The 57,671-nt window shown below is 50.8% G+C and carries 37 protein-coding genes (1 of these 37 running past the window's edge); 18 read left to right on the top strand and 19 right to left on the bottom strand.

Annotation, left to right across the window (positions count from 1 at the left end; genetic code table 11):
• The 6 genes from RBB63_RS17300 to RBB63_RS17275 form a co-directional block, all read left to right on the top strand.
• Positions 1-72 carry the final stretch of a sodium:solute symporter family transporter gene (locus RBB63_RS17300; RefSeq protein ID WP_309386244.1) on the top strand. It extends 2,175 nt beyond the left edge of the window, so the window shows 72 of its 2,247 coding nt (coding positions 2,176-2,247); the start codon falls outside the window, past its left edge; its stop codon occupies positions 70-72.
• 20 nt (positions 73-92) lie between these two features.
• On the top strand, positions 93-1,310 hold the full coding sequence (locus RBB63_RS17295) for an alpha-L-fucosidase (RefSeq protein WP_309386243.1): 1,218 nt from the start codon (positions 93-95) through the stop codon (positions 1,308-1,310).
• Between the two features lie 114 nt (positions 1,311-1,424).
• Positions 1,425-3,551, top strand: a complete 2,127-nt coding sequence (locus RBB63_RS17290; protein ID WP_309386242.1) for a GDSL-type esterase/lipase family protein — start codon at positions 1,425-1,427, stop codon at positions 3,549-3,551.
• Between the two features lie 28 nt (positions 3,552-3,579).
• Complete coding sequence (locus RBB63_RS17285; protein ID WP_309386241.1) at positions 3,580-4,752, top strand: Gfo/Idh/MocA family protein; 1,173 nt, start codon at positions 3,580-3,582, stop codon at positions 4,750-4,752.
• Positions 4,753-4,789: 37 nt separating this feature from the next.
• On the top strand, positions 4,790-6,481 hold the full coding sequence (locus RBB63_RS17280; protein WP_309386240.1) for a glycoside hydrolase family 3 protein: 1,692 nt from the start codon (positions 4,790-4,792) through the stop codon (positions 6,479-6,481).
• A gap of 408 nt (positions 6,482-6,889) precedes the next feature.
• Positions 6,890-9,223, top strand: a complete 2,334-nt coding sequence (locus tag RBB63_RS17275; RefSeq protein WP_309386239.1) for a right-handed parallel beta-helix repeat-containing protein — start codon at positions 6,890-6,892, stop codon at positions 9,221-9,223.
• Positions 9,224-9,366: 143 nt separating this feature from the next.
• Here the strand turns inward: RBB63_RS17275 and RBB63_RS17270 are convergent, their stop codons facing one another.
• On the bottom strand, positions 9,367-10,506 hold the full coding sequence (locus tag RBB63_RS17270; protein WP_309386238.1) for a GntR family transcriptional regulator: 1,140 nt from the start codon (positions 10,504-10,506) through the stop codon (positions 9,367-9,369).
• 271 nt (positions 10,507-10,777) lie between these two features.
• Here RBB63_RS17270 and RBB63_RS17265 point away from each other — a divergent pair, with 271 nt between their 5' ends.
• Genes RBB63_RS17265 through RBB63_RS17250 form a run of 4 tightly spaced genes read left to right on the top strand, consistent with a single transcriptional unit; the run spans position 10,778 to position 18,944 of the window.
• Positions 10,778-14,683 (top strand): type 1 glutamine amidotransferase family protein, encoded by a 3,906-nt coding sequence (locus tag RBB63_RS17265; RefSeq protein ID WP_309386237.1) that lies wholly within the window; start codon positions 10,778-10,780, stop codon positions 14,681-14,683.
• A gap of 7 nt (positions 14,684-14,690) precedes the next feature.
• Positions 14,691-16,418 carry a hypothetical protein gene (locus RBB63_RS17260; RefSeq protein WP_309386236.1) on the top strand — a complete coding sequence of 576 codons (1,728 nt, stop codon included), beginning with the start codon at positions 14,691-14,693 and terminating at the stop codon, positions 16,416-16,418.
• The gene (locus RBB63_RS17255) at positions 16,345-18,207 is read left to right on the top strand and encodes a hypothetical protein (RefSeq protein WP_309386235.1); all 1,863 of its coding nucleotides are present in this window, start codon (positions 16,345-16,347) and stop codon (positions 18,205-18,207) included. Before RBB63_RS17260 ends, RBB63_RS17255 begins: the two co-directional genes overlap by 74 nt.
• Before the next feature lie 17 nt (positions 18,208-18,224).
• Positions 18,225-18,944, top strand: coding sequence for a hypothetical protein (locus RBB63_RS17250; RefSeq protein WP_309386234.1), 720 nt, complete (start codon positions 18,225-18,227; stop codon positions 18,942-18,944).
• Positions 18,945-19,237: 293 nt separating this feature from the next.
• Here the strand turns inward: RBB63_RS17250 and RBB63_RS17245 are convergent, their stop codons facing one another.
• The 3 genes from RBB63_RS17245 to RBB63_RS17235 all read right to left on the bottom strand — a co-directional run bounded on the left by RBB63_RS17245 (position 19,238) and on the right by RBB63_RS17235 (position 23,314).
• Positions 19,238-20,647, bottom strand: a complete 1,410-nt coding sequence (locus RBB63_RS17245; RefSeq protein WP_309386233.1) for a GDSL-type esterase/lipase family protein — start codon at positions 20,645-20,647, stop codon at positions 19,238-19,240.
• A 1-nt stretch (position 20,648) separates the two neighbouring features.
• Entirely contained in the window at positions 20,649-22,469 is a 1,821-nt protein-coding gene (locus tag RBB63_RS17240) for a sialate O-acetylesterase (protein WP_309386231.1), read from the bottom strand.
• Positions 22,470-22,537: 68 nt separating this feature from the next.
• Positions 22,538-23,314, bottom strand: coding sequence for a hypothetical protein (locus RBB63_RS17235; protein WP_309386230.1), 777 nt, complete (start codon positions 23,312-23,314; stop codon positions 22,538-22,540).
• A 222-nt stretch (positions 23,315-23,536) separates the two neighbouring features.
• Here RBB63_RS17235 and RBB63_RS17230 point away from each other — a divergent pair, with 222 nt between their 5' ends.
• Positions 23,537-25,585, top strand: a complete 2,049-nt coding sequence (locus RBB63_RS17230) for a hypothetical protein (RefSeq protein WP_309386229.1) — start codon at positions 23,537-23,539, stop codon at positions 25,583-25,585.
• A 430-nt stretch (positions 25,586-26,015) separates the two neighbouring features.
• Here RBB63_RS17230 and RBB63_RS17225 read toward each other — a convergent pair whose 3' ends face one another.
• From RBB63_RS17225 to RBB63_RS17200, 6 genes are all read right to left on the bottom strand, one after another.
• A complete protein-coding gene (locus RBB63_RS17225) occupies positions 26,016-28,409 on the bottom strand; it encodes a heparinase II/III family protein (protein WP_309386228.1) in 2,394 nt (797 codons plus the stop codon).
• Positions 28,410-28,444: 35 nt separating this feature from the next.
• Positions 28,445-29,083 (bottom strand): prepilin-type N-terminal cleavage/methylation domain-containing protein, encoded by a 639-nt coding sequence (locus tag RBB63_RS17220; protein ID WP_309386227.1) that lies wholly within the window; start codon positions 29,081-29,083, stop codon positions 28,445-28,447.
• Positions 29,084-29,145: 62 nt separating this feature from the next.
• The gene (locus tag RBB63_RS17215; RefSeq protein ID WP_309386226.1) at positions 29,146-30,528 is read right to left on the bottom strand and encodes a family 20 glycosylhydrolase; all 1,383 of its coding nucleotides are present in this window, start codon (positions 30,526-30,528) and stop codon (positions 29,146-29,148) included.
• An 8-nt stretch (positions 30,529-30,536) separates the two neighbouring features.
• Positions 30,537-31,490, bottom strand: coding sequence for an AraC family transcriptional regulator (locus tag RBB63_RS17210; protein WP_309386225.1), 954 nt, complete (start codon positions 31,488-31,490; stop codon positions 30,537-30,539).
• A gap of 197 nt (positions 31,491-31,687) precedes the next feature.
• Positions 31,688-32,494 carry a hypothetical protein gene (locus RBB63_RS17205; protein ID WP_309386224.1) on the bottom strand — a complete coding sequence of 269 codons (807 nt, stop codon included), beginning with the start codon at positions 32,492-32,494 and terminating at the stop codon, positions 31,688-31,690.
• 6 nt (positions 32,495-32,500) lie between these two features.
• Entirely contained in the window at positions 32,501-36,052 is a 3,552-nt protein-coding gene (locus RBB63_RS17200) for a hypothetical protein (RefSeq protein ID WP_309386223.1), read from the bottom strand.
• Positions 36,053-37,086: 1,034 nt separating this feature from the next.
• Between RBB63_RS17200 and RBB63_RS17195 the strand changes: the two genes are divergently transcribed.
• The 3 genes from RBB63_RS17195 (at position 37,087) to RBB63_RS17185 (ending at position 40,464) form a co-directional block, all read left to right on the top strand.
• Complete coding sequence (locus RBB63_RS17195) at positions 37,087-37,776, top strand: hypothetical protein (protein WP_309386222.1); 690 nt, start codon at positions 37,087-37,089, stop codon at positions 37,774-37,776.
• A gap of 20 nt (positions 37,777-37,796) precedes the next feature.
• On the top strand, positions 37,797-38,537 hold the full coding sequence (locus tag RBB63_RS17190; protein WP_309386221.1) for a PEP-CTERM sorting domain-containing protein: 741 nt from the start codon (positions 37,797-37,799) through the stop codon (positions 38,535-38,537).
• 208 nt (positions 38,538-38,745) lie between these two features.
• Positions 38,746-40,464: a sodium:solute symporter family protein gene (locus tag RBB63_RS17185; protein ID WP_309386220.1), complete on the top strand. Its 1,719-nt coding sequence runs from the start codon at positions 38,746-38,748 to the stop codon at positions 40,462-40,464.
• Between the two features lie 430 nt (positions 40,465-40,894).
• Here the strand turns inward: RBB63_RS17185 and RBB63_RS17180 are convergent, their stop codons facing one another.
• Positions 40,895-41,416 (bottom strand): HugZ family pyridoxamine 5'-phosphate oxidase, encoded by a 522-nt coding sequence (locus tag RBB63_RS17180; RefSeq protein ID WP_309386219.1) that lies wholly within the window; start codon positions 41,414-41,416, stop codon positions 40,895-40,897.
• A gap of 78 nt (positions 41,417-41,494) precedes the next feature.
• Positions 41,495-44,995: a S8 family serine peptidase gene (locus RBB63_RS17175; protein ID WP_309386218.1), complete on the bottom strand. Its 3,501-nt coding sequence runs from the start codon at positions 44,993-44,995 to the stop codon at positions 41,495-41,497.
• Between the two features lie 199 nt (positions 44,996-45,194).
• Between RBB63_RS17175 and RBB63_RS17170 the strand changes: the two genes are divergently transcribed.
• Complete coding sequence (locus tag RBB63_RS17170) at positions 45,195-47,681, top strand: GspE/PulE family protein (RefSeq protein ID WP_309386217.1); 2,487 nt, start codon at positions 45,195-45,197, stop codon at positions 47,679-47,681.
• 59 nt (positions 47,682-47,740) lie between these two features.
• Here the strand turns inward: RBB63_RS17170 and RBB63_RS17165 are convergent, their stop codons facing one another.
• The 3 genes from RBB63_RS17165 to RBB63_RS17155 form a co-directional block, all read right to left on the bottom strand.
• Complete coding sequence (locus RBB63_RS17165; protein ID WP_309386216.1) at positions 47,741-48,886, bottom strand: hypothetical protein; 1,146 nt, start codon at positions 48,884-48,886, stop codon at positions 47,741-47,743.
• A 189-nt stretch (positions 48,887-49,075) separates the two neighbouring features.
• Positions 49,076-50,311 carry a hypothetical protein gene (locus RBB63_RS17160; protein WP_309386215.1) on the bottom strand — a complete coding sequence of 412 codons (1,236 nt, stop codon included), beginning with the start codon at positions 50,309-50,311 and terminating at the stop codon, positions 49,076-49,078.
• Positions 50,312-50,353: 42 nt separating this feature from the next.
• Positions 50,354-50,656, bottom strand: a complete 303-nt coding sequence (locus RBB63_RS17155; RefSeq protein WP_309386214.1) for a Dabb family protein — start codon at positions 50,654-50,656, stop codon at positions 50,354-50,356.
• Positions 50,657-50,747: 91 nt separating this feature from the next.
• On the opposite strand from RBB63_RS17155, the gene RBB63_RS17150 reads away from it, so the two are divergent.
• The gene (locus RBB63_RS17150; RefSeq protein WP_309386213.1) at positions 50,748-51,365 is read left to right on the top strand and encodes a hypothetical protein; all 618 of its coding nucleotides are present in this window, start codon (positions 50,748-50,750) and stop codon (positions 51,363-51,365) included.
• On the opposite strand, the gene RBB63_RS17145 is transcribed toward RBB63_RS17150, so the two are convergent.
• The gene (locus RBB63_RS17145) at positions 51,362-52,510 is read right to left on the bottom strand and encodes a type IV pilus twitching motility protein PilT (RefSeq protein WP_309386212.1); all 1,149 of its coding nucleotides are present in this window, start codon (positions 52,508-52,510) and stop codon (positions 51,362-51,364) included. The two genes, RBB63_RS17150 and RBB63_RS17145, sit on opposite strands and share 4 nt — an antisense overlap.
• 141 nt (positions 52,511-52,651) lie before the next feature.
• On the opposite strand from RBB63_RS17145, the gene RBB63_RS17140 reads away from it, so the two are divergent.
• Positions 52,652-53,074: a diacylglycerol kinase gene (locus tag RBB63_RS17140; RefSeq protein ID WP_309386211.1), complete on the top strand. Its 423-nt coding sequence runs from the start codon at positions 52,652-52,654 to the stop codon at positions 53,072-53,074.
• 296 nt (positions 53,075-53,370) lie between these two features.
• On the opposite strand, the gene argS is transcribed toward RBB63_RS17140, so the two are convergent.
• Genes argS through RBB63_RS17125 form a run of 3 tightly spaced genes read right to left on the bottom strand, consistent with a single transcriptional unit; the run spans position 53,371 to position 57,133 of the window.
• A complete protein-coding gene (gene argS, locus RBB63_RS17135; RefSeq protein ID WP_309386210.1) occupies positions 53,371-55,203 on the bottom strand; it encodes an arginine--tRNA ligase in 1,833 nt (610 codons plus the stop codon).
• A 52-nt stretch (positions 55,204-55,255) separates the two neighbouring features.
• Positions 55,256-56,044 carry an SDR family NAD(P)-dependent oxidoreductase gene (locus tag RBB63_RS17130; protein WP_309386209.1) on the bottom strand — a complete coding sequence of 263 codons (789 nt, stop codon included), beginning with the start codon at positions 56,042-56,044 and terminating at the stop codon, positions 55,256-55,258.
• A 15-nt stretch (positions 56,045-56,059) separates the two neighbouring features.
• Entirely contained in the window at positions 56,060-57,133 is a 1,074-nt protein-coding gene (locus tag RBB63_RS17125; RefSeq protein WP_309386208.1) for an alkene reductase, read from the bottom strand.
• A gap of 96 nt (positions 57,134-57,229) precedes the next feature.
• Here RBB63_RS17125 and RBB63_RS17120 point away from each other — a divergent pair, with 96 nt between their 5' ends.
• Positions 57,230-57,526 carry an ArsR/SmtB family transcription factor gene (locus tag RBB63_RS17120; RefSeq protein ID WP_309386207.1) on the top strand — a complete coding sequence of 99 codons (297 nt, stop codon included), beginning with the start codon at positions 57,230-57,232 and terminating at the stop codon, positions 57,524-57,526.
• Positions 57,527-57,671 lie beyond the last annotated feature (145 nt).

The following is a 57,671-nucleotide window of genomic DNA, read 5'->3' as shown; positions in this document are numbered from 1 at the left end:
GACGGGCACGTCTCGCTTGTCGACAAGGAAGCCTTTGATGCCGTGCGTAAGAGCCACGAGAAGGAAGATTAATTTCAAAAGCTACAAACGCTATGTCTGAGTCTGAATGGTTTAACGAGGCCCGCTACGGGATGTTTATTCACTGGGGAGTCTATTCCTATGCAGCCCGCGGAGAGTGGTTTCCGAATCGGGAATTAGTTCCGTTTGAGGAATACAAGTCACGCTACGCAGAAAATTTTAAGGCGGAGAACTACGATCCAAAAGTCTGGGCGAAGTTGGCTGTTGATGCAGGAATGAAGTATGCTGTCCTGACGACACGCCACCATGATGGTTTTGCGCTATGGCCGACAAATACCAGTGAGTTTCATGCGGGCAACATTGGGCCGAAACGTGATCTCGTCGGTCCCTTCGCCGAAGCATTCCGTGAGGCGGGCCTGAAGGTGGGATTCTATTTTTCGCCGGCATCCTGGTATCATCCGGATTATCCGGGCCCGTATTTTCGTGACTGGCCGAATGAAGGGGATTGGGAAAATTCGGGGCAGCGCGATCGATTTATCGAGCACTACAAGGCACAGCTCATCGAGTTGATGTCAAACTACGGAAAGATCGATTACCTTTGGTATGACGGATGTATCCCGGACGATCTCCAGTGCCGCGAGGTGAACGAAGCCGTCTTGGCCTTGCAGCCGCATATCCTGATCAATGAGCGCAATGGGGAGCCTTTCCACGTTGAAATTTGCGAGCAAGCGATCAAGCCACCGAAGCATGACATCATGTGGGAAGCTTGCATGACTCTAAACGATAATTGGGGCTACCATGCCGGCGACAGTAATTGGAAGCAGCCGAATGATGTGATCCAGATGCTGACCGATACGGCACGCAGTGGCGGGAATTTACTTCTGAATATAGGCCCGATGTCGGATGGCACGGTGCCGCAGGAATCCGTTGATATTTTGACCGCTGCCGGTGATTGGTTGAAGCGCAATGGCGAGGCCATCTACGGAGCCGAGAAGTGTCCATTCTCCTGGACCAACTGGGGCAAGGTGACGATGAAGGGCAACAAGGCCTACTTGAATATCTTTAAGAGCACCGGCACGGAGTTATGTTATGGTGAGATTAAAAATAAGGTATTGTCGGCGAAGTTTCTTGAAAGTGGTAAGGCGATTAATTTTGAACAAAAGGATGGACGCCTATTTCTACGGGACTTGCCTGTTCTCCTAGCAGATCCAATCGCCACGACGATTGTCCTTGAGCTCGACGGGAAGGCCGAAGCGATTCGAGAACAGACTTCTTTTTGGATTCCAGGTTAGGGGTTGGCCGTCTGGGAAGAATATTTAGTTCCGAATTATGGATATGACATATGACTCGAGCCGATTGTTGAGTTCCTCGTTTCGTCTTTAAGGAAAATCTAAATTTTACATTATATGATTAATTCCATCTTTTCCATTTTATTCATCATGTTTGCTATTAAAGCTGCCAATGCGGAATCATCTCCGTCCTTCTCCGAATTCGATCAGCGTGCGAAGCGTGGTGAAACGCTAACGGTGGCCTTTCTTGGCGGTAGCTTGACATGGGGCGCCCAAGCGACCGATCCGCTGAAGACTTCTTATCGGGCTATCGTATCACGGGAGTTGCGTGATCATTACCCGAATGCCCATTTTACCTTTGTTGATGCTGCGATCGGTGGGACAGGTTCACAACTGGGCGCCTTCCGTTTGAATCGCGATGTGCTGGCTTACGAACCGGATTTGGTTTTCCTCGATTTTACGGTTAATGATCATGCTTCAAAGGTTCCCGAAGACGACCGCCTCTCTTCTTATGAGTCGTTGATACGGCGCATGTTGCAGGCGGATATTCCGGTTGTCCAAGTTATCCTCGCGGTTAAGGCGGATATCATGCCTAAGCCATCCGTGCGACCATTGGACGATATACATAAGGAGATCGGGGCGGCATATAACCTGCCTCTTGCGGATGTTGTCACATCGATGCGTAAGGCTGTGGTAGACGAGGCGCGTGCGACACCCGATGAACTTTGGGACCTTCCGAATGACTCGACCCACCCGGGGGATGCAGGATACGCCCTGTATGCTGAATGTGTTTGGGAGACTTATTTGAAAGCGGTTGAAGATGCTGTGGTCTGTCAACTGCCGGTGGATACGCTGTATCCGGATCACTACATGCAAGTCGACCGTTTCTCGTTAGCTGCAATCGACTCCTTGCCGAATGGGTGGAAGACTGGCGCGCCACACCGCAGTGCGATTGCGTTCGATTTCACATGCTCCCGCTGGATGGATGATTTGGCTATCGCCGAAGCGGGTGATACTGATCAACCGGAGGTGCTGACAGTTCAGTTTACAGGCGAGAGTGTACTCCTGTTTGGGGAAAGCACACCGAAGTCCGGACGCTATTCTGTCAGCATCGATGGCGGTGCACCTGTTGAATACAAGGCACATTGTGCCAGTGGAAACATGCGCCTGGTTCAGTTGCTTGCATACGGATTGAATGCGGATGAAACTCACACTTTGCAAATTCGTCCACTGCTGGAATCCGGTGAGGAGCTACGTCTCAACAGTGTTTGTGTGGCCGGAGGTTCTGTTCTCTTAAATAAAAGCAATGGCAATGATGCGAACGCTTCCAAACGTCCCAAGCCGACCTATGCTAATTTGCCCTACGGCACGGATGAGCGCAATGTGATGGATGTCTGGCTGGCGGAATCCGAAAAGCCGACACCCTGCGTGATTCACATCCATGGCGGTGGCTGGTTGGGCGGTGATAAGTCGAAGGTGGCGGAGCCGCAGCCGTTTCTCGATGCGGGCATTTCCTATATCGCGATCAATTATCGTTTTCTTTCGCAGACAATCATAGACACCGGTAGCGAGCGCGGAAGCGGGCCGATTCAAGCGCGAGGCGATTATCCCGAGCCACCGATCAATGTGCCTCTCTACGATGCGGCACGTGCCCTGCAATTTGTCCGCAGTAAAGCAGCCGAATGGAATATCAACAAGGAGCGCATCGGCTTAACCGGCGGTTCGGCGGGTGCCTGCACGTCGCTCTGGCTGGCCTTCCATGACGATTTGGCTGACCCCGATGCGAGCGATCCGGTGCTGCGCGAATCCACCCGTGTCTGGTGTGCCGCCGTGGAAAGCGCGCAGACGACCTTGGACCCGAAGCAACTTCTTGAATGGACACCCAACGCCACCTACGGCGGTCATGCCTTCGGCTACGTTTGGGATCGCAGCGACTTTACCGTAGAGATTCGCAGTTTCCTTGCTGATCGTGAGAATGTTATGGACTGGATTGCCGAGTATTCGCCGTATTTCTTACTGACCAAAGACGATCCGCCTGTGTATCTCTTTTATCGCGATGTTCCGGAGAAGGGCACGGACAAAAAAGATGCGACGCACAGCTCAAATTACGGCGCAATCCTTGTTGAGAAACTCGATGCGCTCGGAATGGATTATGATTTCAAGCATGGTGGAGTTGAAAATCCCGAATTCGCGAACTGCGAAGACTATCTGATCAGTAAGCTGAAACAAAATGAACTCAAATAGACGAACTGGTAGATGCGCACGAGTCCTTATGCTCGGAGTTGGTGGCTACGGACATTATTATATCGAAGGCTTGGAAAGACTCAGTGCTGAACAACGGGCCGAGCTGGTTGCGATTGTTGATCCTGGAGCGGAACGTGCACTGGATTGGCCCGAGTTAAAATCGCTGGGCATACCGGTTTTTTCCTCTTTGGAAGACTTCCTCCGTGCACCAGTTGAGGTTGATCTGGCTGTTGTATCTACGCCGATTTCGCTACACGCCGATCACTCCTGCGCCTTGTTGGAGGCGGGTATCAATGTGCTTTGCGAAAAGCCGATTGCCGCGACTTCGGCTGATGTTGAACGTATGCGTGCGGCTCGTGATGCATCCGGGAAATTTTTGGAGATCGGTTATCAATGGTCTTTTAGCGAGACGATGCAAAGACTGAAGGCTGATGTTCTGAGTGGGGCTTACGGCTTGCCTCAATGCTGCCTCACGCGTGTGGCTTGGCCACGTCCTCAGTCCTACTACACTCGCAACAATTGGGCGGGTAAAATCCGTAATCCCCAGGGGGCGCCTGTCTATGATAGCCCGGTCAATAACGCGACGGCGCATTTCCTCCAAAACATGCTCTATATACTTGGTCCGAGTCTTGAGCTGTCTGCTAAGCCTACCAGTGTGACGGCAGAGTGCTACCGAGCGAATCCGATTGAAAACTACGATACCGCTTGCCTCCGAATCGACACCAGTAATGGGATGCCTATCTATTTTTATACGACTCATGCGGTCGAAACAAACGATGGTCCTGTCTTCCTTTATCAATTTGAAAGCGCCGAGATTCGCTATCGACTTGGAGGTGATGTCGTCGCGCAAGGTAATGACGGTTCGACTAAAAATTACGGTAACCCTGAATCGACACACATGCGCAAACTGGAAAGCTGCGTCGAAAAATGTTTGGCTGAAGGGGTGGTGTCAGCAACTTGCAGCGTAGAAGCTGTTTGTGCGCATACTCATTGTGTCGAGGCGCTACAGGCGGTCGGCGTGAAAGACATTCCGAATGAATTTTTAGCAAAGAAAGAGATGCAGCCGGGCGATGTGCTTACGTATCTTCCTGATATGGAGACCATGCTTAGTGAGGCATTTGACCAGCAAAAACTCTTCTCGGAGTTGAATCTACCTTGGGCGGTGAAGCCGACCACGGTTCCCATTCCGGACAATCTATAGCCGTTACATTAAACTCCTGTTATCCACTTTTTATAGTATGAACGATATGCTAAAGACATCTTCGCAAGATACGAACAAAGACCCGATCGAGGCACTGATTGAGTCGATGAGCTTACGCGAAAAAATAGGGCAAACAGTGCAACTTGGACTGAATTCCCGGTTTTATCAGGGGGAAGCCTTGGAAGACTATCTCGCGGAGTATCCTGTGGGCAGCGTTTTTTGCGGAGGGGAAATTATTACACATGCTGAAGGCAGGGCCGCGACCGTGCGCGAACAGCTCGCGCGTGTGCAGTGTGCGAGTCGGTTACCTTTGTTAGTCGCCGGTGACCTCGAAGCGGGAGCAGGGCAAGCGGTCGCCGATAAGACACGTTTTCCCACGCTGATGTCGTTGGCGGCCTGTGATGACGAGGAGATGGCTTACGAGTACGGCAAATACACGGCATTGGAAGGGCGTGAGGCCGGCTTCAATTGGACTTTTGCTCCCGTGGTGGATGTGCAAAAGAATTGGCTGAATCCAATCGTGAACAATCGTGGTATGGGCGATGATGCGGGGCGTATTGTGAGGCTTGCGGGAGCTGTTATTCAGGGGATGCAGGACCATGGTCTGGCCGCGTGCGCCAAGCACTTTCCTGGCGACGGGGTTGATTTCAGGGATCAGCATTTAGCGACAACGGTCAATTCCCTGACCGAATCCGAATGGTGGGAGCTGCATGGTGGCGTCTTTCAGTCGGTTATTGATCGGGGGGTGCAGACCATCATGCCCGGACATATTGCGTTGCCTTGGTGTGATCCTGTTCGAGCTAAGTCCGGGCGTCCACGTCCGGCTACATTATCGGAACCGATCCTGACGCAGCTTTTGCGCGAGCGTATGGGATTTGAGGGGGTGCTGGTGACCGATGCCTTGATCATGGCTGGTTTTGTTGCTTGGGCGCCGCGTGAGGAGCGTCTGCTTGAGGCGTTCATTGCGGGCAATGACGTCATGCTCTGGCCGGAAAAGGATTACTATGGCCTGATGGAGCGGGCGATCGGCTCGGGCCGCGTGAGCGTGGAGCGATTGGATGCCAGTGTGCGTCGAATACTTAAACTGAAGCAGAAGCTTGGTCTCTTGGACTTGGCTGATGCATCGGAGCAGTTTGCGCCGATTACCGAGGATCCGTCAGTTCGTGAAAAAGCCGTTGAGCTCTCGAAGCGAGTGGCGGATCAAAGTATCACCTTGGTGCGAAACCGCGAAAACGTGCTGCCTCTCGATGCGGACAAGGTGCGCACGGTTCTTCTACACAGTGCGATCCCCGAGCATGTGAGCGATATGCATATCGATGCGTTGGCTGAAAAGCTGGAAGCGCGTGGGTTGGAAGTGACCCGCCACAAGAACGGCAACTGCCTTGACGTGAACAAAATGGAGCAGGCCGGTAAGACTTGGGATGCCTATCTCGTCGTCTATTCGTTACAGATTCACCAAGTGAAGAATACAGTGCGCCCGGTAGGAGAACTCGGCGAAGTGCAATGGGCACAACAGTATGTCGAGACAATGAAGCCGATCACGATATCGCTGAATACTGCCTACTTGACTTTCGATAACCCTTATTTGGATACGCTGGTTAACGCCTACAATACGCATTCAACGACAATCGATGCACTTGACCGGGCGCTCTTCGGGGATATCCCGTTCGCCGGGAAATCACCTGTCGAGCTCGAGCCTATTCCCGAACGCACCGGTTATCTCGAATGAGAGTCGGGCGGTTATATCGGCTTACCTGAGCTTCGGGCCTGTCCGCATGGGGGAGGTTATGGGCGTGCGAGGTCGATTTTGTAATAGGATGCACCGTGCATTTTACGCTGAATCGGTGGATATCTGAGAAAGTTTTCCACAACTATTAATTGACAATATGGTAGTAAAGAGACAAAAGAATAAGATTATCTTTGCTTTTATCTCTTCAGGACTTGGCTTCATGTTTTCTCTTTTACCTGCACCCATGCGGCTCTCGGATGTCTAATCGCATTTAGCTCATTTCAATCAGGGAATTATTTTCGATCGGCTCCCTGTGCTGACTCGATCAAAAGCTAGCCGATTTGGGCTCAACAATTTTTCGCTTAACGAATTTATAGTCACAACAGACTGATTACCTAATATATCCTAATGATTACCAAATACATCCCCATGCATTTTCGTTGCGCATACCTTCAGGTTGCTTGTGTGCTTTTATGCCTATCAGGCATTCTCTATCCTAACTTGAGCATTGCTCGGGCAGAGATCCCTGTGATCGACAGAGTCGCTGCAAGCGACTGGGTCAATGTTAAGGAGCGAGGTGTTATCGGTGATGGTGTTGTGGATGATACGGATGCAATTCAAGAGCTCTTGAATTCAATGCATCAGGGGAGTGTGCTCTATTTTCCTCCCGGAGAGTATCGCATCACCCGCGAGCTTTTACTGATGAAGTCGCAAGAGGGTAATCCCAGCGAAAAGCGTCTCATGGGGTTTGCGATCTATGGTCATGGGCGCGACACGATTCTCAAATACGACGGAGAGCCCGGAGCGGTGATGCTGCGGGTGCGTGGGATCTTGCACTATCGTATCGAAGGCTTGGTCTTTGATGGTGCGGGCAAGGCGCGTATCGGGATGTATCATGACAATCGCTTGCCGGAGAAGATGCTCTTCGAAACGCATCTATATCACGACTATGTGACCATGCGAAATTTCACTGAGTATGGTATTCTGTTTGGTGATCTCGATGATCACCCAGGTGGCGCCAGTGCAGAAACAGCATTTCAGCACATGATTTTCGAGAACTGTGGCACTGGTATCACCTTTAATAAATTCAACGATTACAACTATACCTTCGATGGTTGTATTTTTCGAGATAACTCTCGCATGGGCATTGAGTGTAAGAACGGTAATTTCTATGTCCGTAACAGCCGCTTCGAGAGCAACAGCTTGGACGTTTTTGCCAATCCAGAGCATTCCAGTAGTATACGTCGGTCGGTTTCGGTTGGTTCCGGGACCTTCCTTAAATTTACGAACACAGTATCACCCTTTACGGTCGAAAATTGTCTGGTCATAGATTGGAAAGACGAAAATGCGATCATCTGTGCTGGAGCTCCCATGCTCATCTTCGACAATCAATTTATCAGTGAGCAAGACAAGCAAACCGCGATCAAGGCTGGTCGGAATCAGCATGTCGTTCACGCCGCTAATTCTGTAGAGGGTGCCGCGCAACTCTTCACATCGGATTCGTCCAGTTATGTCACTACAGACATATCAGGCTCATCGCCCTTGCACTTGGAAGAAAGTATGAGCTTTATGCCGAAATCGGTTGAGGTGCCCACTCGGTATTTTGATGCGAAAGTTGATTTCGGTGCGGTTGGGGATGGTAAAGCCGACGACACTCAAGCGATTCAAGCGGCGATCAATGCTGCCCGTGAACACGGTAATCTTTCGATGGCTTATTTGCCAGCCGGCAAATATCGGGTCACTGAGCCATTGCTGCTAGAGGGTGGTGGTTACTCTTTTGGCGGCGGAACGATCTACAGTGAGATTTATTTCGACGGTCAGCCTAGCGATGACGCGATTCGGGTTATTCCAGAGGGTGAGTTGACGCTTGATACGTTTCGAGTGAAGCGCACCGCTTTAAAGATTCTGATCGAGGAGCGGGATGAAGGTTGGCGAGTGCGGAACTGTCGGGTTGGTGTCTTCGACGGTGACGGCGCAGACATCAGACAGCTGCCTTCTGAATCAGGCTCATTTGTGAAGTATCATACCGTGTATGTGACCGGAAAGTATTTGGAGCTGCCCTTCCAACTAGGGCTACAGCTTGACGGTCTGCGTGCACATGACCAGGTGGTTATTCATAATACGGAGGGAAATCTCCAGTTTCATAATTCCGGCGAAGCCACGATTCTTCACACTGTCGGGTACGAGGGCACTTTCTGGGCTAGTGGTCAGAACGGTAATGGGTTTCTTGGCGTGATGACGCGTTTGGCTACGCTCTCAAAGCATAGTATATTTGTTGAAGACAGTCATTCCTTTGTCGCCAGTGATTTTTACATTGAGCAAGCCCCGCCGGAGGCAATTGTTCTCACCGGAAAAGCTGGAGATATTCCGGGCCGTATCACGCTTGGCTTTGTGAAAACAGATCGTTTTGTTCATCTTCGAGATTATGAGGGTGAGTTGAATTTGGCCGCATCGCAATTTTATCAACATACCGGCAATCCATCTCCTGGTATTATCGTGAAGGGGGAGGCTCCTGCGATAAACTTAATCGCTAATTTCTTCTATATTCCTGAACTTGTCATTGAGCCAAATGATCTTGAGATTAATCTTTTGGGTAGTTCCGGAAAGTCGCCGCATAATGCTGCAAAGATGGAAATTCGCAGTGTGCAAAAGCCTAAGGATTTGACGAACACGATTCTTGATCTTCGAGAATTGGGGCGCGTGGATTGGGAGCTGAATCGCCCCAGCATGCTAGTGCGGTAGCTCCTCTACAAGGTGGGAAAAGATGCGTCGCAGCTGCAACCCTGATCTCAGGGAACAGCTGCGACTCTGCCATCGGCAAAGAGTTATTTAGCCGGTTGCGGTAACTGGATGGTTGCCAGCAGGGATGCTTTCACACTTTGTGGTCAATCCTCTCCTAGGCCGTCATGCATGAGAGAGGCGTAGGTCTTTAAGCGAAAGGGAGCGCTAATTGGGGTCACTTTCTTTCCGTCGTATTGGGCTTCGACTAAGTCGATCAATCCATTGGCTGTTTTGATCGTATCCGTTTGCAGCCATGTGGCTTTGAAGGGGCAATACATTTCGACGCCCAAGCTTTGATGTAATACATACAGTATTTGATGGCTTTTCTGGATGCCTAGCTCGAGCGTGGCAGTGATCAGGCCGCGGGCGGTCATATCCGGATAGCAAATAATCGCATCGGGAAGATCTTCTGAACTGAATAACTCCTTCGTCGCAATATAGCCAAATTTTGTTTGATTGTGGGTGTGTGTTTGAGGCTGTTTGATCCACGCTTCTTTCGTGGTCATTCCGTTTAGCTCAACTTCTTTGATGAAGCTATCTCTGAAGTATTCGGTTTCTATAGGCAGGCTGCCAGTATCCTGCCTTTGTTGCACGCTGGTGATAAGGCCAACCGTTTGGCAGCCTTTATTCTTTAAATGAGCAATTGGCTTCGGGAAGAACTTGCGGTCATTAAGATTGATCTTGTTGGAGACGTCTTTTGCGCCGGTGATGACCGAAGTGGCCACTGGTAGCTTGAGCAGCGCCGATAGGTTGACCGCATTTGCCAGTGGGATGATCAAGCCTTGAATTTCGTCTTTGGTGATCGCTTCGACAAGTCCGGGGAGTGCCTCGCGTTGATCCCTCTCGGCGCGACGGTCGACAAAGACTTCGATTTCGTAGCCTCGACGGGTGATTTCTTTTTGAAGTAAACCCTGTAGGCTGCGATAAAACCCATACTGGCCTTTGGACCAGATGTCGGGCTTACTAAAATAAATACCGATCGTTCTGAGCGCGCGTGGGCGTTCACGGACAAAGGTGCCGGAGCCGTGGCGTCGCTCGAGTAGGCCTTCTTTGACCAAGTTCTTTAAGGCAATGTGCGCTGTTGAGTTACTGGTGTTCCAGCGTTCGGCGAGTAGCGCAGTTGAAGGGAATTCGGCGCCGGGAGCAATTTTACCCGTCAGAATCTTATTTCTGATGTTTTCGGTGATGACACGGTGTGCGACTTCGCCTCGCTCGAGCTTAATCTCTTCAAATTGTTCGATCATGTAAGAATGGCTTTGGGCGATATGTATCGTTATGAGTTTGTTAGTTTAAGGAAATAGTTGGGCATTTGCAAGTTACACTACTTGCGCTTTTACGCAATAAAGTCAAAATGATATATTGACAAAACGCTAGTAAAGACGCTAAACAATTTGCATATATCAACCGTTTGGAGCCTCGGTTTGTAAGTCCTTTTTCAGATAGATGGTCTCCTATTGCCCCCCCCTTGTTTTGCAAAGTTTAGCCAACGCAATTGCGCTTCATTGCATTCTTTTGATGCCCTTTATCTCGCTCCATGCTGAGCAGTGGATCGAAGTTTTCGAACCCACTGAATTGCGTGGATTTGGAGGTGTTTCCGGGCGTGCGCAAGGGACTGATCAAGACTCCATTTTGCAGATTGAGTGCGAATCTCCTGAGAAGGCCCAATTGTTACAGGCAAAGTGTCTATCTGATTTCAGTTTGATCTCCGGGGTATCTGAGCAGGTTGTCCGCGTGTATGACCGTAATCTGAATGCCTTGCAGGTCGACAGTCAGGGGAGCATCGTTGTTTTGCAGGCTGCAAGTGAGGTTCAGATCCTAACTGCAGAATCGTTAGCGTCACTTAAGTTGGCGATCGAAAAAGACTTTCCTAATGGCCTTGAGAATTGGTCTTCAGATTCGAAGGTTGAGGTGCCGATGTGGTTGGATCGCTGGGATCGCTTTAGCTTTCGTTTCTATTATCGGCCATGGGAGCTGCCCAAGGGGGAAAGCGTGGAGACGTATGATTTCTTTCAGGAGTTTGAGTTTGCAGAGAAGAATGACCGTGCGGGCTTTATGCTGTGGGAATATATGAACTCGATCGATACCGCGGAGGGGATGACGAATTCGGTATATCATGATTGGGCGCGCCGCGCCGCTCGCGATCGACGTTTGCCCATCGGTTTAAACATGATGGCTGGTGGAAGAGGTATAGGCTATTTGAAAAACGAGTTTCGCGAAGAGACTCAGCTGAAAATGCCTCACTTCTCCGGCAACTATCACAAGATCGGAGATCCATTGGGAGGGGGCACTGGAACCACATCTTGGAATTCGAAGAGGTTGATCCATAAGGAGCTCAGTGATTTGAAGCATACAGTTGAAGGCTATGTGCAGGATCCCAATTTAACCACGATTCTGGAGCCACATGGTGAGCTGAGACATGGGCCTCATGATATCTTTATGGAATATGGCTCCGTGGCTGATGCGAGCTACCGAGAGTATTTAATTAAGGAGTATTCGGATGTGGAAAGTTTGAATGCTCGATGGGGCACCAACTATTCCAGCATGGATGACGTTCGGGCGCCAGAAGTCGCTTCTTTCCTCGGATGGGGGGAATCGGCTTTGGATTTATCCGGTCTTTGGAAAATTCGTTATGAATCCTTGCCTGAAGGTGTCAGCTACAAGCTAAACGATAATAACAAAACTTACAGCAAAGATATCCCTACGCTTGGCGCGTCAGATGAATGGTTTACGGTCGATTTTGACGACTCCGAATGGGGGGAGCTAGAAGCTTCTGCCACCGATCATGTGATGATGATCGAACAACGTCCGGCGGTATTGCGTCGAACAATCGATGTACCACAGGCCTGGTTGAAGCACAAGGATCAGGTCTGGCTCTATCTGTGGGACCTGAATATGGCCACAAAGGGGGTGGTGAAGGCGTATCTCAATGGCGAATTGATTACGGAAGAGGAGGTAGAGCATCATTTTCCTCATTGGACCGCTATCGAAGTTTCAGATCAGTTAGTCGCCGGACAGAATCAACTTTCAATCAGGCTTCCTCAGGCGATGATTGCTTATCGAATTTACCTGTCGTCTCATCCTCCGAAGCAATATCCAGATCTAGAGCCTGAGGTTAATGCCCGTTGGGTGGATTTCATGAACTGGACTCAGTGGTCTCGAGTGGACGTTGCTAAGCGATCCTTAAATATGATCCGTCAGGTGACTCCCGATCATCAGGTCATGCTCATGGCTCCGGATGGCTACGCAGCCTCAATGCTGGAGTTAGCCAAAGACTACGGCGCCAACTTTCACAACACCGGATATATGGGAGCCTTCTGGGCTGATTATTTACCATCATTGATGCGTGGCGCTGGCTTACCTTTCAGTCTGGAGCCAGGAGGCCCCGCCAGAGATTTGGATGGATTTAAAAAGCATCTTGGGCTTTACCTGACCGAAGGTCTGCAAGGAATTGATTATTTTATTCATATCGGAAACATTCTCTGGGATGAAGACATTCGCGCGCATTTCGAAGAACACCTCCCTGCAATCAAGTTGTTGGGGAAACATAATGCACCGAAGGCGGACGTGGCCGCGTTGTATTCCACCAACGCAAATACGTATACCTCCTTCCCTTGGAAACGTGACGCGAAGCGTTTAAATGCGGGCTATTGGGAGTGGAATTGGCGTGCTTACATGCGAGGTGTTGTTGAAAGCGATGCCGTTGCCGAAACCTCTTTTAGAGGTGGTGACACCGAGAAGTATAAGGTCATTATTGATACGAATACCTCCGTGATGGATGCAACTCTGCTGGAGGAGATTGAAGCTTATGTGCGGCAAGGAGGTGTCTTTGTGACTTTTGTTGAAACTGGGCGACACACTCCGGAAAGGCCAAATTCATGGCCGATCTCGAGTTTGACCGGATTTCGGGTTTCTGAACTCGGCGTGTCTGATTCCGGAATGTATCCAGCAGAAGGAGCCTCTGTTTTTCACGGTGATTGGAAAGGTGTTCGGGCTTATGGCCTTTCCTTAGAGCCTGTCGCTCCTGACGCGAAACCATTGATGTCCTGGGAAGATGGCTCCGTGGCAATTGGGGTGCGTCCGCTCGGGGAAGGTTATATCGTCCAGATGGGATGTAGATTTGATAAGACGAAAATGCCTGATCGCTTGGAACCTGCGGATAGGCCCCTTCCAGAGCGTATTGTTCATTTAAGACGTTTGTTCAGCCAGTTGCTTGAATGGCAAGGAGTTGATTTGATCGAATCGAAATGGTCACCGGAAAACCAATACGTGCTACTTCGACATTTTGTGACTAATAATGGTCTTTATGATGTATGGACGGTTTGGAACCAGCATAAAGAGTCGACGCTGTCGGGGCGCATTGAGCTGCCCGAGTCGAATATTTCGAAGTGGGCATATGACGTTGTTCGCGGCCAGCAAATGGAAGTAGAATCGGGCGGCATTCCCATTGATTTAGAACCGATGCAAACACGTGTTTTTCTTACACCACGTTCTGAAATTACAAAAGCACCGATTCGGTGGTTTGCGTTACAACGTAATTGGTGGCGTGCGGCTGTTGAACCGGATATGACTGAATATGCTGAACCACTACATCCCCATTCAGTTGATTTAGGCAAAGCGTGGAAGATACTGCCATCGGATGGTTCTGAACCAGAGGCAGAAATGCTTGCGATTGACTATGATGATTCTGCTTGGGGTGAACTTGAGATGCTTGGAGCCTGGAGCACCATTCCGGAATATACAGAGGTTAGCCATGCGCTTCTCCGTAAGCGCTTTACCGTTCCAGCAGATTGGACCGATGGCTTTGTTGAAATGGGGCTGCATTCCTGGTGGCAATCCACATTTGTCACCAAGGGACGTATTTGGCTAGATGGCCAACTGGTCCAGGATTGGAGTCATAAAGGTATCGTTAATGCAAATCCATTCAATGCGCTGACTCCTGGTAGCGAGCATGTTCTCGCTGTAGAAATACAGAGCGATTCTGTGCTTGCGGGAACGCGGGGCACGGCATGGTTGTGGCATCAACGGGAGCCTGAGGCCAGCATCGATCTGGCTGGTGCTTGGGAGTCGAGTCTGGATTCTTTGTTCTACGATGCTTCAATTGAACTCCCTGGGAAATATGATGCGATGCAACTGCGTCGCGAGGTCTTCATTCCTAAGGAGTATTCAGATAAGCGTGTGCGTGTTGCCGTGCACGATGTTGGTGGCATAATTGGTGTGCTCATGAATGGACGCTGGGTCATGCGATTCCGACACCAAATTGAAGATCGTTTTGAGCTGGATGTGACCCCTTGGATCAAATTCGGAGAAATCAATATGATTGAGCTTTCGACGCGTGAAGGTCCGGTTCGCGGAGAAATACGCTCAGTAGGCTTGAAGTTCTATGTTCCATCTGAAGAAGATTTTTATACAATTACCCTTTGAATTGCGCATGAAAAGATCCCCTCCGAATCAATCCCAAGGTTTCGCCTTGGTCATCGCACTTTCGCTCATGGCTTTCATCTTAATGTTGTGCCTTTCTTTGACGACATTGGTTCGAGTGGAAATGCAGAGTATTCATGTGCAACACGACGTTTCTCTTGCGAGATCAAATGCGCTCTTGGGCTTGCAAATTGCCTTAGGCGAACTACAGAAGAGCGCAGGGCCTGACCAGCGAGTTACCGCCACGGCTGATTTGGTGGATGGTCTGGCTGATGATACGCATCGTCGCTGGACAGGAGTTTGGGATGTTTCGAATCGAGATCCTTTCGTGCCTTTCAGCTCAGCAACTCAAGTTGATTGGTTGATCTCCGGTAAAGATCTATCGGGTAACGATTTAATTCCTGGTGGTGAAGTTCTGAACCCGGTGATGCTGCATGAAGATGCTTCCAACCCTTCGAATGAAGTGGTGGTTGGGCTCGAGTCCATTAATAATCAGTGGGGGAATGGTCACTATGCGTACTGGGTCGCGGATGAGGGAGTGAAAGCCAAAGTAAATCTGACGGATCCGCACCGTTTGAGTAGTGGTCTTGCGGCCAATGATTACCATTTTTCCCAAATGACCGGACAGCGAACGGGTATTGAGAAAATCACCTTGCCTGATTCGTCGGTGATTGGTGATTACATGGATCCACTGGATAGCTCAATTGAATCGCAAATAGAGCGTATGAGCACATTGGACCAACTACCACTGATAGAAAGCGGTTTAGCGGATTTACCCACAATTCTACTACATGATTTGACCACCTCCAGTTTAGGTGTTCTTGCAAATGTAGCTGAGGGAGGGCTCAAGCAGGACCTAAGCTTAGCTTTCGAGATGGATCTGGATGATTTTAATGCTGATACAAATTTTGCTGCGGGCGGAGAGTCGTTAGCGCCAGGCGTGAATGGGACAATCACGGGACACGAAATTCGCTACTTATTTACGCATGATTATACGCCGAATGGAGATGGCATCCGTGGTCCGACTTGGCATCTGTTACGCAATTATTATCGCTTATACTTGCAGAATGATCCGGACCGTTTTGTGGATTACAAAACCGCTCACCCAAGGGGTGTCGAAAGGCAGGGGAATCGATATACCATTGATTCACGTCCTTTTTTTCCTCAGATGCAGGATGGGACTTCTAGTAATAATTACAGTCTGCCCGCAGCTCTTTACTCCACCGGAACCTATGACATGAATGTGTCGAATTTCTACGGAGGTGGAACTACGCGCGTCCCTCGTCCGACTGATATGCAAATTCATCCGGTCGTTACGCGGGTTCAATTATTTCTAAGTTTGCAAGCGGTCAAAGTCTTTCCTGATCCTGATAGCACGGACTATAAATATAGAATTGATTTACTGGCCAGCCCAGTGGTCACGATTTGGAATCCTTACAACGTTGAGCTAGATTTTGAACAGATGCATGTTAATTGGAATTTCCTAATATTACCGATGGAGTTTTCATATCGGGAACCAGGTGAAGCGCTTCAAACCATTAACTTAAAATTGGGTGATGCGAACGAAACGAAGAATTTCAGTTATGCTGGTTTGATCTGTTATTTGGAAGGAAGCACATTAGCCCCGGGGCAAGTTAAGGTTTATTCAACAGTAGATTCGATTGGTGAAAAAGCAGGGAGTTCTGGAAAAGTCATTTACCGCGAACCTATCGCCTTATTCCGGAAGTTTGGAAGCTGAGGCGAAGTATTTTCGTTTCGATCAGATAAAGGTGTCAGTTGATGAAGACGATAATTCCGCAATTGATTCGGAGCAATTGATCGTTGAACCGGGGACTGAAATCCGAGTATCCGGTGAGTCGGGTGGCGGGGCAACCGGAGGTTATTCTGATAAACTATTAGTCAGTTCAAATTTAGTTTGGTCTTCCAATGGAAGGAGTTCGGGGTTTAATATTAGCTCAGGAACGCTGCAAAACCCAACCGGGGCACGTGAGTTTTATTGGCCGGAAGAAGATACTTCTTACTTTGGCTTGGTCGAAGATATCGCAGAATACAATGAGGTCGACGGGACTGGACCTTTCCGACATCCACTGGGTTTAATTGATACTTATCTGAAACCTTCAGGGACCATCGATATGAATCACCCAGTTCAATTTCTCGCCCGATATAATCCGAGAGCCCAGAGTATCAGGCGAATGACTGGTGGCGATAACGACGGATATGACTTTCCTGTTGTTGGGAATTGGTCCTATAACATTCGACCATTTACCGACTGGAATGCCGATATTGTGGCTGTTGATGCGGGAAATGGGAATGGTTTCTGGGGACAGGATAACCGCAATGGAGTGCAGCATGTTGTGCTTTTTGAGTTGCCCACGGCCCCCTTGCAATCGCTGGCTGCTTTTCAACACGTAAACAACATATCCCGTTATGCTCAAGAGCCTGCTTTCGTTGTTGGGAATTCCTATGGAAGTCCATTCATTGCTCGTGATTCTGTAACTGAGCGTTTGCTGAACAAAAATTTCACTCAAGTTGACTGGTCCTATTTTGCGAACGAGGCGCTTTGGGATAACTATTATTTTTCAAGTTTAACGCCCAGAGAAGATTTGAATGAAGATTTTGAAACGTCGCTGAATCGTTATTTAAACCGAGATGCATTGCCGAATTCCCGAATGATCTTTGACGGAGTTTCTGCATCTGAAGTTCTGGGTGATTTGTTGGATGCGAATGCGGATTCAAAGATCGCCGCAGACGCTTACCAGAAATCCGCAGAATATTTCATGGTTGATGGCGCGTTTAATGTGAATTCGACTTCTGTCGAGGCATGGAAAGCGGTTCTAGCTGCAGCAAATGGAATCGATGTGGCCTACTTCAATGGCAATTCGGTTAGTCGCGCTGGAGAACAGCCTTCGCCTTTCAGTCGTATGACACTTCCGGGAGGAGATAATTCAGATGACTGGAAAGGCTTCCGGTCATTAACGGATGCTCAGCTTGATGCGCTGGCTCATGCAATTGTTGCTCAGGTTAAATTACGAGGGCCGTTTACTTCTCTGGCAGACTTCGTCAACCGCCGTCTGTCGACGGATGATACCGGTTTGATGGGGCCATTACAGGCTGCAATTGAAGCAACTACAGTGAATGACAATTTTACGGAGGTTGTGACTGAAGGCGACCTTGAGGATCCTGGGGTGACTTATTCGGAAGGCAGTAATTATCCTTACAAGTCACATGCAACAGGTCCTACTGCTGCGGCTGCCACTGGCTATCTGCTGCAGTCTGACATACTGATGTCTTTGGGGCCTGTGCTGAGCGCACGGTCCGATACATTCAAGATCCGTGCCTATGGGGATTATGAAGATCCTATAACAGGTCAGACGACGGCAGCTCGTTGTGAAGCGATTGTTCAGCGCTTACCGGAGTATGTTGATCCTGCCGATGATGCGAACTTGCCCCCATTGCAATTAACGAGTGATACCAATTTGGACTTCGGTCGACGCTTTGTCATCCGTTCGATTCAATGGCTAGACTAAGAACATTCTTTATTTTTATGATGCGAAAAAGCTTATTTCTATTGATCGCAGTGTTGGTCATGATCGGCGCGCAGTTGAGTGCCGATACGGATGAGAATGAGATATCTATCCGTTTCAGCACTCTGGCTTGGGATACGATTAAGGCTAATGGCATCCAATACCTTAATGGCGAACACGTGGAGACGGTTCGGGTGGGGCAATCTCATATGAATGGTCCGTATCTTTACACGGGACCAAATCCAATTGTCTTTTTTCGAGAAAAGCCGGGGCTCGAACCGGGTACAGTTATTCGAGAGCGAGTTGCACAGGCTTACTTGGATCCTCAATTAAAGGAGGTTCTTTTTCTGTTTACGGAAATGCCATCGAGCTCCGGTGATTTGAATTCGCCTAACTCAATGCAATTGAATACACTGGTGATGAACCATGATCTTGGCGTTTTCCCGTTGGGCTCTTTCAGAATTATTAATTTAAGCCAGCACGAAGTGGGCTGTATCCTTGGTGATGAAAAACTCGTGATCCCCGGTAAGCAAACGAAGCTGATCCGATCTCCTTCGAATGATCAAGCGGACATGCGAGTTCATTTTAGTATGAAAATCGATGATCAGTGGGAGCCTAAAATCAATACTGCCTGGATGTATCATTCCAATAAGCGGTCGTTAGTTTTTCTCACTGATGTGGTAAATGCGCGCCGTCCCTATCTGAAGATGAAAACGATTTCCGAGAAGGGGACCCGCTAAGGGCCTTTGCGCGGATAGCGTAGTGTATTGGGAGAAGTTCGTCCTCCAAGTCCATTGGCACCTTTTGCTCTCCAAGGTGTCCTCATAGGCCATTTCGTGCCATTTGGGCGTTGTGGATTGGAGATTAACTGGGAGCCAAAGCCTTCTATCTCAAATGACGAGTCGTGCCGTTTCTCCGCCGATGCAAGATTCGAATATGGCGGAATTTGCCTTGATGATGTAGGACAGGCTTCTTTGTCGGCCTGGGCTTGTCGAAGGTTGGCTCGTGGGCTCGATTGAAGAGGACGAATCAATTAGTGAGAATGACCGTTCGACATCACCTGTTCCACAAACGGTGCCCGGGCATCGCCCCATTTGCTATAGGCTTCAACGGTCTGCTTGACGCGGTTAGGGATGAACTGTGCGGGTTCGTCTTCGAAAACCTCCGTTAAATTTAGAAAGTGGACCTTGGGATCCTGTTGGGCATATTTCTCAAGCAGTTGATTGTATGTTTTGATGGAATCAGAGACGAGTACGCGCTCACCGCGAACCTCCGGTAGAGCACTTTCCAGTAGAATCTCTGTATCTGGATAGAGTGATTTCAGCGTATCGACGATTGCCTCAACACCAGCCACGACATCCTCGGGCTGTGTGTGGTAGGAGACTACATTTTCCTGCAATTGCAGGATTACCAACTTTGGATCCAGATTCTCCGCTGGCATGTTTTGCAATTGCCAGAGGATGTTCTCCGTGCGGTTGTTCCACATGGCACCGAAAACGGGAGAGTAAGAGCGATACTGTTCCGTGTATAGCTCATCAAGGCTGCGCTGCCATTTGGACATGGTGGTATCGCCGAGGAAGAGTAGGTGGCCTTCATGGCGTTCAGTTTCACTAACGAATCGGTTATATTTGTAGAGCCAGTCGTTGCGAGATTTTGGTTCGATAATGGAAATGTCTTTAGGCTGTGCGACCGGCGCGCGTGGTGCTGGGACGTTGGCGATCGGCGCTGTAATGAGCCACTTTTCGACGATCGGTTGAATGCTATCAGCCCAGACTTTGAAGGCTTCCGGTTTTTCAGGATGCAGACCGTCGGTAAACCATGTTGTGTTCAAACTGCCGTCGGTGTTGAGGAAGCCTTCCCCAAAATCAATGAATTCAACCATTTCTCCATCATCGAGCTTTGCGAGATACTCGTTAATCGTATGAATGCGTTCCATTTGACCTTCGGGGCGACTGCGTGGGAAGATGCCCTGAACCAAGACGCGGGTTTCCGGGTGATGCTTGCGAATGTATTCAACGACCTTCCACACCCCGTAGGCGATTTCCTCGTCACTATTGGCGTGCAGGTTATTGGTGCCAATCATCAGGAGGACCATCTTTGGGTTCAATGGAGCCATTTCGCCGTTCTCCAAGCGCCAGAGGACGTGCTCGATACGATCGGCACTGATGCCTAGGTTGATCACACCATGCGGGTCATAGCGTTCTTCGCGGATACCTTTGCCCGCGCCACCGCTCCAGCGCCAAGTGATGGAGTCGCCCAGCAGGACAATCTGAATCTTGTCTGCGTTGTCCTCCGCTTCTTGAACGAGCGAGCGATGTTGATCGCCCCAGGCGTCCTGCATCTTTGGTGTGGTCGAACGGTTCGAGCTTTCCGCAGTGGCAGCTTGAGTGATGGTTATGAGGGAGAGCGCTAAGGCACTTAAGAGCCTATGTGTTTGGTGCATTTTAATGTGTGGGGTTGTAGATTGTGTCTAAATATTGGTTCACCAAGGTGGCCCATCGTTCGCCATGTTTTTTCAGGCCACTGGTGCTGAGGTGAACGCCGTCGCGGTCATCGCCGATCAATGTATCGGTGTCGGGACCGGGCATGGCAAAGCCTTCTGCCCAGAGTTTTGCCTGTGCATCGCGTGTGCTGGAAAAGGAAGAGTCGCGAGGATTGAGATAGGACGTTTGGGCTACCATCCAAGGAATGTCCCAACCAGCTACCTGACGGGAGGCTTCGATGATTTCCTTGAGCTTGTCATAGTAAAACTCACTTGTTCCACGGACATTACTTTCTCCCTGATGCCAAAGTAGGGCGCGGAAGCCGTGAGGTCCGAACTGATTGATACGTGTCATGACCCAGAGGAAGGGAAACGAGCCAGGGGTCCAGTTTTGCACGGGGGCACCGCCGTGTCCGGTAATCGCGATTCCAACGGGCACATTCTGCTCACGCGCGATGCGATCGCCAAAGAAGGTCCAAGGGCTGCCGCCTTGGCTGCTGTCCGAGCTTCCGGGGAGCGGGTCCTCGCAGAGCTGCCAGCGGGATCCACTGAAGCTGGCGACGAGTCCGGTCTGTGTGCGGTTGCGCTCCTTTTCAGTCGCTCCGTAATTCGTTGAATTTGATTGGCCACACGTGACGAAGACCTCACCAATACCGACGTGTTCGATTGTTTCCTGGGCGATGACCTGTCCCTTGTTCAGCGCGCGTAGCTCGACTTGATACCATCCACCGGCGGGAAGCTTTAGGTCGGCCGAGAATCCATGACTTGCATGGTCTATTTCCATCGGTAGCCATGTCTGTGGAATGTTGCCGAATGCAGACGTTCCCGTTATGCGTGCTTCGATTTTATCGAAATCTTCACGCAAGGAACCTGCTATTTGTATGGATCCTTCTTCTTGAGTTGTCCGCTGGAAGACCTGGTAATCTTTGGGGGAATACAACGATAGCGAGCTGTCGCTGGCCTGCGGAGCTAGCGGGAAGGCGATCTGTGAAGTTCGGCGGGTGGGGATTGATTCGGGGATGAGTGCTTTATATTCCCCAATCGCCTCGTTGCTAAGGCGGCTGGCCTGAATCGTGATCTCTCGCGTCTCACCCGCCTCTAATTGGGCTTCCCAGACTTGATAGAGTCCGTTGCGCCAGGGGGTGGCGACTTCGGGGGCGGATCCCCAGATGCGGTCGCCTCCTGTTATTTCGATCTTCCAGTGGGCAGGGCCTCCATCCTGATACCAGATGGTGTGAGGCCAGAACCGCATGGTAGGCGTTTTGACCAAGTCGCCGTCCGGTGCTCGCACCGCACCCGCAGTCGGGTCTATCACCATGAGTAGGAGCATGGGGGAATCGGATTTATTGGTCGCAGTGATGCGAACAGTCTGCGCGACACTGAAGTTATAGACCAAGTCAGCTTTGTTGCTGCTGGCACGGATGGTCTGATCATCCAGTTTTAGAATTTCATGCAGGGGCACCGCTCCATTCTGCCAGAGGAAGATACCACGTGAGCCACCGAGGGGATTCTCATCGGGTAGACCCATGCCGGTTTTCAAGAAATCAGGCCGATGCGAATTCGGCATCAGATTGTAGATTTCACTGGGTTTCAGAAAGCGGAGACTGGCTAGGCTACCGTCTCGTGTGATTTGACTCTCGATCGACGGGTCACCGCTTTGGCTGATTCGCAAGAGATCTTTTTCTGGTCGGATTGTGGTTTCGCCGATGGCTACAAATGGAAGGAATCCAAATAGAAATAAGACCTGAAATGCCAGTTCTGTCTTCAGTCGTTTTTTGATCATGCTGTTTTAAACGAACATAGGCATCTTAAGAAGATGCCTATGCGTGATTCGTGAATGATTAACGGATACTATTTGCGAGCTGCTCGTCTCCAGCCAAAGACGGCGAGCAAGGAGATGCCCCCAAGGGCGAGCGCCACTGATTGTGGTTCAGGAATCCCAGGGAATTCGGTCGGGACGGAGTCGTAGATGCGGAATGAGTCAAAGCTGACTGTCTTCTGGTCTGTCTCATCTTGTAGAAGGCCCAGTCGGAAACCATAGTCCGTATCCTCATCTGTGTTTATGTCGATTGTAACACCTAAATTACTTGTGGATATGGGTGTGCTGGAATCGATGGTCGAGTTTGCGCCTTCTAAGAGATACAGTTTACCGATAACTTCTCCGCTACCATTAGTCTCAATCGCATAAGCAACATGGTATGTCGTTCCTGGAGTATAGGTGATTGAGGTTGATGGATAATTTATGTAGGAACCGGAGCCAGATGAGTAGTCTAGAATCTGAAAGTTGATCGAGGTGCTAGAATTGTTAGTCACAGCTAATCTAAAGTCATTGCTAGGACCAAAGTAAAAATCTAAAAAACGGTAGCTGTTGCGTTGCGTATCCGTATTGCTGTCGGTGGTGAAGAAAAAATCGAATGCTCCGTTAAGCTCATCTAGACCGGGGCCAATTCCATCTTCTGTATACCACGAATCGAATGCGTTCGCTGCGCTGGAGGGCGTCAGGGTCACATAGCCGATCCCAGTGTTGTTATCTTGGATTTCAAGTTGTCCTCCGGAGACGGACGCATTTGGACCTAGTGAGCCGGTGCCACCAAGTGTTACGATGTCCGAGGCGCCACCGGTGCCCAACCGGGCCCATTGAAATCAGCCTGAAAGACGAGTTCGGCAGAGGTTGCGTGTGCTAAGGCTACTGAGGCGAGGAGTGGAATTATTTTATTCATGGAGTTCTTTGATTACCTTTTGGGGTTTGACATTATGGTAGTAAACACAGTAAAGAATGTGTGTTGTTTTTTATAAACGCAAGCTCAAATTTATTGGAGCGGGCAGATTCATTCTGAATGCTAAATTTATATGTCTAAGACTTTGGCCCCAAATGAAAATGAAGTGCAGTCACGCTGTGCGCAGTATCTAGAGCAGGCTGCTCTTGTCGGACGCGAATGGTTCGCTGACGATGGTAGTTGGAAGGTTTCCACCCGGCCATTGCGTGCGCGAGAACGCCTCTGGCTCAGTTTCTCTTATTTTGAAACGGGCCAAGAAGAAATGGGAGATTTCGTAGTTGGGACGACGGATGTCAGCCAGAAAGAGTATCCGGTCGAGTCGACTTTTAATATATTCAGCACGAACATTGCCTTGGTCTTATTGCTGCGTTATCGAGCACAGTTGTCTGCGCCGGTGGCGTCCAAACTAGAGGCGATGGTGCGTGATGGTTTTGCCACTTGGGCGGGTAATCGGGCGCCGGATTATCAATTTCATGGCTTCAATGACAATATGCCGTCGAAGGCTGCCATGGGATTGATTCTTGGTGGCGAGATGCTGGGGAACCCTGAAGCGGTGGAGCATGGACTGTGGAGTTTACGGCAGTTCGCTGCGCAGCTTACGCGACGTGGAATCAACAGCGAATACAACTCACCGACCTATTCGCCGCTTTCATTGCATGCGATGGCCGAAATTGCTGGTCATGCGCAAAATGGCGAAGCCCGTCAACTGGCAGTCGATATTGAAGCGCGACTCTGGTTGGATCTGGCCGCTCGTTTTCATAAGGAGACCGGCATGCTAGCCGGTCCTTATTCACGGGCCTATACGGTTGATTTATTGGGACAAGTGACTTTAGCCTCGTCGCTACTTTGGTTTGTTTTGGGAGATTGTTCGAAAATGTCACCAATGCGTTTGTTCGAACCGGATGAGCAGATGGTATTACACAACCGAGGAAACCAGCCTTTTAATATCGCTCAAATGTGTTGGCTGGCTGCGGGAGAGTATCATCTCAGTGATGCGACGAAGCGCTTGTTTACTGAAAAGACTTATCCCTTTGATTGTGTTTCAACCTCCGAAGCAGGACCGATTGTTTCTGGAGGTTATCCAGGGTGTCAAAATCGTTTGCAGACTTATCAGGAGACGGACTTTTCTTTGGGGACGTCGAGTGTCTCCTTTTTGAATGGAGTTCAACCGGCCGCTTACTTTGTTACTTATCGCCGAAATTCTGATGATAACTTAGATGGCTTAAAGGATGTCGGCACCGTGTTTTCTAAAATGCTATTGAATGACGGGACACCGGGCGAGTTTGCGCCAGAAGACCCTGAGTATACAAATGGTGGTGAGCAGGACAATTTAGTTTCCTGGGCCAATCAGTATACACTTCAGTCAAAGAGCACGGCAATGTTGCTCTCTCATCCACATTACTCTCTCAGTGGATTGGATGGTCAAGCGCCCTATGGAGTGAGAAAACTGAGTGAGCTCGTTTGTTTTTCTGCGAAGTTTGGAGGAGCGGATGAACTTTATGTGGGAGCAGAGTCACGTGATGACTGGAGTGGGGTAGTGCCACGGGGGCAATGGATTGTGTGTCGGCGTGGGCGTCTCCTGATTGGAATTCGTCCTTTGGTCTATACGCGAACAATGGGAGAGCCGACGATTACTCTGGAGCAGATTAATGGTTACGAAGTGATTAGAAGCACCTTCTATGATGGGGAAGCCCGCACTTTCAGCATGCAGGATTGTGCCGATGTATACGGCGGTTTTATTGCAGAGCATGCCAGTGTGGACGATTACGCTTCACTAGAGGCTTTTGCGCGAGAGTTGAGCCGAGCGAGGATTGAAGATTACTTTTGGACTACGCGTCGTGTGCGTTACTGTCGTGATGTGTCGGATGCGCGACCTGAGTTGGAAATGGAAACTTCCTGGACGCCGGGTAGCCCGGAGCCACGTTTTGCGGAGATCAATCGGATGCTGGTCGAGTGGCCCGCATGGGAAGCATCAGCGCCTGGGCCGGATGTATCTGAAATTCCACTACTTGGAAAGCCGCGCGATTCGGTGCCTCATCATTTTCCCTGGGAGCATCTGCGTTGCGTGCAGGCGCCCTGGCCCTGGGCGATCGGGGATGCTGATATAGATTTAGACAAATGAATCAATGAAATCAGATAGGTCGAAAGGTCGCTTTGCCGGGGGTTGATCAGTACCTTGAGCGCTACCACCATGAGCGTAATCACCAAGGATTGGACAACCTGATTCCTTTTTCAAAAAGGCCCTACAAGCCTATTAAAACTACTGCTATTTGTAAAAGTGAACGGCGCGGTGGGCTATCTGCTCAACTATCATCGTGAAGAAGTGGAGGTGCAGTTGGTAACATAGATAATTGGAGCCCAAAGTGATCGAAAAGGCCAATGGTGATGGAAATCATGTAGCGAAATCGCGGTCAACTTCAATTGACAATCCACAGGTTCCGTCTCCGTTCGCCCTATGGCTTTTCTATCGCAGAACCTCAGCAACCCAATCAACCCAGTAAACAACAATCCGACTGGAATCTTCTCATAACTGATGGGCTGCTAGAAGGACGCTAATTGATTTGTGCATCGGATTCGGTGGGCAATGCTTTATTTTTGTTAAACTTGCCACCGAGTGGAGAAATGTATGTGTCCCCATTGATTGAGTGCAGTGGAAATGCGGTTCGGGTCATCATTGACTCACCAACGCGAAATCCTGGGTCTGTCTCCAATTCAAAAACAGTATTCTCTGCCCGCGTCTCTTTGCTTTTGTTCAGGTAGAGCCCACGTCCACTTCCATCCGCAAACGCAATCGCTGCCCAATGTGAGGAGGGAATAGCCATTCGGCCTTCGACCACCAGTTCTACGCCTGAAGGCGTTGCTTGAAGCGACAGCACGCGCGCAGGCATATCGTTGCCTCCATCAATGATTAGGTTATCGTTCTTTTTTAACGTCGAACCAAGTGCGGCCCAAGCCCAGAGGATTTGATCGTTACGACTGGAGTAGCCAGCCGCTCGTCCCTGAAAAACATAAGCTCCTAAATTCATCACATCGCTTGATCGGTCCAAAAACCAGTGGTCCGTCCGATCCTTCAGGACGACCGTTATCATCACGCCGGAGTCAGACTCATCAAAATCCCAGAGCACATTGAGTATTTTGGGTTCTTCGCCATCAGCGACTGGCTCATAAACACCGGCCCAGAGTGTAGATTCTTCTGGCTGAACCTGTCTCTGTCTAAGTAAATGCCACCCGGGGAAGTCGTCCTTTTGGGACTCATCCTGGTTGGTCGGCCGTAGGCGCGGAAGCCTGCTTATCCAACTGGTTGAGCCTGGTTGTGGAGCCATAAATAAATTGAGTGCTACATTACTCTCTGTGCCTAGCCAGCTTATCTTAAAAGAGGATTCGGTATCGACTCTCATTGGAGACTTGAGCAGAGCGGTCCAGGCGCCATCGCCAACTTTATCTTCATGCAATACATGCGCCATGCTTAAGCCAGCATCTGTTAATGGGGCGTCAATTGCTTGGACGACGTTTTCATCTTCAGTTTGTCGTAGCACAGAGCGGTGGACTGTGCCTCCTTGCAGCCAGAAGCAGTCGACTACATATCCAGACCAATCTCCCGTCGCAACTTGAATCAGGGCGCGTTCGGATACTTTAATGCCTTCATTTTCGGGGCCAGGTGATGACGCTGCAATGTAGGTAACAACGCCATTTGAGGACTGGCCGTTGTCATAGCCTAAGAGCGCGCTTCGAGCCCATGCTCCGTGCCACACTCCATAAGGGCCGTCTTCGTAACTGGCATCATCGTCAGTCGCCAGCGACATATTATGAGCCAGCGGTGACATATGGAAATAGCGGTTATTCGCAGGTCTGAATGCATAGCCTGCATCGGGGAGAAGCTCTTGGCCGTGTCCCCATAATTGTAAACTCAGTCTGCTATCATGAATGTGTCCGCCGCCATAGCGGCCACCTCCAGTTAATGCGGGCAACGACAAGTGTGACTCAATATCCTTGCCTGCTAGCACGAAATGGCCGAAGTCGGGAAATTCGATTGGCCTAGGGGCTCTTGGAGTTGAGTCAGCGGGTATGGCCCAGTGGGTGTCGTTGATCGGAATCGGTCTACCACTTGGCATTCGGAAATCATTTTGCACTTCGTCAATGGCGTTGAGGCGTTCAGACAGATTTTTGAGATCGGTCTGGGCATACTGAACCTGATCTAAGTTCAGGCCTGCTTCCAGCAGGGGCAGTAGCGCTTTTAGGTTGCCGGTAACTTGCCTTGCGTAGGAAACCGTGCCTTCTTGCCAAATTAAATCCGCATACCAAAAGTCGGAGCCAAAAGCTAAATGGTTTGCTGTCTCATAGCATTTCTGGAGCAATGCTTCGTCCTGAGTCACTAAGGCTAGTGATGCTGCATGCCTTAAACCAAAAGGGGTATAGTTAGTAATTTGGTTTGGACGATCCAGCAGCTTTTGGAAGGACTGAGAATACTTCATGAGCCATGATTCAATGTCTTTCTTTTCGGCAAGCACTTCCCCTGCATTGCCATTTATAGGCCATATCGGTGCATTTTTAATTAATCCATAGCTGATGACCGCCGGGTAGGGGATCCACTTGCCTTCTACGTGGATGCCCGTTGGTGGTTCTGGTGTGCTTCTTGATGCGAGCCCAGCTAGAATGACTGCAGCTTTTTCTGCGGCGGCAAGATCGCCACTTAATCGGTATAAGTGGCTTAGCTGCCAGGCATTCCATTCAATGAGCGGTCGAGCATGTGAGACGTAGTTTGTGTCGTTGGCTGCCTGGCTATATAGCAACTCATAGGAGGATGACAGGGCTGAGAGTGCTTCCTCTCGCAAAAGGGGAATATCGTCTTGAGTTGGTGGCGAGGTTTTCCATGCGGCATTGTTCCATGGTTCGCTTGCCAAACAGATATGGGGTAGCAACGCCAACAATAGGGTATAGATCTTCATGGGTGCCTTGAGTAATCAGTCTACAGGCGCGAACGCTATAAGTTCTTAGATTTGAAAACTTTTTCGTAAGTTGGTTTCTCGATAAACTGAACGCTGCCATCCCAGTAAGCCACGTTAACGCCTGAATCGTGACGCCATACAGTTGCCGAACCCTTCACCTTGCTCGTGAATTTGGTTTGATTATAATAGTCCGTGGTCGCTGTTGTTTCTGCGTCTATAAACTGAGGAGAGTCTGGCGCGTTGGATATCTGGGTTCGCAGTTTCCATGTGGGGACATCCTTTAGAAGGAGGTAAGATATGGAGTTCCATTCAGTTCCGTTGTTTTCAAATGCCTGTATTGCAGATTCGTCATTGGGGCATTGGAAAACCGCTGATGTTACTTTGGTTTCTTGATTGTCCAAATATGGATATACCTGCCTAAACCAGTATTTGCCTTCTTCCTGAAATGGTGTTGCGATTAGCTCTCCATCGTGCTCGTTTGAATAAAGTAACGATGCCGAGCTAAGCTGCCGGAGGTTACTCGCACAAACACTGCGCTTGGCGCTTTGACGTATCGTGCCAACCACAGGTATCAGTAACGATGCCATCACTCCAACTATTGCTATGATTGTCAGGAGCTCCACGAGTGTGAAACCAGAATGATTATTCTTCGGTTTAATCGTTAACTTTTGCATGCTAGAGAATCATGTTCATAACGCTTTTATTGGATGAAGGGCTGAATGAATACACTTTGGCCCTAAGCAAGTATTGGCGTTGAGCTGCAAAGCACGCCATCATTCACGAGTTGATTTGAAGCATCCTCAATTGCCTTGAGGCGGCTCTCCCAATAATACTGGGGTAAGGGCGACGCCACTTTACCATTGAGGCATTGCTCCAATTGTTCGCCATATTCCCTGCAGGCCTTTATATCTTGTGCGAGCAGGTCAAAGATAATCTCCTCAATGCCACTATTTGCCCTCGTCGGTTCGAGCTTGATGTTTTCTTTCTGTTCATGGAGTTGCCGAATCCATTCCCATGATTTATCTACATGCTTCGTAAAATTTAAAAGAAGCTGTTTGCACGTAGCGAGGTATTCGGCTTCTCCTAAATCATCTAATACGGAGATGCAGGTATCAATGCCATCCGTTGGAGCTTGGCCATTGTGCAGTGTGATAGCCATGTAGGCCAACGAATCAAGGGCGCCATCAATGGGAGATACCTGAATTCTTCCGCTTGCATATCGGCTCCACGCGGTGATGAAGATGCCTTTCAATCCAAAATCAGCAGTTAACTCCGCCCAGCCTTGTGTCGCTTTTGCTCTTGCAAGGGTATCAGGCAGGTTTGCCCAAGGGCCATCTGCGCCTTTGTAGGAAGTGGCTCCCCAAAGGGAGCAACCCAAATGATGAAGCTTCTGAATGTGTGGAAGGCGGAAATGATAGGTTTCCGGGTTTCGTGGATCGCCTGTATATCCCCAAACAACCAAGTCGAAGTCTTGTGCGAAAACTTGAATCTGTTGATCTTCCCATTGCACGACCTCGTCGTGCCAGAGTAGTGGTCGTATAGAGTTTTCTTTGAGGAGCGTGAGCGATGGCTTTAGTTGCTTTAAGTAGAGTTCTGCTATGCCATGATTTTCAATAAATTCTTTGCTAGCTGGATTTTTCCCCAACGTATAAACCTCATCTCCGCCTAAGTGGAAGTGTTTGATTCCAGGGATGAGCTCAATGACATCGCTAACCATAGCTGCGACAATTTGAGATGATCCTTGCGCTAAGGGGTGAAAAACATCAGTGCGGTGTTGAATTTCGCGCATGCCCTCGTTGCCGGGCAGCCGCAATACGTTTTCAGAATGGCCAAGGCTCTGCACCAAGGGGATTATCTCGATCCCAAGCTCATCACAGCGTTTTGAGAACTGTAAAATTTGATCTTCAGTGTACGCGTGGGGAGCGCGAAGGCGTGGGTCGCAAGACCACGGAAAACAGTCCTCCCATTCGACTAAAATTGCTTGAATCTTTAGTGTGTCGAAAATGTCAACCAGCTTTAGTAAGCGATGGAATGTAGGGACTAATCCTTTGAGGTCCAAATGAACCCCGCGAAATGGAACTGCAGGGGATTGGGCGCCGAATGTAGATGCCGTAGCCATCGTGTTTTCTATTGATCGAAATTCACGTGAATGGGCGACTTCCCCTCAGCGAGATGTTGCCTGTAGGCTGAGGGGGGCATGCCAATGGCTCGGCTAAAGGATTGGCTAAATGAGTTGATGGATTCGAACCCGCAGCGTTTCGCGACATCCGATATTGAGAGATCAGGGCGGTTAATTAGCTGCACCCCGCGAGTCAGGCGGGATTGTCGTAAATAAGCCCCAAGGCTAACGCCAAAGTTTTCGCGAAATACTTTACGCAAATTACTTTCGGACATTTCAAGGTGCTTCGCTATGTCATCGATGCGCACAGCGAAGTCCATTTCGCGATCCACGAAACGAGCTATCTTTTTTAGAAAATTATTCGTTTCGTGCTCTTGTAGATCGATCGTATCTTTGGGGGGGAGCGTACGGCCTTTGATCGCGGATTGGCACACTCTCCCCATCGTTAATCCAGCTTCAAAGATGTCGAGTTCTGTGCACGGATCAAGATAGGTCTGAGTGGCGCCCTTGATGGCCGTTAAATTCTCTTCCGTTAGTTCGGTCACTACCCCCGTCTTTATCGGCAATAAGTTCTTACAACTCAGATCAAAGGTGAAGAAAAGCCAAAGGAACCCATCCTCAGGAACGTTGTAGTAACGGTGAAATGTTTCTGGTGGAATCAGCGTCGACGAGCCGGGATTGAAATCGTATTCGTCATCTCCGAGGCAGACTCGTCCAGATCCAGAATAATTGATTACGAACTCGTACCGTTGGTGTAAATTTTGAGTGACTCGAGTGGGGGCTAATTCTTCGACGTTATTACGTAGAAAGAACATGTAATTGTTTGGCATCACTCCATTATGCCAAACGTGACCATGATAATGGTCAGGTAGATCGCCAATGGCTTTTAGCCAGTTTGGTGCATATTGCCCTTCTGGTGAATGGGAGTTGGAGTGATGCCCGTCTTTTTTAGTCGATTCCATTAATATTATCTAATTTCTTGCTTGAGATCGATAATATTAAAAAAGCAAAAGATAGGTAATGTCAACGATCGTTTTGCATTTGTCGACGATCTCCAATGTGTGGTGGGAAATGAAGATCTGAATCAGGCATTCAACCTCATCTTTCTCGTTAGACAGGTATTAAAATTGTGACTGGAAATGAATGTCTTGCGATGCGATTAAGCATTTGGCTCAGTGCTCTTCCAATTCGGCAATGTGAATCTAAGCAGACGAATTGATTGAGAGCCGTCCTGATTCCCAGGCAAAATAACTCCTAGTGTTGGGCGTTGTGTGGATAAGCGGACGACTGTATTTTGGACGAGTTTCCATTGTCCATCAAATGAAGCTATTTTCAATGGCATTACCGCACGTTCATGGCTCAGTGGCGTCCAGGAGCGCGCAGAAGGATCGATGGTTACTGGATTGTTATCTTTTCCAATTCGAATTGCTTTCGGCGCATCTGAGTAGTTGCAGAATAGCACTCCCATGCTGTTCTGCTCTGCATCTGAGCAATCGATATAACCAACTTGATAATGAGGCGCCTGAGCTGGCTGAGTATCTCTAATTAGGACCAACACGCCGGAAGTTGTGCTGCTAGGAAGGAGTATTCTCTCTCGAGCAATGAAAGTGGTCCTTTCCCCTGATTGGTTCACACGCTCGTAGAGCGCAAACTGCCGAGGACCATGATAGGTGAATGGCAGTGAAAGGAGATTTTCATCCGCAGCAATTTGCTGAAAATCTTCTGGTCCTGGACCAGTGCGCACCCAACGCTTGTATCGTTCTGCACCTGCTCTAGTGGGGCGCGCTTGTAAGCTACTTGGACGCTGTGAATTGGATTCAGGCTGGTTATGCTGTTCCAGAATTAACACGGCAAGATCCACTGAAACGAGCGGGTCTGTCTCAGCCTTTAAGCTGAGATGTGGATAGCAGAAGAGCAGCCCCAAAAGGGACAGGAATAGTCGTAGTGTATGTGGTGTTGTTTTCATAGAAATTTAATTAATCCATCGAAATGAAACTATAATAAATCTGCGGCCCAGCATCTCATTGACTTCTGATATCAGCGCGTTGGCGCCATCAGCGCTGTAGGGGGCCGCCCAAGGTTCGTCTGCTGCGTCTACGTATTCTGGAATTCGCTGGACGATGGCTTCGCACTTTGCTGTTGAAACTATTTGATCCGTGAATGGATCGCTTACTTCTCCATAGGCAAGGATGCGAAACGTGTCGGAGCGCACTGCCATGGCAGAGTCCAGCGTAGCGAGTAGGTCTCCCTGCATTAGATAACCAGGCATTCCTTGAGAAGTGAATCCATCGAGGGCCTGAGCGTTGGCGAGGGCGACATGATTCTCTGACGAGCTTACTCGTGCGGACTCCTCATTTAAGAGTGCTGCGTTGGGCAGCGCCAAGGCGATCTCGTCGCCATTGGATGGATTGCGGTCCAAGGCAGATTGCAGGGCGCCTTTACTGACTAGTTCTTGCTTACGTTCGGGTGAGATGTCATCTCTCATTAATGGGCTATCCGATGACCAGTCAGCGGTGGGATTGGCCCTCACTCTATTGACGAAATGGCTCATGCTGGGGAAGGGGCCACGCACTTTGACTTCTTCAACAATTGCTGTTGCCAGCGCTCTTAACTGATCGTCGTTAAGGCGTCGAAAGCCAGTCAGCATCTTCGTATTGTCAGAGTTTAGCTCTCCACTGGAGAGGCTGCCATCGAGCGGGTTAACTAGTCGCGTGTAGGGCGCGCCATTTTCGGAGTCTTGAATTTGACCGTGGAGAGTTACGGGCGCATCGAGTGCATTCGCTAAAAATGCAGCCCAAGCATCGACGGAAGTGGAGTTTACGTTAAAGGCGCTATCCAACATCAATGTAGCCGCATTTTTATCAAATCCTTCGGAGGTTTGTGTGTAGGGGAGGTTGGTCCCGTATTCCAAGAGTAATGGATGCTCCGATTGGTGCGTATCAGGGGATACGGTTGAAAGGAAATATCTATCGTAGAGCGCTTCATTGATTAAATAGGGCAAGTCGGGCAGCCAGAATCTTTCTGGATCGTCAAAATGTGCGACTACATCCTCTGGCTCTATCAGTGGTGATGCAATTGATTCGCCTAAGCTAAACGCCGGGGTTAGGTGTTGGCCGCCTCTTGGCTCATTTCCACTGACAGGGCGAGTCGTACTGCTGGCGAGATTTGCATGGCGCAAGCTAGCGATATTGAAATACTTTTCACCAGGTTTTGCTGCGTGGAAAATTGCTGCGCGGTCGTTATCGAAGCTATTTGCCTGCCCGCCTACTGGCACATAGGTCGGGGCAGGGTTTTGATCTTCCAGCGCTAACGCAGGGGTGAACGCATCGACCGCATCGTTATTGAAAAAAAGGCCTGAGGTATCGGTGCTGGGCATTTCTGCAGAGCGACTGAAGGTATATTCAGAGCGGGGATTGTAGTTGTAGCTCCAGCGGATTTTTTCGGCTCCAAATGCACTATTGGGGAGTCCAAAATTATCGTCGGAAAATTTTGTCGAGAAGACTTGGAGAACGGAGGGGACGGTTAGCGAGCCTTCCTGAAGAAACTTTTCCGGGGATTCGAAGTCGGCTGGGTCCAAAAGCCGTTTCATTTGTGATGCATTAAATATCAAGGATGTTGCGCCGCCTTTCGTGTGGGATAGCTGAAAAATCTGATTTACGAAGAGCTTCTCGGGCGAGTTGATCGACAGCCATCCGTCTTTCTGGTTACCGATTGAAGAGGTCTCCATTAAATCCCAAACACCGTTGGCGTTATAGAAACTATCAGTGTAGATACTTGTGACTTCGTTATCTGGAAGCGCCGTTCGCATGGTCACTTCATAATTCGCAATAGCGTCTTCAGGGGAGTCGTCTTCAGCGACCAGTGTGAGGACTACATGAGTCCGTCGATAAAACGATCCATTAGGGCGCCAACCAAGCTTCAATTCATTCGTATTTGAGTCGCTAGATTCGGCAAGCGGGTAAGTCCCTTCATCAGGCGATAATATCACGGCTCGCCCGCAGGGTATGATCATTTCCGGGATCGTGAAATGCATTGGTCCGATGCTCTGATTGGGGGAGGCGCTCTCCAGCTTACCTCCAATTGCAGGAATGTTGTTTGCGATCTCATTCCCGCTGGCGTCGCTTATCGACAGCCGGATTCCGTAGCGGTCATGAAACTTGTAATTGGAGCTGCCGACATAGGGGCGCGAAATAGCTCGTAGTTCCGGAATGTGCATCGCTACATCGTAGGGATTCCAGAGGACTACGGCAGGGAAATAGTAGTAATAGATTTCCCATGTAGTGGTATCGGCATCGGGCGCCGATGTTCGTATTAATGCTGGGGTGATGCCTAGTTGGGCTCTGGTTAGAATGGGTAAGATGCCAGGTGTGTTTGCGTCTGGTATGCGCATGGCGACGATTTCGTCTGTTGCCCACGTTTCATCAATTGGGGTTTCAACGTCGTTAGCATTCGTTCTTTCTATGCCTTGGTAATGATCACGTAAGTAGCCCCAAGCGGGTTGAAGGATCTTATGGCCTTCCGGTAGGGCGAACTCGGGGTACAGCAGGGAGTTGTTTTCTGTCCCGGAAGGAGCTGCTCCGCTATTGGCATGGAGAGACAGCGTGAGATCCTTTTTGAGCCCTCCGTTGCGCGCATCAGACAAAACACCAAGTGCGTGTAAGCTGAAGTCGTGGAAATGTGGGGTTGCTAAGTTACCTGCTGCAGTGGCGAATACATCGGCAAAGCTGGGGTCTATGAGTTGAAGCATTTCCAAACTAGTTGCGTTTTGGGCGAGAGTTTCATACTCGTCGCGGTCGAGGTTTCTCAACTTCGTATCAAGTAGTTGTGGCGTTGCGCCCATTGGCTGCATCCATTTGGAGGAGTTCGAATCGATCTGATCCTCGTTTGCTTCTCGGCGGAGCTTTGCTTTGACGCCTTCGTCACCAATCCACCAGGCATAGCGATTAATGGATAAGGGATCCCCATTGTTGATTGGTCGTTTTTCAACGACTACGCCAGCCTCCGTAAAGTTGTATGGGTCGGCGAACGTTGTTGTGGATTCTGTAATGCTGGCTTGGCCGCCCCACAAGAAACCTTCATTGCCACTCACTAGGAACGCCGGCGATTGCCTAAGGTTGACGTTGTTCGAGGCGCCCGCTTTGTGTGGCCAATCGGAATTTTGTGTAGGCTTTACGTTCCACACCGCCGTGTAGAATGGATTCGCTACTGTGGTGCGATTGTCCGATGAGTCGATCGCTGCGACATAGCTTTCGAGCATGTCTGCGCGGGCGGTTATCCGTTGGTCCGGACCAGCTAGACGTTGTAGCTCTCCCAGTGCTAAGTACAATCCCAACTGCGCGTTTTGCCGGGCCTCATTCTTAGATGCCTCGATGCTCGTAGCGCGAGTCTCGATATTGATTAGTGTGCTGATTGAAAGCATCAGCATCACCATGAACGCCATCAGCGCCAGAGCGATTATCAGGGCAAAGCCCGGTTTTCCCATTCCAGGGCTTTTGCTGGTGTATCTATTATTAGTGTAGGACATTTGTGTTTGCTGAGGTCATTTTTTCGGGAGTTTCAGCTTTTATGAAATGCGTTTGGGACGATTGTATTTCTATGGCGGATTACGTCTCATTTCATCCCCTTACTCTGGGTAGTCCTTTCGATTGATTATCGTTGCCGACTTAAGGCAGCTGCGCGTCGTGCTGGATCGATGGCTCGCTTGAATTATGCGATGTCGGTATGATTAAGTATTCTGAATATAACATCTAAGATCGGTAATATTAAAATAATCGCATGTATGTAATGTCAACGATTTACTTTGGTTTTACCGGTACCCCTTGCTTTAAATAGTGATTGATGTTGAAAAGGATGGGTAATTGAATTTCCGAAGTGGTAACTTGTGGGCGGAAGTGTTGCTCTGCGCTTGCACGATTGGAGCAGGAGTTGCGGTGCAATGCTCGCTGTCATCGAGATGTGTCACTGCGGTAATCACGATGGGGTTGGAATTTGAATAGTGCATCTTTCAATAGTATAAAGATTCCAGATCGTTTCGTCTTCCTTTGGCTTGCGAAATACTAATACTCAATTAACGCATTTCCGGGGGAATGCTTGGTAAAAATAGTGTAATTTTCTCTTAAGCCTTACGTCCATTATCCGGGAAAGAAATTTAGCGAGGACGTAAATCGAAGTCGAATAACCCTCAAGTATTGCTTAGGCCTTTCGGGCGCTTAGGCGTTTAGACGGTTACCATTGAAAAACCATGCGCTGATTTCTGTTGGCTCTATCATGCTGCGATTGTGCTGATTTGGATAGTACAACGAGAAACAATACTCTGCGTCGGCGCGCTAAGGACTAGATCAGTAGGGCAAGGCTTGGCGAATTCTCCTGATGGCCATGGAGTTCCTCTAAATATGCATATCGATGCTTACTAAGTAGTGTTTGGAATTCGGATGTCTCCTGGGGCTTCTATTCCAGTTGATCGATAGGCCGTTCGTCAAATTGCTTTACGTCGGTATGATTAAAAAGAATTAAAATATTGTTGACGATCGATTAAATTAAAATAATCTTTTTTATGTAATGTTAACGATTTACTTGAGAGTTTTACCGATTCTCCTGCTTGGAATGCTGCAGGTTAGAGCCGAAACTGTTGGGTCTTGGGATTTCCGAAACGGTAGTCTGGATGCCGAAACGTTTCTTGAGGATTGGACGATTGGTTCCGTCGCTGCTCGGCAGGAGGGTGCGATTCAAGTGGCTCCTCCGCCTGGGCTAGTTGAGCCGGGCCAAGTGGCAATGGTCCTGAATGATGTCTTCGATAGTTCCGTCGATAACCTTACTGATGCAGAGGGCACTCCATTGCTTCTGTACAAGTTCGATGGGATTTCAACCGGTGGATTTTTGTTCCGAGCTGGAACCTCAGGCTCTCAAAATCAAAATGGATCCTTAACGATACTATCCAGAGGGCGTCCGCTGCTTATCATCAAATTGATTAACAATACAACGGGTGTTCTGGTTAGCGGTACGGGTGAAATCCAGTTTTCGGACACCGTCAGTTGGTTTAATCGGGCGCGCACGTTTGAGGTCTACTGGCATAATAATGGGCGGGTTGATTTTTACTTCAAACCGGATGAAGGGGAGCCGCTGGAAATCAAGTCACTACGCTTTCTCTCTCCAGGCAAGCCCGATGAAATTCAGATACAAGTCGGCTATGGCAGGGGCACGGAGAAGGCTATCCGACTGGAAACCATTTCACTGATTAAACAAAACTAACACTCAAGAATAAGCAAAAAATGAAAAATACAACAGTTCTACCTCTGTTTGTAATTAGCGTCTTTTGTAGCATTTCGTTGAATGCGCAGACGCGGAATTACGGATATTCTTTTTCAACTCCAGAGACGCTAGCGACAGATGTTGCCAGCTGGAATTATACACTGGATACTTCCTATAGCGGGTCTGGTGATCCGGGCTCTACGGCAAATATGTTTATCGTCAGAGGTGAAAGCGGGAGCTCTGATCACTCCATTGTCTCAATCGCAGGTGAAACCGCCTATTATGTTCGAACTGCGAATTCTCAAAATACTAATTTTGGGTTCTATTTGATGAACTTGGATTTTACCGATTTCACATCAGGCCAAGATGTTCTGGTGAGCTACAGCTTTAAGATCCTTGGAAATGACACCAACGGCGGAATCAATCCCAATGACTGGGAAGTTCGCTACACAGAAGGAACCACCGGCGTTGGGGTGAGCAGTTACACGGACTTGGCGCAAACATTCAGCTTTCAGGATGATAATCAGACTTGGACAAGTATCTCTGGCACTTTCATTGTCTCAAGCGCTTCGGACCGTGGAGGTATCCTTATCAACGCTGGCACAAGTGGCAGTGGGTATACCTCCAGCGGGGGATACTATCTCGCCGATTATATTGTTGAGGTTTCGTCGATACCCGAACCATCAAGCTTTGCTCTTTTTGGGGCAGTCCTCATGGGAGTGCTTGTGGTAGGACGTCGCAGCGTAAAGCGCAAAAAGTAAACTAAATAGACTTTCTCGTTCTAGTCAGTTTCATTGAATTCGAACATGTCCTTATGATCTAGCTAGGGGGCAGTGCAATGCTGTTACGTTACGATCTGGACTGATTTCGAGAATCAACGGAACTCGTATTCCTCCACCGGGAGCCACTCGTTATCTACTTTGCGAGTGGCTTCTTAATTGGAATTCTGAACTCAAAAGCATCACTGGGATGATAATAGAATACATTACATTGGGGGTGTATTTGGCCGTCCTACTGGCTGTCGGAACAGTCTTTTCACGGCTAAATCGGAATGTAAGTGATTTTGCTCGCGGTGGGGCTCAAGGCACTTGGTGGATGGTCGGAACCAGCATGTTCATGGCTGGGATCAGCGCATTTACCTTTACTGGAAATGCATCGGCTGCCTTTTCAGCTGGTCCGACTTTCCTGGTGATCTATTTGGCAAACTGTGTTGGCCTCGGTTTGTGTATTTGGATCGGTCCTTGGTTTAGGCAAACGAGGGCGACGACTTGGGCGGATATCATGCGCGAGCGGTTCAATGTGAGCGTTGAGCAGTTCAGCGCGTATATTTCCCTCCTGATTCAACCCGTAGGCGCCGCCACGCAGTTATATGCGCTTGCTGTTTTTACTGGGGCCATACTTCAGATCCCGACAGCTTGGGTCGTGGTTATTCTCGGCTGTATCGTATTGTTTTATTCAACCACTGGAGGGCGTTGGGCTGTCATGGCAACGGATTTCATACAGGGCTTGGTGTTATTCTCTCTGACGATTTTAATGTTTTACCTGGCATTGGTAAAGGTTGGGGGAGTCTCCGCCTTTTTCGGCTACTTTCATGACCCTCAATTTGCCAGCGATTTTCAACTGGTTAAGGAACCCGGGCAGTTTGCTGATGATAAGTTTACTTGGAAATGGATTGTCGTTATTTTTATTCTTCAGTTGCAAGGTTACATTAATCTTGGAACGGCTGGACGCTTTTTATCGGTCAAAGATAGTCGCCATGCTCGGTGGGCATCAGCCTGGGCGTGCCTTTTAATGCTCATTGGTTCTATTGTATGGTTTGTTCCCCCGATGGTCGCTCGCTTTTTGTATGCCCCTGAAGTGATGGCTGTGGGCATCAAAGAGCCGTCTACCGCTAGTTATGCAGTTATCTCTCAGGCGCTCTTGCCCAATGGTTTTATGGGCCTCATGCTGGCTGCAATGCTTGCTGCGACAATGAGTAGCATGGATACCGGCCTCAATAGCACCACGGGCATTATCGTAAACAACATCATCCCAAGGATGAGGGATAAGTTGAACCTTAAGCCACTGAGCGACCACGCTGGCTTAGCGCTCTGTCGACTGTTTACGATACTTTTAGGAGTATATATTATCGCCATTGGGCTACTGCTTACTTTCCAGGAAAAAGTTTCATTGTTTGATGCGTATCTAATGATATCTGCAGTCGTGGGATTGCCGTTGGGGATGCCGGTATTGCTTGCTTTATGGGTTAAACGGCTTCACTGGGCATCCTATTTTATCATCATCGGCTTCGCAATACTGCCCTCAGCTTATTTTGTCTATCAGAGTAGCATTGGTGGCGAAAACTGGCCGATTCAGGATCGGTTGATTTGGATATATGCCTTCAGCTTACTGGGGTGCTTACTGAGTCTTCCTCTCTGGGAAAGGGCTGCGCCAGAATACCGGGAGCGCGTTCGCCAGTTTTACAAGAAAATGCAAACGCCTGTAGATTTTGATAAAGAAATCGGTGAGTCCAACGACTCATTTCAATTGAATGTTATGGGGGCTACGAGTTTTGTGATAGGTCTGCTCTTCTTGCTTTTTACACTACTTCCGAATACACTGGCGGCCAGGCTTCAAATTGTGATTATTGGCGGGGCTTTCGCGATTATTGGAATTGCGATGTTGCGGACAGGATTTCGAAAGCGGTGATCACTCTCTTATCTAGTGCAGTAAAATCGACAGGGCGTTTCATTTTTAGTATCAATCGATGCCGCTGAATATTGAGAATATTCTAAGTTCTGAAATCCGGTGGCTTCAGTAGAATCATGCGTCTAGATGCATGGAAATTGCGGCATACAGCGTGACTTAGTCTAGTGCAAGTCTTTGTGTGCCGATGCATTATGGCGCTCCTATTTGGCAGAATACTCGCTATTGCCGGAGCATTGATTTGGATCACGTGCGAACTTCCCCAGGCACCTAGAGCCCTTGATCTCGATTTTGCTCTACCTTGGAAGCTTTTAGGCGCAGCATACAAGTTTCCCTAAAAGTAAAAGGATAACGCAGTTGCTGCGTTATCCTTTGCTTGAAGTATCTGCAACGCACGCGGCTTTGCGACAAAAGGTAAGTTGGTATACCGAACTTATCCGTGGCCTTTGGAGCCAGTGGCGACGCGCTGTTCCAAGCGGTCCCAATTTTCGCCGGTTACTCGGAATGCGGCGGCAAAACCGAGAACGACGCGACCGCTGGTCGGCTTAAGGCGAATCATGTGGAAATCGCTCATGCCAGCAAGCATGTCGATCATCGGTCCGAAACGCTCGCGAAATGCGTCGATTTGGGCTTTGCACTCTTCGCCGTCGCGGGGGAGTTCTTCCGGTTGGACGGTATAAGTCGCGCGGCGCCGCGCGAAGATTTGTTTGGCGGCCGCCTCGTCTTCGATCAGCATGACACTGGCGTTATTACCTGTGCGCAGGTTGATCGTGTGGCGCGCCATTTCGCTCACAAAAACATAGAAGTTTCCCTTGGCGTCGCGCACATGGGGAACATAGGAGGCCTCAGGGGTGGGGGATTCTCCACCACTGGCAAGGATCAGTGTTTTGGTTTCGTCAAGCAGCTTGGCGTAATCGGCTTCAGCTGCGGAAATAGCATCTTCTGTTACTGGCATGGCGAGTAAAGTGACAGTCTTTTGCTTGGTGACAAATCGAAAATGAGATTCTTTCCCAAGGACTGCGCTTGATCACGCCTATTCTTCATCGAGCGTGCAGACTAGGCGAAGGAATCGTGCGCCAGTTACAGGTTGTTCGATGGCGGCAGTGACGTACCGGCCGTCGACCTCGAATTCCTGAACCACATCAGCCTCTAGCCAGGGACCAACGAGGTTGTCACTGGCCACAACTTGGTAGGAAACGTCGTCGCGCCCGCGATAGTATTTCAGTTCAAGCATGCCGGTGTCGTCATTGACGCTGGGCTTTGGCAAGCGGGTTTCAGTGATGTACTCCGGGTGAATTCCTAATGCGTAAGCCAGCAGGAGAGGGTGCCCCACCTCAAAAGGATCGTTGAGAAGTGATTCCTCCGCATCGAGGTCCATCTGGAGCAACCAGTCTTGATAGAGATGCAGACTGCTCATGGTGACGGTGGAACTATAGCTGGAAAAGCCATACTCATTTTCGGCGCGAATGCGGAACTCATATTCGGTATCTGGCTCCAGGCCTTTTACGGCTACGGGAAGCGGCCAGTCTTCCACCGGGAAATTGAGCATACTTTGCCAAGTTGAGCTGCCAACTGGACGTCCCTCAATGTAGTATTTCGATGCAAGAAACGGGTCATCCCAATACAGGAAAATCGTCGACGCCCCCTGGGCGTGTGCTTCGAGATTCAGCGGAGCATCAGGGGTTTGGGTGGCGATCATGCTGATCTTAAAGTTGTCGATCAGCATCTGGTTGGAGCCAGGGGAGTTGACGGACGAGATATACCAATAGCATTCATGGTAGGCTAAGCCATTGGTTTTGTTGTTAATTGAGACCGGCAAGCGGTTCCCTAATGCCGTGCCATCCCTCCGAAGTGACCAATAGCCTTTGGTAAAGTCTATTTCGACTTCCATGTTATAGGTCGTGTTCAGACTGAAGGTCCGGTTGAGTGGTTTGAGTATGAGGTCTTCATTATAGTAGTAGATCTGGCGAGTGGGCATGTAGACTTCGAAGCCGAAGAGGCGCTCGCCATTCAAGTTAAAGAATTCGAAGCCGAAGGCGTCCTTGGCTTGGGCTGCTGTCGAATTCAGTCTCAATTTAAAGCTAATGAGCGCATTGGCGTTGGGGTCTTCGAAGTAGATGCCGCTGCCATAGGCAGCGTCGAAGTCTGTGCCTTGATACCCTGTGCCGCCGATACGCAAAAGACGACTGCCATTGAGTTGCGTGCTGGAAATGACTTTGATGCCACTGCTGCTGTCTGTCCACCAGCCATTCTGACCGTTGATCGCGCCAGTCGCGTAGCCCTGATCTGCCTCAAAATTGGCGAAGTAGAGCACGGTATCCTCCAAAAATGCGCGGTACGAGCCATAGGGCTCGGTGTAGGCGGATCGCTGGCTGCCTTTTACCGCGCAAACCCGGTAGTAATAATAGGCGTCGTCCAGAGTTTCATCATAATAGTAGGTAACATTTGGAGCGGTGGTGGCGACCAGTCGCCAGTCGCTTTCGCCATATGCACTGCGCTCTATGCGGTAGCCGGTTTCGCTGTCCGCCAGGTCATCCCAGGATAGCCAGGCGGAAATGTAGGAAGTCCGTGTCATGAAGAGGTTATCCGGAGCGGCGGGCAAGTCGTCGTTTGACGTGCCGTAGAGCATCAAAGTTGCCTGGGCGACTTCGCCAGACTCGCCGTCCTGGTTATCTAGAATGCGGAGCGTCCATTTGCCAGCGGCGTCCTCTCCCCAGAAATGCAAGCTCCCCAGGGTGAAATCAAAAATGTGGTCCTCTTCGTCCAGATCAGTGGTGTGGAGCAGCAGGCTGGATGTGCCACTGGGCGAGATTAACTCGACAGAAATATCGCCCCGACGGGTATGGAAAATGGTTAGCCGCATTGTGGCGTGCTCAACCCGGAAGTCGACATTGGGGATCGTGAAATCAAGCTCCAATGCGGTCCCGTCGTCTGGCACATCAACGGGCAGCACTATGCTGTCGTCTACGGCAGCTATGCTTTTACGCTCTCCCAAAGACGTCCAGCTTTCGGCGAGGTCCACAGCGGCCTGAGCGTCGATCAGCCCTGCGCCGTAGCGGCGGTTAAATTGAAAGGGGGTGTCTGCTGCGTTGGTGAACCAGCCGTCGTCATCCACATCGACTTGCTGTGCTGTACGGAGTAGGATTTCTTGAACATCGCGCCAGTTGAGGTTCGGATTGGCCTCAAGCATGAGTGCGACAACGCCCGAGACGATCGGCGCCGCGCCTGAGGTGCCGCTGAATGAGTTGGTGTAGTCCAGATCGTCAAGTTCGTCGGGCAGCGCGCTGTGGTTGTAGCCGTCGTCGCCTTGCAGGTCGGTAGTGATTAAGCCTCGCGTGCTTCGGTCGTAAGAGGGCGCGCAGACGGTTAAACAGGCGCCTGGCTCTGAATAATATGCGGCCTCGCCGAATTCATTTACAGCGCCTACTGAGATTGTGTAGGGAGACGCATTGAAGCCGTCGCGGTTAGAGTCGTCATTGCGAAGACCGCCGTTGCCTGCGGCCCAGACAAAGATCGTGCCTTTGCCTCCGCGCCCCTCTTCGCAAGCTTGTTTGAGCGCGGCTTTGGCGAGCGGACCAGGCTCGGTAATGATGTCGCCAAAGCCAGCGGGGCCCCAACTGTTGTTTTTGATGTCGATCGTCTGCAGGCCGTGTAGGAATGCTTCGGCCTCGGTGACATCCTCGGCATAGTCTCCGATGAGCCGGATGCCGGCAATGTGCGCCTCTGGCGCCACGCCGCTGACGCCAATTCCGTTGCCGCCACGCGCCGCAGCAAGTCCAGCCACTGCAGCGCCGTGCTTGTCTTCGCCGGATGAGGCTCCATCGTCCTCGTCTGGTGTGAGCAGATTCGGGCTGGGATCGTTGTCGCCATCGCGAAAGTCGTAGTGCAGCGATGACTCCAAATTAGGCAATAAGTCTGGATGGTCGATAGGCAGGCCGTCATCCACAATGCCAATGACCACGCCTGCACCGGTATAGCGATCCCAGAGATTGCCCAAGTTGATGTCGTAAATACCCTCGTCGGGATCATTTAGATGCCACTGGTCGGGCAGGAGAGGGTCGTCGCCCAAGATGCGCCTTTCTTGCATCCGGGCAAACTGCCGGTCGATTGCGAGAATTTCGAGGAACTCATCGACGCGGGACTCCAGGTTATCAATGTCCTCGTAATTGCGGAGGCGGAAACGGTAAATCTCACCCGGGATATTGACTTGGCCCAGGTTGTCGGCATTCAGCGCCTCGGCAATGGCGTCGACGTTGGCGCTGGGTTTGAAAGTGACCACGAATACATCAGACAGAATCCGGCGAGTGAACTCATTGCGCGTTTTGCCGACTTCGTAATAAACGTCACGTGATTCGCCTCGACCAGAGGTGCTGCGGGCGCGATGGGTGGGGGGCGCGCCAGCTACTGATGATTTCTCAATGCGCTCTGCGACTGGGCCTTGCGTCCAGTAGGTTTCATCTGGGGCCAGCTCAAACTCCTCTACGCCCCGCGCTTTCAATGGATGGCAGACACTGCATAAGAGCAGGTATACCATCGAAGTATAGTTTATTATTCTGAAAGTGTGTGTCATACGCAAAAGCATGGGTGCAACTTCCTCGGCAAGGCAATCCACAAAGTGAATTTTTTTGGCAACAACTAGTTTCAGGTCGATAGGGCATTGGGCTTAGGGTGAAAATAACCGATTGCCTTAATGACGGCCAAGGTTAGAATCCGCTCAAAAATTCACATCTGCTATGGCTGAAACTGAACTCTCTGCACCATTACGTCGGACTCTGCTCCTTAAAATCATCTCCAACAAGGAGCCGCAACCAAATGATGTCGATGATATCATCGAGCTCACATCGAGTAAGATTGTTGAGTTGCTGCAAGCTCAGTCGATGACGTTTTATCTGGTCCAGGGCAGCAAGATACGTTTCAAACATGTCTATTATTCGCCTTCGTTGTGGGGTGATAACAAGGCCCGGGAGCAGGAATTCCTGGCAAAGGAAAAGAAGCTCAAGGAATTAGAGCTTCCCGTTGGCACTGGCATTGTCGGGAAGGTAATCGAGCGCGGCGAACCGGCGTTTTTCTCCCTCTCCAAGGAGAACACGCGCCCGATGTTCAACATGTCCAAGGATACGGGTTTTGACGTGAACTCGATGGTCACCGTTCCGCTGATCGGGAGCAAGTGCATAGGCGCGATCCAGGTACTGAATAAAGAGCCCGATGCGATTCACCCTGAGTTTCGCCGTGACGACCTCAAGGTGCTGGAAGAAGTTGCCGAGTACACTGCGCCGCTAATTCAGCGTCTGATCGACCCGAAGTATGAGATGCCGGATGAAAAGCTGGCAATGTACATTGCGAAATTTACGGATTCGCGACTGGTGCTCGACAAGGATGAGCTTGAGATCGACGAAAAGCTGTTGGAAGTCTGCGGTGAGGATTTAATCAAGAAAACCGGTGTCGTTCCGACGAAGAAACTCACGCCGACCAGCGTGGCTGCAGTGATGATCAACCCCTATGATTATCACTCGCGTGAAGAGTTTGAGCGGGTGTCCGAACTGCACTTGGAGGAGGTCCTGGTCGCGCCAGAGTCGCTGATTAATGATCTCTTGAAGGAATATTTCCAATCGGCGGCAGCGCCGGAAATGAAGACTTCCGATGACGAGGAAATTTCCGGCTTGGTCGATGTTATTGGCGCTGAGTTCGAACAGGGAGGGGACCCTACTGGCGCGGGCGGCGATCTGGAAGACGAAGATTCGGCGCCCATCATTACCTTGGCGAATCGCATCGTGGAAGACGCCTATGTTCTCGGCGCATCCGACATCCACGTCGAGCCCCAGGAGAATGACCTGATCGTGCGCTACCGCATCGATGGCGTTTGCCAGGAAAAGCTGCGTTTGCCCAAGCAGGTGGCTGGCGCGCTCAGCGCCCGTTACAAAATCATGTCCGAGCTGGATATTGCAGAGAAGCGACTCCCGCAGGATGGCCGTATTGTTTTTAAGAAATACACGAAGAAAAACATCGATATCGACTTGCGTGTCGCGACCGGGCCAATGAATTTCGGTGAGAAGATCGTCATGCGTATTTTGGATAAGACCAAGAGCGCCTTACCGATCACTGCATTGGGTTTCTCGGAATACAATCTTTCGAAATATCGAGACTGCATTCGTCAGCCTTACGGGATGATCCTGCACTGTGGACCGACTGGTTCCGGTAAGTCCATGACGCTGTTCTCGGCTTTGCGTGAAATCGCCACACCGGATATCAATATCCAAACGGCGGAAGACCCGATCGAATACACCATCCCGGGCATTAATCAGATGCAGATGCACAAGCAGATCGGGTTAACTTTTGCGCGGGCGCTGCGCGCTTATTTGCGTATGGACCCCGACATCATTCTCGTTGGGGAAATTCGAGATCAGGAAACGGCAGAAATTGCGGTTGAGGCCGCGTTGACTGGCCACTTGCTTCTGTCGACCTTGCACACTAACGACGCGCCTTCGACGGTTGCGCGTTTTACGGATATGGAAATCGAGCCATTCATGATTTCCGCCTCGCTTCTGGTTGTTTGCGCCCAGCGCCTCATGCGCCGCGTCTGCAAAAGCTGTAAGGAGGAATACATGCCAGAGGGCAATGAGCTGGAAATCATGCGCCGGGCGCTTCCGGACTGGGAGCCGCATCCGATATTCCGAGCATCGGAGGGTGGCTGTAAGGCCTGTGGTGGAAACGGAATGAAAGGTCGCGTCGGCATCCATGAACTGATGCAGAACAGCGAGGACTTGGTTCGCGCCATCAATGAAGGACGGGAAACCGCTGACCTGAAGCGCATCGCTATGGCGACTGGCATGTATACTTTGCACCAAGACTCGATGCTTAAGGTCACCGAAGGCACGACAACTATTTTGGAAGCAGTCAGCACAGTTCCGCCAGACATGTCTACGACGGATTCTGACACGGCTAAAAAACAGCAGGAAAAGCACCACCAGGACGAGGAACGCCTTAAGGAGCAAGAAGCCCTGGAGATTCGTAAGAAAAAGGCAGATGGGGAGCCCAAGCCCCAAGCTCAGGACGATGCGGACATGGCCGAAATCCGGAAGTTGGCTGAGTCTGCCGCTGCTGCGCCTGAAGAAGATATCATGTCAGACATTGGCTTGGACGAGGAGCTGGAAACAGAGGCTGGCCCAAGCCAGCCTGCTGCGAGTGATGACGACTTCGATGACTTTCTTCCGAAGGTTTAGAGCTAACATGAAGTTGCCGGGTCCAGCAACTTCATGTTATCTTTAGTCTTACTCAGCGACTACCGTTGGCGACGCCGACAGGCCGTCGTGACGCATACTGCTAGCAGGCCGATAATCACGACGTAAGTCGATGGTTCTGGAACGTTGGTCAATGTGATCGATATTTGGTCATTGCCGTAGTTGAGCAGAAAACGGTCGGTATCGCCGGTGACGTCTTCGCCGTTCCAGGTGATCGTCTCGAACGTACCACTGAAGTCCCCGGAATCATCGATATCTTCGATCAAAACGTAAGTGCCATCCAAGGCGATCGTGCCAAAAAGCGCGAGGGTTACGCCCGTTTCAATGTCGAGACTCGGGTTGCCGTTGAAGTCCGTTTCGATCTTGTCGTTATCGCCAGGGCCTCCCGTGCCGATATCCATCGCCAAGGTTGATCCGGATAGGAACGTTGCACCGGAACGTCCAGTGGATTCGGAGACGAACGTGAGGGCGCCGATCTGAGGAATTAAAACACCGTCACCTCCAGGCGCAATAGTGCCGCCAATGAAGCCATTGTTGAATTTGCGAAACTCCAGTGCGCCAATGCCGCCAAAGGTCGATGTTGCAGAAGTTGTCCCATTGCCAATATTAAATGTGCCGTTTTCGCCAGTTAGCAAAGTGCCAGTGAATCCGCTGGTGTCGCTGGGGTTGCCTCCGACATCCTCAGCATTGACTATGATCAAGCCATCGCCACTGATTACATTACCGTTATTTCGGTTGTAGTCACCTCCGTTGATAACCAGTGTGCTGCCTGCGACGACCTGCCAGTTCCAAGTGTCGCTACTGGAATTAACACTCATCGTATCGACCGATACGGTATTAACGCCCGGGACATTGTTGTAAATGCCTTCGATGCCTGAGCGAAAAATGAAGCCGCCGCCCGTGCCGCTGCTAATCGTCCAGCCCGCGCTATCGAATTGGATTTGTTGGATGCTCAAGACGGAGGTTCCAACATCTGGCTGATTTGCCATACCAGTGGTCGAAAAAATCGCAGTGTCGTCAATGCCTGGGGCGCCGTTGTCCCAGTTTGCAGCATCGGTCCAGTTGCCCGAACCGGTGGAGCCCGCTCCAGTCCAGGTCGTGACATCTCCTAATGACAGTCCAGTTCCGAGAAGTGTGGTCGTGGTGAACGCAATTAATTTTTGTGGGGTAGGGAGGGTAATCTTCATGGTAACAATACTAAGTGAGGTATATATGTTGTTTGATTAATGCTTTAACTATACGCGTTATGTTGGGTGAGAATCAAGGAGAATTTTGCAATTTCCTAATGATTGCGCTGTGTTGGACGCTTGAGCTGATTCTACTGGAGAGTGTGGGTAGTTGGCCAACCCGCATCTTGGTTGGCATGTGATGGGGTTCTACTCGCTATTACGTTCTGAGCGGGTAGTTGGCTGCTGGAACAGCCCGATTAAAATGCCTGGGTTGAACTCGATGTCTTTAATCAATACATCCGCTTGCAATTCATCGTCCAGGTAAAGCTTACGCCGATGAGACACGTAGACGCCGTCGACTTTGCGGTAGTCGTCATAAGCTATACGATGCTCCACACCGTTCAGACGGGTGACGGTGTAAGCAATTAAATTGCTGCTCATGTCCTGGTAGCATGTGGTCGTGGGCCGCCCTTTCTCGTGGATTTTGTATACGTCGTAAGTCTCACCAGCAAATACATCCCGGGTGAGAGAATCTGCATTGAGCAACACCGATTGTCGATCTTTGGAGTATTCACCGGTCAACAGATATTTTTGCGGAGGCAGGTCGAAGTCGACATTGAGCATAAGGGATGGATTCAGCGCTGGGTCCAACTCAGAGACCTGGATGCTGGCGCCGTGTTTTTTCAGTTCCTGCCAGGCGTTTTTGCCATCGAATCCGATGATAAGTTGCGTGTTGTCAGGCAGATCGTAGGTAATTCGGTAGTAGTCAGGCCGCCGTCCATAAAGACTGAAAGGAATGGTTCGATCTGCCAGCTTCATTTCGCCATGCATGGAAACAGCGGCGAGGCGCTTCAATCGTTCATAGCCGCCCAAGGCAGCCGTGTTGTCTTCGATCTGGGCAACCGCAGGATTCAACACGCCAGAGGCCCGACTGGCGGTGGGCCGCGACACCAACGATGCGGACTCGGATTCTGCATCGGTTAATAAAGCCTGAGACTGGTCAGTTAATCGGTTATAGGCGAAGATGCCCACGCCAGCTAGAATGGCGAGAAAGACGCACACCATGAGCACTGGACGGCCTCGCTCCCAGGCTGAGTCGCCCTCCAGCAGATTGTCGGTCGGCATCGAGTGCTCTTGGTCTTCGGCTTGTTGGACGGCTTCCCGAAGCAAGTCCCGGCCACGTCTTGGCTCTTCGCCACTCAGCCCTGAGGAATCCTGTACGCGTGCATGCGTTTTGTTTGCATCGGGATCGGGCGCCTTCGCTTCTTTGGGCCGCGTGTTGCCGATGGAAAACCCTTCCTGGAAATGGGTAATCGGAGGCGTAATGGGCGCTGGTTTGGGTGTCGGTTGATTCTCCGGATTCTTGTCGAATTTGGAGGCAATCGTGCGCCTGTCGCTCAGTGGCTTGCGCTTCGAATTGTCTTCATCCGGGGTGTCACTCATGCAGGTAGGTTTATTGCGAAAATTGCCTGTGGTCAAGGCCGCCTAGGCATCTCCAAAATCATAAACGACGAAGCGCTTTACGAAAGGCTTCACTCCTTCGTTGATGAACTTCAAATGGTCAGGATGCGCTTGATACGCATCGGCTGCAGCTTGGTCGACGAAGTCCATCGAGATGGCGACAGCAAAACTGTCGTCCACTACGCCGCGTGGGCTGGGAACTGCGGTTCCAGCGCGAAAATTGCCACATCCCGGAATCTCACCGAGTTTGCGTGCGGCAACCAGCAGTTGTTCGCGATTTTCACCGTAAGGCTTGTCCAGCCAGAATACAACGACGTGGGTAATCATGGCGTCAAAATGCCACCGTTCTCTCAGAATGCAATTATGTAAAACATATTGAGACGTGGATTGAAATTCGGCCTTAATTCGCTAAATTTAGATGATGGTTTCAGTCGCTCCAAAGTCGGTTTCTGATGCAGAGTTGGAGATCGCGCTTGAACGTTCGTCACAGATGACAGCGTCGCGCATGCTTTTGTTGGTATTCTGGGGGCTCATCATCGCCAAATGCACTTTGCTGCAATGGGCCATCATTACGCACAATGTGCCAATTGATGGCGGCATGTTTGTCTGGCTGCCTTCCTTTATTTTTGGCGCCGTTTGCACTTTTGTTTATGGCAAGGTTACGCTGGAGGAATTTCACCGCACGCCGCTGACGAGCCGACTGGTGCGTGGCATCTGGGCAGCCTGCCTTGCAGCAATGGCCATTTTTGCTGTGGTTGCCTTTGGCTTGGAAGACCTGAACCCTTTTTTACTGCCCGCGATATTCGCCGTACTCATGGGCGTAGGTTTTTTCATCCAAGGCATGATCGATCCACGTCCATATCTACGCGGTGCCGCCATTGGCTGGTGGCTCGGCTCGATTTGGCTGTTTTACACAGTCAACGCCGATTCCCTCATGTGGCTCTCGGCAATGATCGTCACGCTACAAGTAATCCCGACAACGCTCCTTTTCTGGCAAGAAAAGAAGCGCGCAAACGGGTTACGTTCGGCGGCTTAAAGGCGATCAGCGATCTCTTCGCGATTGGCGTAGGCGATGGCGGTTTCTGGAGTGATTTTGCCTTCGTGAACCAATTCCAAGAGAGCCTGTTCCATGGTGAGCATGCCTTCGGCTCCCTTGGTTTCCATGGTCGAGTAAAGCTGTGGCAATTTATTACTGCGGATCAAATTGCCGACGCCGGAGGTATTGCGCAGCACTTCCATCGCAATGATGCGGCCGTGCCCACTGGCCAGAGGCACCAGCTTTTGGCTGATCACGGTGCGCAGGTTCATGGAGAGTTGTGTGGTCAACTCACGCTCGCGACCGGACGGGAACATATCGATCAGGCGCGTGACGGAGCCGATTGCGTCGCGGGTGTGAACCGTGGAGAAGACCAAGTGACCGGTTTCAGCGGCGGTGATGGCGAGCGCGGCGGTCTCGACGTCACGGATTTCCCCGACAAAAATGAGGTCCGGGTCTTCACGCAGTGCGCTGCGCAAACCGCGGGCAAACGAATGCACATGCACGCCAACCTCGCGCTGCGAAATCATGGCCTGCTTGCTTTCGTAAAGGTATTCAATGGGGTCTTCGAGCGTGATGATGCGGTCAGCACGCGTCTCATTGATGTAGTTGAGTAGAGCGGAAATGGTCGTCGACTTACCACTGCCAGTGATGCCGGAAATCAGCACCAGGCCTTGTTTGAGGCTCACGAGGTCTTCCCAAATGTCGTCATAGGGGAAGCCTACGCGATCAATGCTGGGCGGCTTGGGCGGCAGCATACGCATGGTTGCGGCGGGGCCGTGTCGGTCCATGAACACATTGAGACGGAAGTTGTAGGTTTCATCGTCGCCCACAAATTCGTAGCCGCAGTCGATGTCGGCTGGGCCACCAGCCTGCAATTCGGCGACACGATCCGGCACAAGCAGGGGGTAAATCAGGTCCTCAAAAACTTCACGGGTCAGCGCCTCACCGCCTGGAATCGCCACCAGGCCTGAGTCGAGGCGGTAGCGAATCGGCTCACCGACTTTAAAGTGGTAGTCGGAAATACGGGGCAAACCGTCCACCATGTACTCCGGGTCAGTGATGCTGTGGAGCAAGTCACTGATGCTGAACAGGTGGCCGCCGGCGTTGTAAGCTTTTTTATGGGGATCTCGTAAATGTTCCATGTCTAACGGGTTAACGCTGCGGCATTTCTATCACGTCACAAGCACAATTGCAGTTTCTTAAGTTCTGTATTAAACGGTCGACTAATTGCATTGCCAAATTTAACCGCACATCCTATCACTAGAACTTTTTACTCATAGATCATGTTGCAGGAAAACCAAAGCCACACCGATGTCCGCGATGACAAGTCTCGCGGCGGTCTGAAACGCATCTGGAACGCGATGTTTTACTCATTTGAGGGCATCGGATCCAGCCTGAAGCATGAGTCTGCGTTCCGGCAGGAAGCGTTTTTAGCGTGTATTTTGATCCCCACCGCAATCATTCTACCTGTAGGATTGTTGGGCAAAGCGCTCATGATTGGGTCGATCTTTCTCGTTCTCATCGTGGAGCTGATGAATTCCGCCCTCGAATGGACCGTGGATTACATCTCCCAGGAAACGCACCCCTTCGCCAAGCGCGCGAAAGACATGGGTAGCGGCGCGGTATTCTTCGCCCTGTTGAATGTGGCCGTCATGTGGGGCCTCGTGATCACCGAAGCCCTCCGCAGCGGACAGATTAGTTTCTGAGGAGAGGAAAGAGGAAAAAGATTAAAGGAAAAAGGGGAAGCTGTTCAGGCTTTCCCTTTTTATTTGGCAAAATGCTCTGACCACACCTTTTGTCTTAATCGGAGGTAGTGCTGCTTGTTCTTAACAGGCAGTTCCATCCTCAATGTTTAGTAGTAACCGTGCCCGTTAGGGATAACGGATACTGCCCCATGTCATTCAACGCGAAGTTAAAGTCCAGCAAGCGCCCACTTCAGGAAGGCCAAAACTTTAATCTTTAATCTTTTTCCTTTAATCTCCGCTGGCAAAGCCAGCGGCCCCTACATTTTCTCCAAGGTCTGGATGCCCAGTAGGTGCATGCCGGTTTCGAGGACCGCCAGCGTGCGGGCGCAGAGCATTACGCGGCGCGCTTTGACGTCGGGCTCGTCGACCATGACGTGGTTCGCGCTGTAGAACGACGAAAATTCGCCCGCCAACTCGAACAGATACGTGCAAATGTGGTGTGGGCGCAGGTCGCTGATTGCCATTTCGAGGGCAACCGGGAAGTTGATCAACTTGCGGACCAGCGACAGCTCTTCCGGCGTTGCGAGGCCCGAGGAGCCGTCTTCGCCTGCGCCAGGCTGGAGGCCCATTTTGCGGAAAATGCCATGAATGCGCGCGCCCTGCATCTGTAGGTAGGGGGCGGTGTTGCCTTCGAAGGCAAGCATCTTGTCCCATGAAAAAACGTAGTCTTGCGTGCGATTCGAGGACAGATCGGCATACTTAACGGCGCCCACGCCAACGGCTTCCGCAATGGCAGTTTTTTCGTCGTCGGTGAGGTCGGGCGTCTTCGTCTTGTCAGCGGCAGCGGCAGCAGCGCGCTCCACGGCTTCGTCGAGGAGGACGGTCAAGCGCATGGCGTTGCCGGACTTGGTCTTGTACGGCTTGTTATCTTCGCCGAGGATCGTACCGAACCAGACGTGCTCGAGCTGCGGTTTCGGGTAATCCTTGCACGCAAACCACTTGTCGACCGTGAGAAATAGCTGCTGGAAGTGGTCCTGCTGGCGGCCATCGGTGACATAGATGACCTCGTCTGCCTTGAGCTCTTCGACGCGGTAAAGCACTGTCGCGAGGTCAGTCGAGGCGTAGTTGCTCGCGCCGTCCTGCTTGCGAATGTTGAACGGGTAGGGGCGCTCATTGTCGCGGGCAAATTTCTTCACTTCGTCGTGCCAGACGACTAGTGCGCCATCGCTCTCTTCGGCAATCTTGCAAGTGGTCAACTCATCATAAACACGGTCAACTTTGTCGCGGTAAAAAGATTCGCCCAAGGTCAGGTCCGGCTTTACGCCGAGACGGTCGTAGTTGCGTTGGAAGGCGCTGTTTGACACGGCGACGATCTGCTCCCAGATCGCAGTATTTTCCGGATCGCCTGACTGAAGCAAGACCAGCTCATTGCGGGAAATGTCGCGCACCGCTGGGTCAGCTTCCTCGAGCGAGTTCCCCAGCTTGTAGAGGCGCTCGATCTCGGGCAATGCGTCTACGCCGAGCGTGCTTAGGTCGACGCCTTCCTTTTTGATCGCCATGATCAGCGTGCCGAAGTTCGTGCCCCAGTCGCCGATGTGATTGTCACGGGTTACGTTGGCCCCGCAGAAATCCAGGATGCGCGCCACGGCCTCGCCGATGACCATAGGGCGCAGGTGGCCGATGTGCATTTGCTTGGCGGTGTTCGGGCTTGGGTAGTCGATGATGATCTTACGGCCCGCAAAACGGCTGGCGGCGCCGGCCTTGAACGACGACTCGTCGCGGAATTCCTTGAGCCAGTCCTGCAGGATACTGGGCGCAATGCGGAAGTTAATGAAGCCCGGGCCCGCGATTTCCAGCGCGTAATCCATGCCCTCGGGAATGGTCGGCGTTTCACCTTTTTTCGGCTGGATCAATGCACCGTTAAAGCCGTCCAAGCCCAGGAGTGCATCGACCAGATCCGTGGCAAGTTGGCGTGGATTGGCCTTGGCTTTCTTGGCGTAGGGCAGGACGCCGTTGGCCTGGAAGTCGCCAAAACGCGGGTCCGCCGGGCGCACCTCCGGCGCAAAATCATCGCTAAAGGCGTCGAGTCCTTGAGCGGCTTGGCGCAGCAGCGCGTCTAGTTGGCGTCCGAGATCAAACAATAATGCCATCCGCCCTAGACTAGCGATTGCGGCGGGAGGTCAAGCTTTTGGCGGCGGCTTGTTAAAATGCCGTGCTCACGAGCCCGCCTTCGACGCGGATACTGGCGCCGTTGGTCACCGAGGCCAGCGGACTGGACACATAGGCCACCATATTGCCAATTTCGCGCGGGTCGATGAACCGCTGGATCAGCGAGTTCGGTCGATTCTGCTCAAAGAACGCCTTGACTGCGCTTTCCTGGTCAAGGTCCGGGAAAACATCTTTGATAAATTTAGCGACACCCGGCGTCCAGGTGGGACCGGGGAGGACACTGTTCACCGTCACCCGAGTGCCCTTGGTCATTTCGGCTAATGCCCGGGAAATGCCGAGCTGCATCGTTTTGGTGGCGCTGTAGTGGGCCATTTCCGGCGCCGGGCTGATTCCTGATTCGCTCGAAATGAAGATCACGCGGCCTTGGTCACGTTCAAGCATCCCCTTGAGGTAATGCCGCGTCAGGCGGACGCCGGACATGATGTTGGTTTCGAAAAACCGCTGCCAATCCGCGTCGGTTTCGTCAAAGAAGCCCACGGCTTCAAAGATGCCGAGGTTGTTCACGAGTATATCGACTTCGGGCAGTGCTTCGATGATGTGTGCGCAGCCTTCGGCTGTTGCGGCGTTGGCGACTAGCGCGATCAGCTTGGCGTCCGGCTGCTCGGTCAGAATTGCTTCAATGCCCGCTTCCACACTTGCTTCTGTACGGCCATTGACTACGACCGTAGCGCCTTCGGCAGCCAGGGACTGCGCGATGCCCAGGCCAATGCCGGAGCTGGAAGCACTGACGAGCGCGACTTGATTGGAAAGTTTCAGGTCCATAGTTGAGTCTCCGTTTTAGTCTGCGAAAGGATAATCGATGTAACCCTCGGGCCCAGAGGTGTAAAACGTGTCTGGGCGATGTTCGTTGAGGGGCAAACCTTCGGCGAGACGGCGCACCAAGTCGGGCGTGGCGATGAAATCTTTGCCCCATGATGCGGCGTCGGCATCACCTTGCAGGATAACGGATTCCGCAGTTGCGGCGTCGAGCTGTTGATTGGTCACGAGCACGCCGCCAAACTTGGCCTTGAGCTGCGGATAAATGCGGGGCTCTTCCTGTGATTCGCGGGCAAAAATGAACGCAATGCCGCGCTCTTGCATGGCCTCGGCCACATAGCCAAAGGTCGCGGGCAAGTCGCTGTCGCCCATGTCGTGTATGTCGGCCTTGGGAGCGATGTGCAGGCCAACGCGATCCGGACCCCACACGGAGATCGCAGCGTCGACGGCCTCCAGCATCAGTCGGGCGCGGTTTTCAATGGAGCCGCCGTATTCGTCTGTGCGGTGGTTGGTGGAGTCTTGGAGGAATTGGTCGAGCAGGTAGCCATTCGCGCCATGCAATTCCACGCCGTCAAAGCCAGCGCGTTTAGCGTTTTCCGCCCCCTTTCGATAGGCTTCGACGATGTCCTTGATCTCTGAAACTTCCAAGGCGCGCGGGGTCTCAAAGTCCTTCATCGGACGGACGAGACTGACGTGGCCTGCGGGCTTGATCGCGCTCGGGGCGACGGGGAGGGCGCCATTCAAGTAAATCGGGTCCGAGATGCGACCCACATGCCATAGCTGCATAATGATGCGGCCGCCCTTGGCGTGCACGGCGTCGGTGATGAGCTTCCAGCCTTCGACCTGCTCATCGCTCCAGATGCCCGGCGTGTCCGGGTAGCCGACGCCCATCGGGTCGACTGAGGTGGCCTCAGTAATGATCAAGCCCGCTGTCGCGCGTTGCTGGTAATACTCGGCCATCATGGCGTTGGGCACGCGGCCTTCGTTTGAACGGCAGCGGGTGAGGGGGGCCATGATTATGCGGTTGGGCAGTTCCCAGGCGCCTACTTGCAGTGGAGACAAGAGAATCGATTTTTCAGAAATGGTGTCGCTCATAATTATTGTTCTAATTTCATCGAACAATATTCGAGGAAAACTAGCGCGTCAAATTGAAGTTCGCATTTTTTCGAACTATTTTAGAGGATAGGAAAAATGAAGACTTACGAACACCCTGAGTTGAAGCAAGTAGAGCTGCCGACGGTGATGCATGCGCTTTCGGACCCATGCCGCATTACCATCATGCGGGCGCTTCTGGATCAGCCCAACCTTGCCTGCAATGAACTGCCAGTCGAAGTTTCCAAGGCAACGTTGTCTCATCACATGGAGGTCTTACGCGGCTCCGGCCTGATCGAAACACGCGTTGTTGGGGCAAAGTGCCTGAGCTCAGTCCGTGAAGAGGAAGTCGAGGCTTACTTTCCCGGAGTGCTCGGGCTGGTCGCGAATGCCTAGTGTTCCGTTAGCTTAGTTCTTGGCAAAACCATACTATGCATCATTCTACGTTCATGGCACGACCAGGCCGCCCGAGTGAGCCCATAGATTTGAACGATTCAGACCGCGCTGAGCTGGAGCGATTGAGCCGTGCGCGCAAAAGCGC

Source organism: Cerasicoccus frondis (genome assembly GCA_031296915.1).
Classification (GTDB): domain Bacteria; phylum Verrucomicrobiota; class Verrucomicrobiia; order Opitutales; family Cerasicoccaceae; genus Cerasicoccus; species Cerasicoccus frondis.
Note: the sequence above shows the minus strand (reverse complement) of the source record. Positions and strands in the feature narration are given on the sequence as shown.

What these genes read in the sequence shown, in the direction of transcription:
- RBB63_RS17125 (WP_309386208.1), bottom strand. Translation starts at nt 57,133, where the DNA reads ATGAGCGACACCATTTCTGAAAAATCGATTCTCTTGTCTCCACTGCAA.
- RBB63_RS17225 (WP_309386228.1), bottom strand. Translation starts at nt 28,409, where the DNA reads ATGAAGATCTATACCCTATTGTTGGCGTTGCTACCCCATATCTGTTTG.
- RBB63_RS17290 (WP_309386242.1), top strand. Translation starts at nt 1,425, where the DNA reads ATGATTAATTCCATCTTTTCCATTTTATTCATCATGTTTGCTATTAAA.
- RBB63_RS17275 (WP_309386239.1), top strand. Translation starts at nt 6,890, where the DNA reads ATGATTACCAAATACATCCCCATGCATTTTCGTTGCGCATACCTTCAG.
- RBB63_RS17180 (WP_309386219.1), bottom strand. Translation starts at nt 41,416, where the DNA reads ATGCCAGTAACAGAAGATGCTATTTCCGCAGCTGAAGCCGATTACGCC.
- argS (WP_309386210.1), bottom strand. Translation starts at nt 55,203, where the DNA reads ATGGCATTATTGTTTGATCTCGGACGCCAACTAGACGCGCTGCTGCGC.
- RBB63_RS17240 (WP_309386231.1), bottom strand. Translation starts at nt 22,469, where the DNA reads ATGATCAAAAAACGACTGAAGACAGAACTGGCATTTCAGGTCTTATTT.
- RBB63_RS17145 (WP_309386212.1), bottom strand. Translation starts at nt 52,510, where the DNA reads ATGGAACATTTACGAGATCCCCATAAAAAAGCTTACAACGCCGGCGGC.
- RBB63_RS17200 (WP_309386223.1), bottom strand. Translation starts at nt 36,052, where the DNA reads ATGTCCTACACTAATAATAGATACACCAGCAAAAGCCCTGGAATGGGA.
- RBB63_RS17250 (WP_309386234.1), top strand. Translation starts at nt 18,225, where the DNA reads ATGATGCGAAAAAGCTTATTTCTATTGATCGCAGTGTTGGTCATGATC.
- RBB63_RS17165 (WP_309386216.1), bottom strand. Translation starts at nt 48,886, where the DNA reads ATGAAGATTACCCTCCCTACCCCACAAAAATTAATTGCGTTCACCACG.
- RBB63_RS17205 (WP_309386224.1), bottom strand. Translation starts at nt 32,494, where the DNA reads ATGAAAACAACACCACATACACTACGACTATTCCTGTCCCTTTTGGGG.
- RBB63_RS17210 (WP_309386225.1), bottom strand. Translation starts at nt 31,490, where the DNA reads ATGGAATCGACTAAAAAAGACGGGCATCACTCCAACTCCCATTCACCA.
- RBB63_RS17160 (WP_309386215.1), bottom strand. Translation starts at nt 50,311, where the DNA reads ATGAGTGACACCCCGGATGAAGACAATTCGAAGCGCAAGCCACTGAGC.
- RBB63_RS17140 (WP_309386211.1), top strand. Translation starts at nt 52,652, where the DNA reads ATGTTGCAGGAAAACCAAAGCCACACCGATGTCCGCGATGACAAGTCT.
- RBB63_RS17270 (WP_309386238.1), bottom strand. Translation starts at nt 10,506, where the DNA reads ATGATCGAACAATTTGAAGAGATTAAGCTCGAGCGAGGCGAAGTCGCA.
- RBB63_RS17260 (WP_309386236.1), top strand. Translation starts at nt 14,691, where the DNA reads ATGAAAAGATCCCCTCCGAATCAATCCCAAGGTTTCGCCTTGGTCATC.
- RBB63_RS17170 (WP_309386217.1), top strand. Translation starts at nt 45,195, where the DNA reads ATGGCTGAAACTGAACTCTCTGCACCATTACGTCGGACTCTGCTCCTT.
- RBB63_RS17150 (WP_309386213.1), top strand. Translation starts at nt 50,748, where the DNA reads ATGATGGTTTCAGTCGCTCCAAAGTCGGTTTCTGATGCAGAGTTGGAG.
- RBB63_RS17265 (WP_309386237.1), top strand. Translation starts at nt 10,778, where the DNA reads ATGCCCTTTATCTCGCTCCATGCTGAGCAGTGGATCGAAGTTTTCGAA.
- RBB63_RS17245 (WP_309386233.1), bottom strand. Translation starts at nt 20,647, where the DNA reads ATGCACCAAACACATAGGCTCTTAAGTGCCTTAGCGCTCTCCCTCATA.
- RBB63_RS17120 (WP_309386207.1), top strand. Translation starts at nt 57,230, where the DNA reads ATGAAGACTTACGAACACCCTGAGTTGAAGCAAGTAGAGCTGCCGACG.
- RBB63_RS17130 (WP_309386209.1), bottom strand. Translation starts at nt 56,044, where the DNA reads ATGGACCTGAAACTTTCCAATCAAGTCGCGCTCGTCAGTGCTTCCAGC.
- RBB63_RS17190 (WP_309386221.1), top strand. Translation starts at nt 37,797, where the DNA reads ATGAAAAATACAACAGTTCTACCTCTGTTTGTAATTAGCGTCTTTTGT.
- RBB63_RS17155 (WP_309386214.1), bottom strand. Translation starts at nt 50,656, where the DNA reads ATGATTACCCACGTCGTTGTATTCTGGCTGGACAAGCCTTACGGTGAA.
- RBB63_RS17285 (WP_309386241.1), top strand. Translation starts at nt 3,580, where the DNA reads ATGCTCGGAGTTGGTGGCTACGGACATTATTATATCGAAGGCTTGGAA.
- RBB63_RS17215 (WP_309386226.1), bottom strand. Translation starts at nt 30,528, where the DNA reads ATGGCTACGGCATCTACATTCGGCGCCCAATCCCCTGCAGTTCCATTT.
- RBB63_RS17280 (WP_309386240.1), top strand. Translation starts at nt 4,790, where the DNA reads ATGAACGATATGCTAAAGACATCTTCGCAAGATACGAACAAAGACCCG.
- RBB63_RS17230 (WP_309386229.1), top strand. Translation starts at nt 23,537, where the DNA reads ATGTCTAAGACTTTGGCCCCAAATGAAAATGAAGTGCAGTCACGCTGT.
- RBB63_RS17175 (WP_309386218.1), bottom strand. Translation starts at nt 44,995, where the DNA reads ATGGTATACCTGCTCTTATGCAGTGTCTGCCATCCATTGAAAGCGCGG.
- RBB63_RS17220 (WP_309386227.1), bottom strand. Translation starts at nt 29,083, where the DNA reads ATGCAAAAGTTAACGATTAAACCGAAGAATAATCATTCTGGTTTCACA.
- RBB63_RS17185 (WP_309386220.1), top strand. Translation starts at nt 38,746, where the DNA reads ATGATAATAGAATACATTACATTGGGGGTGTATTTGGCCGTCCTACTG.
- RBB63_RS17195 (WP_309386222.1), top strand. Translation starts at nt 37,087, where the DNA reads ATGTTAACGATTTACTTGAGAGTTTTACCGATTCTCCTGCTTGGAATG.
- RBB63_RS17295 (WP_309386243.1), top strand. Translation starts at nt 93, where the DNA reads ATGTCTGAGTCTGAATGGTTTAACGAGGCCCGCTACGGGATGTTTATT.